We start from the raw sequence: 54,834 nt of genomic DNA on the forward strand, positions 1-54,834 counted from the left end.
TCTTCCTCTTCGACGAGCCGCTCTCGAACCTCGACGCCAAGCTGCGCGTGCAGATGCGGACCGAGATCCGGTCGCTCCACCTGCGCCTCAAGACCACGACCGTCTACGTCACCCACGACCAGATCGAGGCCATGACCATGGCCGACCGCATCGTCGTCATGCGCGACGGCCACATCGCCCAGGCGGGCGCGCCGCTCGACCTCTACGACCGGCCGGCGAACACCTTCGTCGCGGGCTTCATCGGCTCGCCGGCCATGAACCTCATCGAGGGGGTGGGGGAGGGGGCGAGCGTCGCCGCCGGGGGCCTGCGCCTTCCCGCGATGGGCGCCTCCGAGGGCCGCAAGGTCATCTACGGCATCCGGCCCGAGCACCTGCAGCTCGGCGCCAGCGCCGAGGCCCCGGGCCTCGACGCCGTCGTCAAGGTGGTGGAGCCCACCGGCTCCGAGACGCACCTCGTGACCGAGGCCGGGGGGCGCGAGGTCGTCGCCGTCTCGCGGGAGCGGGTGGCCGTGCGGCCCGGCGACCGCGTGCGGCTCCAGGCCGACCCGGTCCGCGCCCACCTCTTCGACGCCGGGACGGGCGAGCGCATCAACTAGGCGGGAGCGGCACCTCGCCGCCCCCTCTGTCCCTTGCGCCGGCGCCGCCCGCGCGCGACAAGCCCCCGCACAGCCTGACCGGGGACCCTCCCATGACCATGACCACCTCGGTCCCCATGGGGGGCACGGGCCTCGTGCTGGGCCGCAGCCTGCGGGGCGTCCTCCTCTACGCGGCGGCGGTCCTGTTCTTCGCGACCATGGACACCACGACCAAGACGCTGGCCGCGCACTGGGCCGTGCCCCTGATCGTGGCGGCGCGCTACCTCTCGAACCTCGCCCTGATGGCGGCGGTCCTCGGGCCCTCGCAGGGGCGCCGCCTCGTGCGGACCCATCGGACCGGCCTCGTGCTCCTGCGCGGGCTGGCGCTGGCGGTGGCGTCGCTCACCTTCGCCCTCGCGCTCGAGCGGATGCCGGTCGCCGAGACCACGGCCGTGACCTTTCTCCTGCCGATCCTGGTCGTGCTGGTCGCGGGCCCCCTGCTGGGAGAGCGCATCGGGCGACTCGGCTGGGTCGCGGCGGCGGCAGGCTTCGCGGGCGTCCTGCTGATCGTGCGGCCGGGGAGCGGGCTCGACGCGGTGGGCGTGGGCTTCGTGCTCCTGAACGTGCTCGCGGGGCTCGCCTACCAGCTCCTGTCCCGCCTCCTCGCGGGGACCGAGAGCACGCTCGCCATGCTGTTCCTGACGGCGCTGGTGGGCTCCGTCGCCTTCGGCCTGGCGCTGCCCTGGACCTGGGGCGGCCCGATGCCGACGCCCGGGCAGCTCCTCCTGTTCCTGAGCCTCGGCGTCACCGGCGGCGTCGGCCACTACCTCCTGACCTCCGCCTACCGCTATGCCCCCGCCTCGCTGCTCGCGCCCGTCCAGTACCTCCAGCTCGTCTGGGCGGCGCTGCTGGGCTGGCTCGTCTTCGGCCACGTCCCCGACGCGGTCAGCGGGCTCGGCATGGCGGTGGTCGTCGGCTCGGGCCTGATGGTGGCCCTGCGGTCGCGCCACGCGCCCCGTTGAAGCCGCGCGCCTCGCTGGGCTAGGGTCCCGGCAAGAGCCCGCCGGAATCGGGGGCGCCATCCAATGGGGACGACATGCTCAAGGGGATCGACAACCGGCTCAACGCCGACGTGCTCTACGCGCTGCGCGCCATGGGTCACGGCGACCTGCTGGTGATCTGCGACACCAACTTCCCGGCCGACAGCATCGCCCGCCATACCGCGCTGGGCGAGCTGCTGCACATGGAGAACCTGACGGCGGCGCAGGCGATCGAGGCGATCCTCTCCGTCCTCCCCCTCGACACCTTCGTCGAGGACTTCGCCGCCCGCATGGAGGTCGTGGGCAAGCCCGACGAGATCCCGCCCGTGCAGATGGAGGTGCAGAACGCGCTCGACCGCGCCGACGGGCGCGAGGCGCGCATGGTGGGCGTGGAGCGGTTCGAGTTCTACGACAAGGCCGCGCAGGCCTATGCCGTCATCCAGACCGGCGAGCGTCGGTTCTACGGCTGCTTCATGTTCCGCAAGGGCGTGATCCCGCCCGAGGACTGACCAATGCCCGGCCCCATCGTCATCCTCGGCATCTTCGTCGCCGACACCGCCTACCGCGCGCCGCGCCAGCCCCGCATGGGCGAGACCATCCTGGGCGAGGGCTTCAAGCTCGGCCCCGGCGGCAAGGGCTCGAACCAGGCCGTCGCGGCGGCGCGGGCCGGGGGCGACGTCCACCTCGTCTCGCGCCTCGCCAGGGACGCCTTCGGCGACCTCGCGCTGAAAACCTGGGCCGAGGCCGGCGTGACGCCCGAGGTCACGCGGACCGACGACGGCTACACCGGCGCGGCCTACATCTTCGTCGAATCGGGCAGCGGCGACAACGCGATCATCGTGGCCCCCGGCGTGGCGGGCGACATCTCCGAGGAGGACATCGACGCCCGCGCCGACCTGATCCGCTCGGCCTCGGTCTTCGTCACGCAACTGGAGCAGCCGCTCCCCGCCGCGATCCGGGCGCTCCAGATCGCGCGCGAGGCCGGCGTGACCACGGTCCTGAACCCCGCCCCCGCCGCGCCGCTCCCCGACGGGACGCTCGCCCTCTGCGACTGGCTCACCCCCAACGAGAGCGAGGCCGAGGCCCTCACCGGCCTCCCCGTGACCGACCCCGCCACCGCCGAGGCCGCGGCCCGTACCCTGATCCTCATGGGCGCGGGCGGCGTGGTGGTGACGCTGGGCGCCCAGGGGGCGATGCTCGTCCAAGGCGACCGGGCCGTCCACCTCCCCGCCATCGACGCCGGCCCCGTGGTGGAGACGACCGGCGCCGGCGACGCCTTCAACGGCGGCTTCGCCGTGGCGCTCTCCGAGGGCCGGACCCCGGAGGAGGCCGTCCGCTTCGGCATCGCCACGGCCGGCATCTCGGTGACGCGGCCCGGGACCGCGCCGTCGATGCCCTCGCGGGAGGAGATCGAGGCGGCGCTGCGCGCGTAGGGTGGGCCGTCCGTCCTTCGTGAGTGGTGGCGCGGCCACGCGGGATGGGGGTTCCCCCCACCGGATCCGGCCACCGCCGAACCCCGCCGTCGCATGGCGGGGTGAAACACCACCCTGCGGCGCCCTGGCCTGCGTCAGCCTCCGCCTCGCCCCTTGCCATTCCCCGCTCCATCCCACAGACCGGCGGCACCCCCTCGCCCGGAGCCCCCATGCACGACGGCCATGGCCTCATCACGACCCTGGTCGCGGGCTTCGTCCTGGCCTTCGTCCTGGGGCTCGCCGCGAACCGCCTGAGGCTCTCGCCGCTCGTCGGCTACATCCTGGCGGGCGTCCTCGTCGGCCCCTCCACGCCGGGCTTCGTGGCCGACGCGGACCTCGCGCCGCAGCTCGCCGACATCGGGGTGATCCTGCTGATGTTCGGCGTGGGGCTGCACTTCTCGCCCGCCGAGCTCCTCTCCGTGCGCCACCTCGCGCTGCCGGGGGCCCTCGGGCAGATCGCGCTGGCGACGCTGCTCGGCTGGGGCCTGGGCCGGCTCCTCGGCCTCCCGCAGGCCGAATCCGCGATGATGGGCTTCTCGGTCTCCGTGGCCTCCACCGTGGTCCTCGCCCGCGCGCTGGAGGAGCGGCACCAGCTCAAGACCCCGACGGGACGCCTGATGGTGGGCTGGCTCGTGGCCGAGGACCTCGTGATGGTGCTCGCTCTGGTGCTCCTGCCCCTCGCCGCCGGGCGGGGCGAGGGGGCCGCGCTGGCCGAGGTCGGCCTCGTGCTCCTCAAGGTCGCGGCCTTCCTGACGCTGATGTACTTCGTCGGCGCCCGGCTCCTTCCCCTGGCCCTCGTCGCCCTCGCGCACCAGCGCTCGCGCGAGCTCTTCACGCTGGGCGTGCTCGCCATCGCGCTCGGCATCGCCTGGCTCGCCTATTTCGTCTTCGACGCCTCCTTCGCGCTGGGGGCCTTCGTGGCGGGCCTCGTCCTCGCCGCCTCGCCGCTCGGCCATGCCGCCGCCGAGCGGTCGCTGCCGCTCCGCGACGCCTTCGCCGTGATGTTCTTCGTCGCGGTGGGGATGCAGTTCGACCCCTCCGTCCTGATCGGGCGCCCGGGCGCCGTCCTGGGGCTCCTCCTCGTCGTGCTGGCGGCCGCGACGCTGGCCGGGATCGCCGTGGCCGGGGCCTTCCGGCTGGGCCGCGCGGCCGCCGCCAACATCGCCGCGAGCATCGGCCAGGCGGGCGAGTTCTCCTTCATCCTGGCGGCGCTGGGCGTCTCGCTGGGCCTGCTCCAGCGGTCCACGCACGACGTGATCCTCGCGGCGGCGCTCCTGTCCATCGCGCTCAACCCCCTGCTCTTCGCCCTCGCCGACCGCCTCGCGCCCAAGCCGCGCCCGGCCTGAGCGCCCTGTCGGAAGCGTGAAGCTTCCCGCTTGGCCTGGACCCCCGCAACGCCTAAGTCTGCGGAAACGGGGAAGGACAGGGACTTGGCCGACGGCACCCACATCTTCGCGGACGCGCCGCTGGACGGGCTGGTCGCCTGCCCGGAATGCGACGCGCTCTACCGCGCGGCGGAGGTGCCGCCCGGCTCCAGGGCCGTCTGCGCGCGCTGCCACACCGTGCTCATCTCGCCGCGCCGCCACGCCGGCATGGCGATCATCTCGCTGGCGCTGGCCTCCATCGTCCTCGTGGCCGGCGCGCTCTGGTTCCCGTTCCTGCGCATCGACACCCGAGGCCTCTGGCAGCAGGCGACGCTCTGGGACGTGGCCACGAGCTTCCCCGTGGGCCCGCTCCTGATCGTCTCCGTCGCGGTCACGGCGGCCATCGTGGTCCTGCCGATCGTCCGGGCGGCGCTGATCCTCTACACGCTGGTGCCCGTGGTCTTCGACCGTCCGGCCCGTCCCCTCGCGGCCCGCGCCTTCGCCCTGTCCGAGTCCCTCCGCCCCTGGTCCATGGCCGAGGTCTTCGCCATCGGCTGCGCCGTCTCCCTCGTGAAGATCGCCGACCTCGCGACCCTGTCGCTGGGCCCCGCCTTCTTCATGTTCGCGGCGCTCGTCGTCGTGACGGTCATCCAGGACCAGCTCGTCTGCCGGTGGTCGGTGTGGCGCTCGATCTCGCCCGTCTGACCACCGCCGTCACCGCGCGCGAGGCGGGCCTCGTCGCCTGCCGCCGCTGCACGCGCGTCTGGCCCATGGGGACCGGGACCTGCGCCCGCTGCGGCAGCCGCCTCGTCTCGCGGGATCCGCGATCCCTCAGCCGCGTCTGGGCCTGGTGGCTCGCCGGCATCCTGGCCTACATCCCCGCGAACCTCTGGCCCATGCTGCGCACCCGCACCCTCTGGCAGGAGCAGTCCAACACCATCATCGGCGGCGCGCTGGAGCTCTGGCGCTACGGCAACCCCGGCGTCGGCCTCATCATCCTGGTGGCGAGCGTCGGCATCCCCATCGCCAAGTTCTTCGCCATCGCCTACCTCGCCCTCTCGGCGCGTCGCGGCGCCCGCGCCTCGCCCGGGGCCAGGATGCGCATCTACGAGGTCGTGGAATACATCGGCCGCTGGTCGATGATCGACGTCTTCGTGGTTGCGATCCTCGCTTCGCTGGTGCAACTCAACGTCGTGGCGCGGATCGACCCCGGCCCCGCCTCCCTTGCCTTCGCGCTTTCGGTGATCTTCACGATGCTCTCGGCCCAGGCCTTCGACCCGCGCATGATCTGGGACGGCATCGAGGCCGAGGCCAAGTCGCGTCCCGGTCCCCGCTCCGCATGACCGACCCCGTTCCCCCGATCCCCGTGGCCCCGGCCCGGCGGAGCCTCTGGGACCGCGTGTCCCTGGTCTGGCTCGTCCCCATCGCGGCGGTCGCCGTGGCGGGGGCCGTCGCCTGGCAGACCCTGCGCGAGAAGGGCCCCCTGATCGAGATCGAGTTCGAGGACGCCGCCGGCGTGGTCGCGCGCGAGACCGAGCTCCGCTTCCGCAACGTGACGGTGGGCACCGTCGAATACGTGCACTTCACCCCCGACCTGAACCGCGTCGTCGTGGGCGTCCGCCTCGACGCCGGCATCGCGCCCTACGTGGACGAGGACGCGCAGTTCTGGATCGTCCGCCCCGAGATCACCCCCCAGCGCATCACCGGCATCGAGACGGTCCTCTCCGGCGTCTACATCGAGGGAAGCTGGGACAGCACCCCCGAGGACCCGCAGGAGCGCTACGCCGGCCTCGACACCGCCCCGCTGCTCGAGCCCGGGCAGGAGGGGCTTGAGTTCACCCTCCGCTCGACGGACGGGACGCTCACCTCGACCATGCCGCTGATCTACCAGGGCGTGACCGTGGGCCAGGTGGGCCCGCCGGTCATCGGCTCGGACGGCATCTCCGTCAGCGCGCCCGCCGTCATCTACGCGCCCTACGACCGCCTCGTGACCGAGGCCACGGTGTTCTGGGACGCCTCGGGCTTCTCGCTCTCCGTGGGCGCCGCCGGGGCCGAGGTCGACTTCGACTCGCTCTCCTCGCTCATCGTCGGCGGCCTCGCCTTCGACACCTTCGTCTCGGGCGCCGCGCCCGCCAAGGACGGCGACACCTTCGAGGCCTACCTCTACGAGGACAAGGCCCGCGATTCGATCTACGCCGACCCGAACTCGCCCACCCTCCAGCTCTCAGCCGTCTTCTCCGGCAACATCGCGGGCCTCGCCGTCGGCGCGCCGGTGGAGCTCGGCGGCCTCCGCGTGGGCGAGGTGACGGACGTGGACGGCCTCATCGACCCCGGGCGCTTCGGCGACAGCGACGTGCACCTCCAGGCCAGCTTCGCCATCCAGCCCTCGCGCCTGGGCCTCGACGGCGAGGAAGGCCGGGACGAGATCCTCCGCATCCTGCAGGAGCGCGTCCAGGCGCAGGGGCTCCGCGCCCGCCTCGCCACCGGAAGCCTCTTCGGCGGCCTCAAGGTGGAGCTGGTGGACCTCCCCGAGGCCCAGCCCGCCCAGATCGACCTCGCCGCGCTGCCCTATCCGGCGCTGCCCGTGGCGCCCAGCCAGATCACCGACATCGCCGGCACCGCCGAGGGGCTCCTCGAACGCGTGGACAACCTCCCCGTCGAGCAGCTCCTCGACTCGGCCATCTCCTTCCTCGACAACGCCTCCGTCCTCGTGGGCAGCGCGGACACCCAGGCCATCCCCGGCGAGGTCCGCTCGATCCTCGGCGACGTGCGCGGCGTGACCTCCTCCGAGGAGGTCCAGCAGCTCCCCGCCCAGCTCGCCGACACGCTGGGGCAGATCGACGACACCGTCACCGACATCCGCGGCATCCTCGCCCAGGTGCGCGAGCAGGACGCCATCGGCCGCACGCTCGCCGCCGTGGACACGATCAACGCCACCTTCGCCCAGATCGACACGGCGACCGAGGGCATCCCCGACCTCGTCCTGCGCCTGAACGACGTGGCCGCCAAGGCCCAGAACCTCCCCGTCGAGGACCTCCTCAACCAGCTCACCGGCGTCTCCGCCGACGCCCGCGCGATCCTCCAGCAGCCGGGATGGCAGCAGCTTCCCGGCCAGATCGGCACCCTCTCGGACAACGCCAACGCCGCCATCTCCGACGCGCGCGGCCTCCTCGCCGACCTCAACGAGGGCGACCTCGGCACGCGCCTCGCCTCGGCCATCGAATCCGCCGACAACGCCGCCCAGGCCATCGAGGCCTCGACCCAGCGCCTGCCGGAGATCGCCGACCGGATCGACGCCCTGGTCGCCAAGGCCAACGACCTCCCGTGGACCAGCTCGTCGCCCAGCTCACCGACCTCGCCGGCAGCGCCAACACGCTGGTGTCCTCCGAGAGCACCCAGGCCCTCCCCGGCGACCTGTCCGCCGCGCTGGCCGAGGTGCAGGCCATCCTGCAGGAGGCCCGCGAGGGCGGCGTCGTCACCAACGCCAACGCCGCGCTCCAATCCGCCCGCGCCGCCGCCGACACGCTCCCCGGCCTCGTGGACCGCGCCGGGTCCCTCCTCGACCAGGCCTCCGCCACGCTCGGCGCCTTCGACGAGACCTCGAGCGTCGTGCGCGAGGCGCAGCGGGCCATCCAGGAGGTCTCGGCCGCCGCCCAGGCCATCGCCGACCTCGCCCGCGCCATCGAGCGCGACCCCAACTCCCTCATCTTCGGAGACTGACATGACGCTCCGCCCGGTCGCGCTCCTGCCCCTCGCCCTCCTTGCCGGCTGCGGCCTCTTCGGGCGCGAGCCCCTGCGCATCGCCGTCCCGCCGCCCCCCACCGAGGGCCGCGTCTCCATCGGCTTCGCCTCGGTGGAGCTCCTGGAGGCCGAGCTTCCCGCCTATGCCGACGAGGACGGCATCTACGTCCAGGGCGTCGGCGGCGCGCTCACCCAGACGCGCGGCTTCGTCTGGGCCGACGACCCCTCCCGCGCCTTCACGCTGGAGCTCACCCGTGCCCTGGGCGAGCTCACGCGGGCCCGCGTCGCCCCCGACCCCTGGCCCTACGACGAGCCCGCCGAGGCCCGCGTCGATGTCCGCGTGGCCGAGTTCTCGCCCGACCTCACGCGGGGCGAGTTCGTCATCCGTGGCCAGTACTACGTCGCCGCCTTCGACGAATCGGGACGCGACACCGCCCGCGAGTTCCGCGTGACCGCCCCCCTCCCCGGAGAGGCCGGCCCCGCCGCCATCGCGAGCGCCCGGTCGCAGGCCACGGCCGCGCTGGCCCGCCAGATCGCGAGCGACGGGCTGAGCTAGGCCTCTAGCTCCGCGACCACATCCGGTGGCCCGGCGCGTAGCAGTAGGCGACATGGGTGACGGACCACTTCCCCAGCCACGTCGTCCGCTCCAGCATGAGGAGGGCGCTGCCCTCCTCGCAGCCCAGCGCCCGCGACGACCTCGGGCCCGACAGGGCGGCGGTCAGGGACACGTCCGCCCAGGTATAGGCGACGTTGTGCAGGAGCCATTCGTTCGGGCTCTGGTGGCGCCAGTCCACGTCCAGGGCCTCGGGCACGGTGCCGCCGTTGATCCAGCGCTCCTCCCAGGCGAAGGGCTCGCCGCCGGACAGGTGCCGCGCCAGGATGCGCATCACGCGCGGCTGCGTGGTGATCCCCAGCCGGTCGCGGACGTGCTCGGGCACCTGGTGCTCGCCGGCCTCGATCATCTCGTAGCCATAGCGCCGGCCGGTCCTCTCCACCTCGTCTCGGATCAGCCCCACCTCGAAGCTCGCCGCGCGCTGCGGTCGCTCCACCACGCGGGTCCCCGCCCGCCGCCGCCGGTCGAGGAGCCCTTCCTCGGCCAGCTTGCCGAGAGCCCGGCTCACCGTGACCCGCGAGACGCCCCACTCCTGCGCGAGCGTCGCCTCGTTCGGGATCGTCGTGCCCGGCGCCCACTCGCGATCGCGGATGCGCCGCCGCGCCTCCTCGGCCAGCGTCGCCCAGACCTTCGCCTTCTCCTTGGGCTCGGGGCCGGTCACAGCGCCGCCCTCAGGCCCCGCACGGCCGCCCGGTAGGCCGGCTCGATCCGCTCCCGCTCGACGTGCCGCCCCTCGCGGACCCGGTGCCGCCCGGCGGCCCAGACATCCGTGACCATCCGGCTGTCCCCCGCCGCGACGAAGGCGTCCAGCACCGCGTCCCCCTCCAGCCCCTCCAGATCGACGTGCCCGCCATCCAGAGCCACGAGGTCCGCCCAGAGCCCCTCCGCGATGGCCCCCGAGGCCCGCCCCGCCGCCTGCGCGCCGCCCCGGCAGCTCGCCTCCCAGAGCCTCCGCCCGGTGGACAGCTCCCGCGTTGCCAGCGCCGCCCGCGAATGATCGCGCAGCCGCTGGGTGGTCTCCAACTGCCGCAGCTCCTCCGCGAGGCTGATTCGGATGTCGCTGTCCGACCCGATCCCGATCCGCCCGCCGGCCTCCATCCACCTTACCCCGTCGAAGATCCCGTCCCCCAGCGACGCCTCCGTCAGCGGGCAGAGCCCCGCGACCGCCCCCGTGACCGCGAGCCCCAAGGTCTCGTGCGGCAGCATCTGCGTGCAGTGGATCAGGCACCAGGCCTCGTCCACGCCGACATGGTCCAGCAGCCACTCGACTGGCCGCGCGCCCGTCGCGGCGACGACCTCCTCCACCTCGGCCACCGTCTCGGCGAGGTGCATATGGATCGGCCCCACGCCCTCGGCCAGCACCTCACGCAGCCCCTCCCCGGAGACGGCCCGCAGCGAGTGCGGCGCGGCGCCGAGGTCCGCGTCCGGCGCAAGGTGCCGCAACGAGGCCCCGAGCTCCGCCAGCAGCTTCAGGTAGAGCTCCGGGTCCGTCCCGAACCTCCGCTGCCCGGCTCCGAGCGGCCTCCGGTCGAGTCCCCCATACTGGTAATGCACCGGCAGCAGCGTGAGCCCGATCCCCGAGCCCGCCGCCGCCGCGACGATCCGCTCCCCCATCTCGCCGAGCCGGGGGTAGGGCGTCCCGTCCGGCTGGTGGTGCAGGTAATGGAACTCCACGTTGGTCGAGAACCCCGCCTCCAGCATCTCCATCTGCACGAAGGCGGCGATGGCCTCCACCTGATCCGGGTCCAGGCGGTCGAGGAACCGATACATCAGCGCCCGCCACGTCCAGAAGCTGTCCGCCCCCGGCCCCTTCCTCTCCGTGAGCCCCGCCATCGCCCGCTGGAACGCGTGCGAATGCACGTTGGCGGGGGAGGGGAGGAGGATGCTCCGCCGCTCCCCCTCCGCGCCCTCCACGACCGAGCCGATCCGCCCCCCCACGACCTCCACCCGCACGTCCCGCGCCCATCCCCCCGGCAGCAAGGCCCGCTCCGCCCAGACGACCCCCATCCCACCCTCCTTGATCCGGGTTAACGTTTGGTTAATATGTATATACATAATGCTTCGAAAGACCAGCCCTGATTCGGTAAGGTTTCGTTAACAGGACCGAACGCAGGGGTAGGAAACCGTTAAGGAATCACAGGCAGGATCGCCTCCATGCAGACCCTGATCCTCACCCACGCCACCCTCGCCGCCATGGACCCCTCCGGGCCCTGGCTGCTCTCCGATGCCGCGATCGTCCTGAAGGCCGACCGCATCCTCTGGTCCGGCCCCATGGCCGACCTTCCGCCCGAGCACCGGGAGGCCGAGTCGCGCCCCCTCGACGGCCGCCTCGTCACACCCGCCCTGATCGACGCCCACACCCACATCGTCCACGCCGGCCACCGCGCGGGCGAGTTCGAGGCCCGCCTCGAAGGCGCCAGCTACGAGGAGATCGCGAGGGCCGGGGGCGGCATCCTCTCCACCGTCCGCGCCACTCGCGCCGCCTCGGAGGACGACCTCGTCGCCCAAGCCCTCCCCCGCGTGGACGCCCTGCTCGCCGAAGGCGTCGGCACCCTTGAGGTCAAGTCGGGCTACGGCCTCGACCACGATACCGAGCTGCGGATGCTCCGCGCCGCCCGCCGCATCGGCGAGGAGCGCCCTGTGACGGTCCGCACGAGCTTCCTCGGCGCCCACGCGGTCCCGCCCGAGTTCAAGGGCCACCCCGACGCCTACCTCGACGAGGTCTGCCTGCCCGCCCTCCGCGCCGCCCACTCGGAGGGCCTCGTCGACGCCGTGGACGGCTTCTGCGAGGGCATCGCCTTCACCCCCGGCCAGATCGCCCGCCTCTTCGACGAGGCCCGCGCCCTCGGCCTTCCCGTCAAGCTCCACGCCGAGCAACTCTCCCATCTCGGCGGCGCGCAACTGGCCGCCCGCCACGGCGCCCTTTCCGCCGACCACCTCGAATACGCCACGGACGACGACGCGAAGGCCATGGCCGCCTCCGGCACCGTCGCCACGCTCCTCCCCGGCGCCTTCTACACGTTGAAGGAACGGCAGGCCCCGCCCGTCGCCGCCTTCCGCGACCAGGGCGTCCCCATGGTCGTCGCCACCGACTGCAACCCCGGCTCCTCGCCGCTCTCCTCGCTGCTCCTCGCGATGAACATGGCCTGCACCCTCTTCGGCCTCACCGTCCAGGAATCCTGGCTCGGCGCCACGGCCCACGCCGCCCGCGCCCTCGGCCTGTCCGATCGCGGCTCCATCGCCCCCGGCCAGCGCGCCGACCTCGCCCTCTGGGACGCCGAAAGCCCCGCCGAACTGGTCTACCGCCTCGGCCAGCGCCCCCTTCACGCCCGCATCCACGGAGGCCAATGGTGCCGATCCTGACCCCCGGCCAGACCACCCTCGCCGACCTCGAACGCCTCTGGCGCGAGAACCTCCCCGCCCACCTCCACGACTCGGCCCGCGAGCCGATCGCGAGGTCCGCCGTCCGCGTGGCCCAGGCCGCCCAGGGGGACGCGGCGGTCTACGGCGTCAACACCGGCTTCGGCAAGCTCGCCTCCGTCCGCATCGCGCCCGGAGACACCGCCACGCTCCAGCGCAACCTGATCCTCTCCCACTGCGCCGGCGTGGGCGATCCCCTCGACGCCTCCACCACCCGCCTGATGATGGCGCTCAAGCTCCTCAGCCTCGGCCGGGGCGCCTCCGGCACCCGCCCCGAGGTCATCGCCCTGCTCGAAGGGATGCTCGCCCGCGACGTGACCCCCCGGGTCCCGCTCCAGGGCTCCGTCGGCGCCTCGGGCGACCTCGCGCCGCTCGCCCACATGACCGCCGTGATGATCGGGGAGGGGGAGACGCTCGACGGCACCCCCGGCGCCGAGGCCCTGCGCCGCGCCGGCCCTGACCCCCATCGCCCTCGGCCCCAAGGAGGGCCTCGCCCTCATCAACGGCACCCAGTTCTCGACCGCCGTGGCCCTCGCCGCGCTCTGGGACGCCCAGCGCCTCGCGTTGGGTGCCGTGGTGACCTCTTGCCTGAGCACCGACGCCATCATGGGCTCCACCGCCCCGCTCCGCGCCGCGATCCACGAGCTGCGCGGCCAGCCTGGCCAGATCGCCGTCGCCGCCCTGATGCGCGACCTCATGGCGGGGAGCGAGATCCGCGAGAGCCACCGCACCGACGATCCCCGCGTGCAGGACCCCTACTGCATCCGCTGCCAGCCCCAGGTCACCGGCGCCGCTATGGACCTCCTCGCCTTCGCCGGCCGCACGCTGGAGATCGAGGCCAACGCCGTCACCGACAACCCCCTCGTGACCGAGGACGGCATCGTCTCGGGCGGCAACTTCCACGCCGAGCCGGTGGCCTTCGCCGCCGACCAGATCGCCCTCGCGCTGGCCGAGATCGGCTCCATCGCACAGCGTCGCGTGGCGCTGATGGTGGACCCGACGCTCAACCACGACCTACCGCCGTTCCTGACCCCCGATCCGGGCCTGAACAGCGGCTTCATGATCGCCGAGGTCACGACCGCCGCCCTGATGAGCGAGAACAAGCACCTCGCCCATCCCTGCAGCATCGACTCCACGCCCACCTCCGCCAACCAGGAGGACCACGTGAGCATGGCCGCCCACGGCGCCGTCCGCCTCGCCCGCATGACGCGCAACCTGTCCGTGATCCTCGGCGTCGAGGCCCTCTGCGCCGCTCAGGGCATCGAGTTCCGCCTGCCGCTCCGCACGTCCCCGCGCCTCGCGAGGGTCATGGAACGCATCCGCCAGGAGGTCCCCGCCCTCGGCCAGGACCGCCTGATGGCCCCCGACATGGAGAGGGCGGCGCAACTGGTGACAACGGGCGCGCTGCTCCGCGCCGCCGGTCTGTAAGGAGGCCACTGATGTTCGACCGCACCAACGCCCGCGTCATCCGCCCCGCGACGGGCACCGACCTCACCGCCAAGTCCTGGCTCACCGAGGCCGCGCTGCGGATGCTGATGAACAACCTCCACCCCGACGTGGCCGAGAACCCGGAGGAGCTGGTCGTCTACGGCGGCATCGGCCGCGCCGCCCGCACCTGGGAGGACTTCGACCGCATCGTGGCCTCGCTCCGCGACCTGGAGGCCGACGAGACCCTCCTTGTGCAGTCCGGCCGTCCCGTCGGCATCTTCAGCACCCACCCCGATGCCCCACGCGTGCTGATCGCCAACTCCAACCTCGTCCCGAAGTGGGCCACCTGGGAGCACTTCAACGACCTCGATCGCCGGGGCCTGATGATGTACGGCCAGATGACCGCCGGGTCCTGGATCTACATCGGCACCCAAGGCATCGTGCAGGGCACCTACGAGACCTTCGCCGAGGCGGGGCGCCAGCACTACGGCGGCGACCTCACCGGCCGCTGGATCCTCACCGGGGGCTTGGGCGGCATGGGCGGCGCCCAGCCCCTCGCCGCCGTGATGGCCGGGGCCTGCTGCCTCGCGGTGGAGGTGGACGAGACCCGCATCGATTTCCGCCTCCGCACCCGCTACCTCGACGCCAAGGCGCGGACGCTGGACGAGGCTCTCGCCCTGATCGCCGACTGGACCGCCAAGGGAGAGGCCAAGTCCGTGGGCCTCCTCGGCAACGCCGCCGAGGTCTTCCCCGAGATCGCCCGCCGCATGGCGGCAGGCGAGGTCCGCCCCGACATCGTCACCGACCAGACCTCCGCCCACGACCCGCTCCACGGCTACTGCCCCGCCGGCTGGACCCCCGCCGAGTGGCGCGCCAAGCAGGAGACCGAGCCTGCGGCCGTCGAGGCCGCCGCCCGCCACTCCATGCGCACCCATGTCGAGGCCATGCTCGCCTTCTGGCGCGCGGGCGTGCCCACGCTCGACTACGGCAACAACATCCGCCAGGTCGCTAAGGACGAGGGGTTCGCCGACGCCTTCGCCTTCCCCGGCTTCGTCCCCGCCTACATCCGGCCGCTCTTCTGCCGAGGCATCGGCCCCTTCCGCTGGGTGGCTCTCTCCGGCGACCCGGAGGACATCCGCAAGACCGACGCCGCCATGAAGCGCCTGTTCCCCGAGAACCAGCACCTCCACCGCTGGCTCGACATGGCCGCCGACCGGATCGCCTTCCAGGGCCTCCCCGCCCGCATCTGCTGGATCGGCCTGGGCGACCGCCACCGCGCGGGGCTCATGTTCAACGAGATGGTGGCCTCCGGCGAGCTCAGCGCCCCGGTCGTCATCGGCCGCGACCACCTCGACTCAGGGAGCGTCGCCAGTCCCAACCGCGAGACGGAAGGGATGCGCGACGGCTCCGACGCCGTGTCCGACTGGCCGCTCCTCAACGCGCTCCTCAACACCGCCGGGGGCGCGACCTGGGTCTCGCTCCATCACGGCGGGGGCGTGGGCATGGGCTACTCGCAACACGCGGGCGTCGTCATCGTCGCCGACGGCACGCCCGAGGCCGCCCGGCGCCTGGAACGCGTCCTCTGGAACGACCCCGCCACCGGCGTCATGCGCCACGCCGACGCGGGCTACGAGATCGCGAGGGACTGCGCGGCGGAGAAGGGCTTGCGCCTGCCCGGAATCCTGAAAGGCTGAGGGCCATGACCCACGCCTTCCCGCCCCGTCCGCTGCCCGAGTTGCCCGTCCAGGGCTCCGGCCTCACCTATCCCGTCGCGCGCATCTTCTGCGTCGGCCGCAACTACGCCGCCCACGCCGCCGAGATGGGCAACGCCGTCCCGGACGAGCCCTTCTGGTTCACCAAGTCGCCCTTCGGCTTCCTCCCGAGCGACTCGATCCTTCCCTATCCGCCCGGGACCAGCGACCTCCACCACGAGGTCGAGCTGGTCCTCGCGCTGGGAGAGGGGGGCTCGGTATGGGCCCACGGCGTCGGCCTCGACATGACCCGCCGCGACCTCCAGGCCAAGGCCAAGAAGGACGGCAAGCCTTGGGACACGGCAAAGGACTGGGAGGGCTCGGCCGTCATCGCGCCGCTCGTCCAGGGCGCCCCGCGCCCGACGCCGCGATCCGCCTCACCGTCAACGGCGAGGTCCGGCAGGATGCGCGCATCTCGGAGATGGTCCACGGCATCGACGCGCTCCTCGCGCATCTCGGGGCGCTCTACACGCCCCGGCCCGGTGACCTCGTGATGACGGGAACCCCCGCCGGGGTGGGGCCGGTCGGCCCCGGCGACCGGCTGGAGGGCACGCTCGACGGCGCGCCCCCCGTGGTGCTTCGGATCGCCTAGGCGTTGGCCTTGAGCCAATCCCGGAATTCGGCCACGACCTCGTCCTTGGCGCTCACCACATACTCGCTGGACGGATAGGTGCCCCCGTGCACGTCCTCCGCGAAGGCGCGCATGGCCGCGACCCGCTTCTCCTGCAGCGCGGCCTGCTCGGACCGGAAGTCCGCGTAGACCTTGGCATGGCGCGGCACATGGCCCGTGGTCTGCCCCAGCACGTCGTCGGTGAAGAGATACTGCGCGTGCCCCTTCGCCCCGCCGCCCATCGAGATCAGGAACAGATTGGTTCGCTCCGCGATCGCTTCGGTGATCTGGTGGGGGACCACCTCGATCTCCACGGCGAAGGCCCCAGCCTCCTCCTGCGCCTTGCACATCTCCCAGACCAGCTTGGCGGTGTCGAGCGTCTTGCCCACGGCCTTGAACCCGCCCGTCCAGGTCCGCTTGCTTGGCACCAGCCCGACGTGCCCGCAGACCGGGATGCCGTTCTCGCTCAGCGCCCGCACGGTCTTCAGCGACCCCGAGCAATAGACCCCGTCCGCCCCGTGCTTGTAGAGCGGGAAGGCCCATTTCAGGAAATCGGCGGTGTCCCCGATCTCGTAGAAGTTGTCGCCCGGAAAGGCGAAGGCGTTGGGCGCGACCTCGCGAAAGCGGCGGTCTAGGATCATCGCCGGCGGCACCGAGAGGAGCTCCACGCCCGCCCTCTCGGCGGCCTCGGCCTCCTCCAGCGTCTCGACGCGGAGCATGGCGAACTGGTGCTTGCCCCGCGCGGCGCGAAGGTCGGCGACGGTCCAGCGCTGCGACGGACCCATCAGTCCACCTGCACGAGCACGCGCCCGTCCTCGGCCTTGGCCGGATAGGTCTTGAGGTTCACGCAGACGGGCGCCCGCTTGGCGGCCCCGGTACGGTAGTCGAACTGGCCGTTGTGCTTGGGGCACTCGATCACGTAGTCCATGACCAGCCCGCCCGCGAGGTGGACGTTCTCGTGGGTGCACAGGCCATCGGTGCAGAAGAACTCGCCGTCGGGGGAGTGGTAGAGGGCGTAGGTCTTGCCCCCATGGTCCCAGCGCATCACGTCCTCCTCGTCGATCTCGTCGGTCGAGCAGGCATCAACCCATTGCGGCATCTCTGATTTCCTTCCCTTGCAGGCTTCTTATGATTCGGCCGGGCGCAGGGCCCGGCCGGCTGTCTTCGGTGGGGCAGGGGCCCCGGGTCCCCGCGGTGCTTACTCGGCCGCGACCGCTCCGCCCAGCGCCTCGACGTGGAAGTCCTCGCGATAGGGCTTCGCGGTCGCGGGCAGCTCGCGCTTCAGGAAGTAGTCCTCGTGCTGAAGCTGGCGCTTCAGCGCGGGCCACATCTCGCCGAAGGCCTCGCCGATCGAGGCGTTGGGCTTCGGGAGGTCGTGCTTGATGATTTCGTGCAGCTTCGGCAGCGCGTGGTAGGGCACCATGGGGAACATGTGGTGCTCCACGTGGTAGTTCATGTTCCAGTAGATGAACCGGCTGATCGGGTTCATGTACACGGTGCGCGAGTTGAGCCGGTGGTCGATGACGTTGTCCGCCAGCCCGCCGTGCTGCAGCAGCCCCGTCATGATGTGGTGCCAGGCGCCGTAGAGCCGGGGCAGGCCTACAAGCAGAAGCGGCACGACCGAGTGGAAGGCCAGGGCGGCGAGGATCGTGACGGCGTAGATCGCGGTCCAGATGCGGGCCACGCGGATGACCTTGGGCCACTCGGTCTCGGGGAGTGTAGGTCGCCTCCTCCGGGTGGATCTTCCCTGCGGCGTTCAGCAGCATCCGGCTCCAGCCGTTCCAGGCGTCGATGATCCCGAACACGTTCAGGAACAGCCGGAACAGCTCGGGCGGGCGCATGATGGCGATCTCGGGGTCGCGGCCGACGATGTAGGTGTCGGTGTGGTGCCGCGCGTGGCTCCAGCGCCAGGAATGCGGGTTCCGCACGATCATGAAGCAGGCGATCTGGTAGACCCAGTTGTTCATCCACGGCGTCTTGAAGGCCGTGCCGTGGGACGATTCATGCCAGCGCGAATCCGAGGCCGAGCCGTAGAGCACGCCATAGGCCAGCCAGAACGGCACCGACCACCAGGGATGCCCGCCGACCCATAGCGCGATCGCGATGCCCGCCAGCACGACCATCGAGCCTAGCCAGAGACCCGTGTCCCGGATCGCCGGGCCGTCCTTGCGCTGCATGAGCTCCTTCATGACCTTGCGGGGCACCTCGGTGTGGTACCACTCCGCGGCGGCGAGGCCCGTCTCGACGGCGCGCTGCCCGTCGGGGCCGAGAAGGCTGTAATTGCGCTTGGCCATGTGTCCTCCCCAGGCGTCAAACCGTGTCGCGGTCATTCGGGAGTCCTTAACCGAAAGCGGGTCCGTCGCCCAACATCCCTGCTGGACATTCCGTCATATATCGTCACAGATGAAGCAAATTCCTGATGTGAAACCATCAAAGGTGTCGAGAACATGGCGCGGCGACCGACGATCCGCGACGTGGCGCAGGCCGCCGGCCTGAGCCAGGCCACCGTGGACCGCGTCCTCAACGGCCGCGAGCAGGTGCGCGAGGAGACCGCCCGCCGCGTCTACGAGGCCGCCCGCCGGATCGGCTACCACGCCGCCCCCCTGATCGCCCAGCGCCTCCAAGCCGAGGTGCCGACGCTGCGCATGGGCGTCGTGCTCCACAAGGAGAAGCAGGCCTTCTACCAGAACTTCGCCTCCGAGATCGAGGCCGCCGCCCGCCGCGCCACAGGCCTTCGCGTGCGCGCCACCATCGAGTTCTCGACCTCCCAGTCGCCCGCCGACTTCGCGGCGCTGCTCCTCGGGATGCGTGGCCGGGTCGATGCCGTGGCGGCCAGCGCCGTCACCCATCCGGAGGTCACCGATGCCGTGACGACGCTCAGGGAGGAGGGCGTCCCCGTCTTCGCCCTGCTCAACGACTTCGCCCCGGGGATCCGGCGGAACTACCTGGGCCTCAACAACCTCAAGGTGGGCCGCATCGCCGCCTCGGTGATCGGCATGGCCGCGCATCGGCCCGGCAAGGTGGCGGTCTTCGTGGGCGGCTACCGCTGGCACGGTCATGAGCTGCGCGAGGCCGGCTTCCGAAGCTGGTTCCGCGAATACGGCCCGCAGTTCCAGCTCCTCGACACGCTGGTGAACCTCGAGACGCGCCAGCTCACCTACGAGGCGACGCTGGACCTCCTGGCCCGCCACCGCGAGCTGCGCGGGATGTATGTGGCCGGCGGCGGCATGGAGGGCGCCATCGCCGCCCTGCGCGAGGCCCGAAAGCCCGGCGAGGTCTGCCTCGTCGTCAACGAGCTCACGCCCGAATCGCGCAGCGGCCTCGTGGACGGCTTCGTGACCATGGCGATCTCCACCCCCCTCCCGCAGCTCTGCGATGACCTCGTGCGCCTGATGGCCGAGGCGCTGCGCACCGGGCCGTCCGATGTCGCGGGCCAGCACTTCCTCCGGCCCGAGCTGATCCTGCCCGAGGCGGTCTGACGCAATCTCGTCAGGCGCCTGAGGGGGCGCGCGTCAGGGATGAGGAAATCGCCCCGACGTCCGATTGACGGAACGCATGGCGGGGTTGCAAAGGGCGCAGGAGTTGACGCGATCCGAACGGCCCTGACCAGTGGGCCGGCGACGCGAGGGAGGACAACCGAAATGCTGCCATTCGCCATCAACCACATGACGCTGGCGCGCCGGTCCTATGTCGAGCTTCTCGACGCCGCCGCGACCCTCGGCTGCGTGGGCGTGGAGGTCCGCAACGACCTGCCCCAGCCCCTCTTCGACGGCATGGCGCCCGAGAAGGCGGGCGAACTGGCCCGCGAGAAGGGCCTTCGCATCCTGGCCCTGGCCGAGGTCAAGCGCTTCAACGACTGGTCCGACGCCAAGCGCGAGGAAGCCCTCGCCCTGATGAAGGTCGCCGTCGCCTGCGGCGCCGAGGCGGTCTCCCTCATCCCCCGCAACGACAACCAGGGCATGGGCAACGGCGAGCGGCAGGCGAATCTGCGCGTCGCGCTTCGCGAGTTGAAGCCCATGCTCGAGGACCACGACCTCGTCGGCATGGTGGAGCCCCTGGGCTTCGAGATCTGCGCGCTGCGCCACAAGGCCGAGGCCGTTGACGCCATCGAGGCCCTCGATGCCACGGGCCGCTTCAGGCTCGTCCACGACACCTTCCACCACCACCTCGCCCATGGCGGCGCCTTCTTCCCCGAGCACACGGGCATCGTCCACGTCTCGGGCGTGGTCGATCCCGCCCTCGCCGTGAACGAGATGGGCGACCAGCACCGCGTGCTCGTGGACGGCGCCGACCGGCTGGGCAACGTCGCCCAGATCGCCGCGCTGCAGCGCCTGGGCTGGCATGGCCCGATCAGCTTCGAGGCCTTCGCCCCCGAGACCCATGCCCTTCACGACCCCGTGTCCGCCCTCCGCCACTCAATGGACTTCATTCAGGCACAACTTGCCGCAAAAGCGGCTTGATCGCGTGGGATCGTCAATCGGCTCCCAAAAGGCGGAGTGTTCCGGTTGACGAAACCGCGGCGTGCCGGCGCCGCAACGTGGAGGGGAATCTATGAACAAGAAGTTGATTGGGGGCGCTGTCGTCGTCGGTATCGCGGCCGGCTTCATCGGCGTGATGTCCAACGCCTCGGGCACCAAGACCGTCGGCGTCTCGATGTCGGCCTTCGACGACAACTTCCTGACCGTCCTGCGCAACGGCATGACCGAATACGCCGAGGGCCTGGACGGCGTGGAGCTGCAGGTCGAGGACGCCGACGACGACGTGGGCAAGCAGCTCAACCAGATCGAGAACTTCGTGGCCGCCGGCGTCGACGCGATCATCGTGAACGCCGTGGATACCTCGGCCACCGAGGCCATCACCGAGAAGGCCGCCGCCGCCGGGATCCCGCTGGTCTACGTGAACCGCGAGCCGATCAACGTCGACACGCTGCCCGACAACCAGGCCTTCGTCGCCTCGAACGAGGTCGACTCGGGCACGCTGCAGGCGCAGGAAGTCTGCCGGCTGCTCAAGGAGCAGGGCGTGACCGAGGCCAACCTCCTCCTGATGCAGGGCGAGCTCTCCAACCAGGCCGCCGTGATGCGGACCAAGGACGTCCACGACGTCGCCGCCACGCCCGACTGCTCGTTCATGCACATCGTCGAGGAGCAGACCGGCAACTGGCAGCGCCAGCAGGGCGCCGACCTGATGACCAACTGGATCACCGCCGGCATTCCCTACAACGCCGTGGTCGCCAACAACGACGAGATGGCGGTCGGCGCGATCCAGGCCCTCAAGGCCGCGGGCGTTCCGATGGATCAGGTGGTCGTGGCCGGCGTGGACGCCACGCAGGACGCCCTCGTCGCCATGCAGAACGGCGACCTCGACGTGACCGTGTTCCAGGACGCGGCCGGTCAGGGCAAGGGGGCGCTCGACGCGGCGCTGGCTCTCGCGAAGGGCGAACCCGTCGAGCAGAAGGTGTATATTCCGTTCCAGCTCGTGACGCCCGCCAACGTGCAGGACTATCTGACCGCCAACTGAGGCGGAGAACCCAAGGCCGGTTCCGTCAGGTCACCGGCCTCTCGCGGGGCGCCAACCCGAGTGGCGCCCCGCAGCACAACCTCAAACCGGCAGGAGCAGATCACCCATGGCCGAAGTCGCAATCAATCCCGGGAGGGCCCCCGCGCCGACGAAGTCGAGCCGGAACTGGCCCATGGAACTCAACGCCCTTGCGGGTCTCGTGGCCATCGCCCTGATCTTCGAGATCGCAGGCTGGATGATCCGCGGGGACAGCTTTCTCTTCAACGCCCAGCGCCTGCAGATCATGATCCTGCAGGTGTCGGTGATCGGCATCATCGCCGTCGGCGTGACGCAGGTCATCATCACCGGCGGCATCGACCTCAGCTCGGGCTCCATCGTCGGCGCCACGTCGATCATCGCCATGAGCTTCGCCCAGATGGGCGTCCGCAACGGCCAGGACTTCACCGACGCGGTGTTCTGGTCGCAGGGCTGGGTGGACCTCCCGATCTTCATGCCCATCATCGTCGGCCTGGCGCTGGGCCTGCTCGCCGGCCTCATCAACGGCGCGCTGATCGCCTACACCAAGATCCCGCCCTTCATCGCCACGCTCGGCATGATGGTGACGGCGCGCGGCATCGCCAAGTGGTGGACCGAAGGCCAGGCCGTGTCGAACCCGACCGACTCCTTCGTGGCCATCGGCGCGGGCATGATGCCGGTCATCATCTTCGCCGTCATCGCGATCCTGTTCCAGCTCATCCTCACCTACACGCTCTACGGGCGGCGCACCTATGCCATCGGCTCGAACCCCGCCGGCGCGCGGATGGCGGGCATCAACGTCGAGCGTCACCTCGTCCTGGTCTACACGATCGCGGGGATGCTCTCGGCCGTCGCGGGCCTCGTGGCCGCCTCCCGGGCGCTGACCGCCCAGGCCGGCATGGGCGTGATGTACGAGCTCGACGCCATCGCCATGGCGGTGATCGGGGGCGTGTCGCTGATCGGCGGCCGGGGCTCCATCATCGGCACCTTCCTCGGCATGCTCATCTTCGGCGTCATCATCTCCGGCTTCACCTTCCTCCGCGTGGACGCCTACTACCAGGAGATGATCAAGGGCGCGATCATCGTGGCCGCCGTCGTGGCCGACATCTACCGGCAGAAGCGCCGCGGCATCGTGGACTGAGGAGAGACCCCATGGCCAAGACCATTCTCAAGACCGAAGGTCTCACCAAGCACTACGGCGGCATCCAGGCCCTCGTGGACGCGGACTTCGAGATCAAGGAAGGCGAGCACATCGCCATCGTGGGCGACAACGGGGCGGGCAAGTCCACCTTCGTGCGCCAGATCACCGGGGTGGAGCAGCGCACCGGCGGCCGCGTCTGGTTCGACGGCAACGAGGTCCACTTCCAGGGCCCGCTCGAGGCCCGTCACGCCGGGATGGAGTGCGTGTTCCAGAACCTCGCCCTCGCGGACGACCTGGACGTGCCCGCCAACCTGTTCCTGGGCCGCGAGAAGCTCCTCGTGAACCTCGGGCCCTTCTCGATCCTCGACCGCCGGGGAATGCGCAAGGCGACCGAGGACGGGCTCAGGGCGACCGGCGTGCGCATCCCGCGCCTCGACTACGCGATCCGCCGGATGTCGGGCGGCCAGCGGCAGGGCGTGGCCATCGCGCGCTCCGCGACCTTCGCCTCCAAGCTCATCATCATGGACGAGCCCACGGCGGCCCTCGGGGTGCAGGAAACCGCGCAGGTGGAGAACATCATCCGCTCGCTCAAGTCGCGCGGCATCCCGCTGGTCCTCATCAGCCACAACCTGCGCCAGGTCTTCGACCTCGTGGACCGGATCGTGGTCTTCCGCCGTGGCCACATCGTCGCCAACCTCCGCAAGGAGGAGACGGACGGCAACGACGTGGTGGCCTACATCACCGGCGTGAAGACGCAGAACACCGCCTCGGCGATGATCTGAGCCCCGCCCGGGCCAAGGTCGGCCCAGGCCCCAGGACGAACCACCCCGCGCCCCCGCGAGAGCGGGGGCCAACTTTTCGGCAAGGACTCATCATGACCGTCAAATTCGGGCTTCTCGGCGCCGGCCGCATCGGCAAGGTTCACGCGCGGGCCATCCGCAACAACCCGGACGCCGAGCTCGTCGCCGTCGCCGACGCCATCCCCGCCGCCGCGCAGTCGCTGGCCCAGGGCTACGGCATCGCCGTCCGCAGCATCGACGAGATCGCGGCCAGCCCCGACATCGACGCCGTCGTGATCTGCACGCCGACCGACACCCACGCCGACCTGATCGAGCAGTTCACCGCCCTCGGCAAGGCCGTGTTCTGCGAGAAGCCCATCGACCTCTCGGTCGAGCGCGTGAGGCGCTGCCTCGCCGCCGTCCAGGCCAACGGGGGCACCCTCATGGTGGGCTTCAACCGCCGCTTCGACCCCGACTTCATGGCCGTGAAGGCCGCCATCGACCAGGGCGCCATCGGCGAGGTCGAGATGGTGACCATCTCCTCCCGCGACCCCGGGGCGCCCCCGGCCGACTACATCAAGCGCTCGGGCGGCATCTTCCGGGACATGACGATCCACGACTTCGACATGGCCCGATGGCTGCTGGGCGAGGAGCCCGAGACCGTGATGGCCACGGCCTCCGTCCTGACCGATCCCGGCATCGCCGACCTCGGCGACTACGACAGCGTGAACGTCCTCCTGCGCACCGCCTCCGGCAGGCAGGCCGTCATCACCAACTCGCGCCGCGCCACCTACGGCTACGACCAGCGCATCGAGGTGCTGGGCTCCAAGGGCTCCGTGGCTGCCGAGAACCAGCGCGAGGCCAACATCGAGATCGCCAACGCCCAGGGCTTCACCCGGCCGCCGCTCCTCAACTTCTTCATGACCCGCTACACCGAGGCCTACGCCAACGAGATCGCGGGCTTCATCGGCGCGGTGGACAATGGTACTGCCACGCCCACGACCGGCGACGACGGCCTCAGGGCCCTCGCCCTCGCCGACGCGGCGCTCAAGTCGGCCCAGGAAGGCCGCGCCGTGAAGGTCTCGGAAATCCTGGCCTGAGAAGGAACGACCCCATGACCAAGTCTTTGGACGTGATCACGATTGGCCGCAGCTCGGTGGACCTGTACGGCGCGCAGGTGGGCGGGCGGCTGGAGGACATGGGGTCGTTCCAGAAGTACATCGGCGGCAGCCCGACCAACATGGCGGCGGGCACCGCGCGGCTGGGGCTCCGCTCGGCCCTCATCACGCGGGTGGGCGACGAGCACATGGGCCGCTTCGTGCGCGAGGAGCTCGTGCGCGAGGGGGTGGACGTGCGGGGGGTGGTGACCGACCCCGAGCGGCTCACGGCGCTGGTGATCCTGGGCATCCGCGACCAGGAGCAGTTCCCCTTGATCTTCTACCGCGCCGACTGCGCCGACATGGCGCTCTGCGAGGACGACATCGACCCCTCGTTCATCGCCGAGGCGCGCAGCGTGGTCGCCACCGGCACGCACCTGAGCCACCCGCGCACCGAGGCCGCGGTGCTGAAGGCGCTGCGGCTGGCGCGCGAGAACGGCGCCCAGTGCGCGCTCGACATCGACTACCGGCCGAACCTCTGGGGCCTCGCGGGCCACGGCGCGGGCGAGAGCCGCTACATCGAGTCGGCGGCGGTGACGGCCAAGCTCCAGGCGCACCTGCCCCTCTTCGACCTGATCGTGGGCACCGAGGAGGAGTTCCACATCGCCGGCGGCACCACCGACACCGTCGAAGCGCTGCGCGCCGTTCGTGGCGTCTCCGGGGCGACATTGGTGTGCAAGCGTGGCGCCAAGGGTGCCGTGGCCTTCACCGACGCCATCCCCGACAGCCTCGACGACGGCGAGGCCGGCCCCGGCTTCCCGATCGAGGTGTTCAACGTGCTGGGCGCGGGCGACGGCTTCATGTCGGGCCTCCTCAAGGGCTGGCTCGACGGCGAGCCCTGGCCCGTGGCGCTCAAGTACGCCAACGCCTGCGGCGCCTTCGCCGTCTCCCGCCACGGCTGCACGCCGGCCTATCCGTCGCTGGAGGAGCTCGAGCACTTCCTCGCGCGCGGCGTGAGGACCCCGGCGCTGCGCCAGGACGCGGACCTCGAGCAGATCCACTGGTCCACGAACCGGCACGGGGTATGGGACCGGATGCGCGTCTTCGCCTTCGACCACCGCAAGCAGATGGAGGAGATGGAGGGCGCCACCCCCGAGCGGATCGGCGCCTTCAAGCTCCTCTGCCTGGAGGCCGCGCAGGCCGTCGCGGCCGGCCAGCCGGGCTACGGCATCCTCTGCGACGGCCGCCTGGGCCGCGAGGCGCTCTACAAGGCGGCGGGCAGCGGCCTCTGGATCGGCCGCCCGGTCGAGTGGCCCGGCTCGCGCCCCTTGACGCTGGAGCCCGAGCTCGGCCCCGACCTGGGCGGCCTCTCCGAATGGCCCTTGGAGAACGTGGTCAAGGTCCTCTGCTTCTGCCACCCGGACGACGACGCGGCCATGTGGGCCGACCAGGAGGCGACGCTCCTCAGGCTCTTCGCGAGCGCCCGCCGCAACCGGCTGGAGGTGCTGCTGGAGGTGATCCCCTCCAAGGTGGGCCCGGTGGACGACGACACCACCGCCCGGATCATCGACCGCATCTACGGCCTGGGCCTCTTCCCCGACTGGTGGAAGCTCGAGCCCTTCAGGACGCAAGGCGCCTGGGCCAAGGCCTGCGACGCCATCACCCGGCACGACCCCCACGTGCGCGGCGTCGTCGTCCTCGGCCTCGACGCCCCCGCCGAGGAGCTGGCCGCGAGCTTCGCCCTCGCCGCCCGCCAGCCCCTCGTCAAGGGCTTCGCCGTGGGCCGCACCATCTTCGGCTCCGCCGCCCGCGCCTGGCTCAGGGGCGAGATGACCGACGAGCAGGCCGTCGCCCAGATGGCCGAGCGCTTCCGCACCCTCGCCCAGGTCTGGGACCAGGCCAGGGCGGATGCCCGGACCGGCACGGAGAAGGACGCGGGCCACGTGATCCCGCAGGAGGCATGATATGATGGAAACGATCCGTCTGACCGCCGCGCAGGCGATGATGCGCTGGCTCTCGGTGCAGATGACCGAGGACGGCCAGCGCTTCATCGAAGGCGTTTGGGCCATCTTCGGCCACGGCAACGTCGCGGGCATCGGCGAGGCCTTGAAGGGCATCGGCGATGCGCTCCCCCCGGGCAGAGCTGCCTCACGTGGCGATCGATCCAAGCCTGGCCGCAATGATCTCTGCAGGGAGCTTGGACGCCGTAACGGTCACGACACCTCCGGAAACCCGGCGTGAGCTGGTCCTGGAAGCCATAGCGGCGGGCCTGCACGTGATCGCGGACAAGCCCTTCGCGCCCAGCGCGGAGGGAGGACGCGAACTGGAAGCCGCGGCCAAGGCCAAAGGAGTGATCCTGAGTGTGTTCCACAACCGTCGATGGGACTCGGACATGCGGACCCTGCGCAAGGTCGTCTCCGACGGCTGCCTCGGTCCGCTCTGGCGGGTTCACTCGCGAATGGACTTGGATCAACCCTCGACGCTGGAGGCCGGACCTACGGGCGGGCTCTTGCGTGACCTAGGCAGCCACCTCGTGGACCAGATGCTATGGCTGTTGGGACCGGTGCGGGCCGTGGACGCTCAGCTCGACTTCCTGGATCTGCCTCAAGGCAGAACGGACGCAGGCTTCACGCTCACCCTCCGCCACGAGTCCGGAACACACTCGCACCTGTCGGCCAGCAAGCTCAATCGCCTCGCGATGCGCGAGCTCAGGGCCTATGGCCAAGCGGGCAGCTATGTCGCCTCGAGCACGGACGTTCAGGCGCAGTCGATCTTCGCGGGCCGGCGTCCCACCCAGGACCTGTCCGGCTGGGGGTTCGAACCCCGGACAAGCTGGGGCATCTTGCGCACCGCCGCAGGTGAGGTCGAAGTGCCTGCGGAGCAGGGGCGCTACCACGACTTCTACGCCGCGTTTGCGCACGCCATCCACGACGGCGCAGCGGCACCGGTGACGGCCGCCGAAGACGATCGATGTTCTGACCGTGCTCGACGCAGCCCGTCTGAGCGCCCTCGAAGGGCGCTCCATCGCGCTTTAGCCGGTCATCCCTGACATGGTCGGGCCTCGTCCCGCTCCCAGGACGACGGGACCACTGCCGCCTCGGCGCCACGAGACCCGGCGGCCTCCCCATGGGCCGCAGCCAGGGGGCGAGCGCATGTCACGCAGGACCAAGCCGGAATGTCGGGGACCTCGCGACAGAAGACGAGTGGTTCATCCGGAGAGGGACGAAGCAACAGCCGGATTCTTGCTCGGGTCCTTCCGCGCCCATGGCAAGGTCCAGGAATGACGAGGGACTCGACGGGCTAGAGCTATGTCGTTTCCCAGCTCAGCCGGCTCCGTGCAGGCGAGAAGGCGGCCGACGCCATGGAGGCAGGGAGACCATCCACGTGACGATGGACGGCCGCGCCCTCCTCACCGCAGCGGGACGCCGCTGGGGCGAGCTGGGTGAACGCGAGGACATCCTCGACGAGACGCCGCCAGATCGCCCCAGCCTCGGCGACGGCTGGACTTGGGAAGCAGGGGCCGCCATCGCCTGCATCCTCGCGGTCTGCCTCGCACCCAGCCAGGGCGCCATCCGGCGCGGCTGATCGACCGCCTTGGCCGACCCTTCGAGCACGACGCCACGGGGCGAACGACAGACGGCTCCCGCCGCCTTCCTTCCACCTTGGATCATGACGGAAGTGGCCCCGACCGTGTCGCACAGAATCCGACCGAGGTGAGATAGTCGCGGCTGACTTTCACGTCCGCAAGGCTGCCCTCCGCGTTACGCGGGTCACGCTCCTGCTCGACCGTGACGAAGCCTTCGTAGCCGAGTTCGTCCAGAAGGCGCCGGATCGCCGGATAGTCGATCACGCCCTTGCCGATGGGGCACATCACGCCTTGAGCGCAGGCCTCGAAGAAGCGGATGCGCTCGCCCATGACCCGGTCGAGGACGGCGCGGTCGATGTCCTTGAAGTGGATGTAGTCGAGACGGTCCGCGTAGCGGCGCAGCATCTCCACCGGGTCCATGCCCGCATAGTAGGTGTGGCCGGTATCGAGGCAGAAGCCTGCGACCTCGGGCGGGATGTCCCTCGCGATGCGCTCGATCTCGTCCTCGAACTCGATGTAGCCGCCCGCATGGGGATGGACGACCGCGCGCACGCCGAACCGATCGCGGGCCAGCTCGGCGATGGCGCAGATGTTGGCGACCATCCCCGCCCAGTCCTCGTCCGAAAGTCGTGGCGCGCGGTCGGGATGGCCGGCGGCGAAGTCGCGCTCGTCGTGGCCCCAGTCCATGACCGTGAGGTACGGCGCACCGAACCGCTGGCCGTCGCTCCGGGGCGGCTTGGGCAGGCGGGTGACGAGATCGCAGATCTCGGCGGTCTGGCGGAGGAGATTCTCGCGGTTCCCGGCCGAGACGAGGTCGTCGAAGATCGTCCCCGCGACGATGTACAACCCACGCGCACCCAGCGCCCTCGAGACGAGGTCGATGTCCAGCGGTACATAGCCGTAGGGACCGAGCTCCAGTCCGCCGTATCCCGCCGCCGCGACCTCGTCGAAGACGAGCCCCCAAGGTGGCAGGTTCGGGTTTCGCACGTCGTCGACGCCCCAGCAGCACGGGGCCGTGGTGATGGTGATGCTCATCGCGACTATCCCTTCCACAAGGCGCCGGGCCCTCCCGGCGAAGCGACGTCCAGACGCTCGTTGAACCCTGGAGGCAAGGGTTTTGCAAGGATTCGACCCTGCGAACATGCCCACATCGACGGACCACGCGGGTCGCGGTCGGAAAAGCTTGGCCTCACCTCCTGATGCATGCGGACGGCCGGCACCGACAGACCTTTGCGCTGGCCGCCGGCAGCACCCGGAACCCGCACGGAATGCACGGTCGGAATGCGCTTCAATCGGTGATCCGCAGTCGTCGGGATGTCGAAGGCCGTACGCAGATCGAGGGACCGCCGGCCGGCCTCTCGACGCTTTCCTGAAGAACCGCTGAGCCGCCACCTGCAAGGCGTTCGAGCGGACATGCGACGGCCAGCGTGCGAGTTCCATCCATGTAGCCGGCAATGGTCCTCCTTCAGCGCATGGTCCACGGTGACAGGAACCGTGCCGCCGGAGACGAGCACGCCGGCGCGGGAGAGGAACGACCCTCAGAGGTCCTGCACGTCGCATCCCGTCGCGTCGCGGATCATGCCTGCCACGATCCGACGGTGACAGCCCTTGGCGCAAGCCTCGAAGCACAGCAGCGCCGCGTGCCTGTCGCGGGCAATGGCGGTCGCGAGGGCGAGCCCGTCCTGCGCCTCCGGCGTCGCCATGTGCTCGGCGAAGATCGCCTCCATCTCCGCGACGCGCCCCTTGCGGGCCGCCTCGCGCCCCGGCTTTGGCGTCCCGAGGCTTCGCAGATGCTCGTAGCCGATGCCTTCGGCCGCGAGCGAGGCCCGCAGGACCGACTTCGAGAACCCGGCCCGGCGCGAGGCCGCAACGGCACGGACATCCACGACCACCTCCACGCCCGCGGCCCGCAGCTTCGCGATCACCTCGGGCAGCGTGGCGGCCTCGTAGCCGATGGTGGACAGGATCATGCTGATGCCGCTTTCGCTGTGTCTCCGATCATGGCCGCGACGGACCCGCCTAGCCATGCTCAAAGGTATCGTGAAAGACGATGACAGCGCCAGCCGAGTGAGCCTGCCTTGCATGTTGTCTGGCAAGGAGCGGCAAGGACCGTCGGCTCACGATCCTTTGAGAAGCGCACTAAGCTGGCACGGATCGAGGCCGGCGAAGGACCGGCTCGATGCCGCCGCTCGATTGCCGGATGGGGTCGTCACCTCCCAGGCCGGGTCCCGGTGGACTCCGCCACGCAGAACAGCCGGAACCGGCAGGCCATCGGCCGGCTGCATCAGATGCGAGTTCGCGGCAACGACCAACCGGTCATTAGGAAGACCTGACGAAGCTCTCCTCTGGGCCCGGGTCCTCGCCCTCCTCTACCACCTCGGTAGGCCGACCCTCCGCGACCTCCCGTCGGGCCTATGCACCCGCTGCGACCTAGTCGAGGAGCGGGCCGCCCACATCGTGCGCACGGCCACCATCGCAGGCGTAGACCTCCGCAAAATCGCCACCTTCGAACCCATTGGAAGGATCACTTTAGGCACCAGACTCACTACCTCAGCCAGAAGATGAAGGCTGCGGCCAGAGCGATAGCGGACAGGAACAGGTCGCCGCAGCGGGTGTAGCGCATGGCGATGCCTCGCCAGTCTTTCAGGCGGGCAAAGGCGTTCTCGATCCGGCAGCGCTTTTTGTAGAGCTTGTGGTTGTGGGTGGCGGGGCGCTTTCGCTTGCTGCGGGCCGGGATACAAACCCGGACGCCGCGGGCCTTCAGCTCGTCTCGCAGCCAGTCGGCATCATAGCCCTTGTCGCCCAGCAGGCGCTTGGCGGGTGGCATCTCGGCCAGCAGCACCAGGGCGCCCTTGGCGTCGCTCATGTGGCCAGGGGACAGGAAGAAGGTCAGCGGCCGGCCTTTGCCGTCGCTGACCATGTGGAGCTTGGAGTTCAGGCCGCCCTTGGTACGCCCGATCGCCCTCGGGCGGAGCCCCCTTTTCTGAGACTTGCCGCCGTTCGGTGAGCCTTGAGGTGGGTGCTGTCCATCATGAGGGTGTCCCCGTCCGGACCAGGCCTGGCCAAGTCACGAAAGATGCGGGCGAAAACGCCCAGCCGGGACCACCGGGCAAAGCGGTTATAGAGGGTCTTGTGCGGCCCGTAGACCGCCGGCGCGTCCTGCCACCTGAGCCCGTTGCGCAGGACGTGGAGAATCCCGCTCAGCACTCTCCGATCGTCCACGCGCGGCTTGCCTCGGGGCTTCGGGAAGTACCGCCTCAGCCGCTCCACCTGCTCGTCGCTCAACCAGAACTGCCCGCTCATGCCGCCCTCCAAAGCCGAGCAGCGTGAATCAGCTAAGCCGCTGAAAGGCCAGAGTGCTTACAGGTCTGGAGCCTAGGACCATCGAGGGTCGTTTCCAGAGACACGGCACCCCCGGAGGCACAAGGCGAAGCTAGGCGACAGCAAGCGGCACCACGAACGCATGGCATGAATCGGCATCTCGGGCCCGTCCAGTTCCCCGACAAGGCCCTCGAGAGGCCATGACCTTCGATACTCGACCGTCAGGTCGGCGCCGCCGTTACCCGCGCCGGGCCGCCTCTATCGTCGCCACGTCGATTCTGCGCATGGTCATCATGGCCTCGAAGGCACGCTTCGCCTCGCCGCCGCCGGCTGCCAGCGCCTCGGTGAGCGCGCGCGGCGTGATCTGCCAGTTCACGCCCCAGCGGTCCTTGCACCAGCCGCAGGCGCTCTCCTGCCCGCCGTTGCCGACGATGGCGTTCCAGTAGCGGTCGGTCTCCTCCTGGTCCTCGGTCGCGATCTGGAACGAGAAGGCTTCGGACTGACGGAAGGCCGGCCCGCCATTGAGTCCAAGACAGGGAATGCCGAACACCGTGAACTCGACCGTGAGCACATCCCCGGCCTTGCCGGACGGAAAATCGCTGGGCGCACGATGGACGGCCCTGACCGCGCTATCGGGAAAGGTCCCCGCATAGAACGTGGCCGCCGCTTCGGCGTCGCTGTCGTACCAAAGGCAGATCGTGTTCTTGGCGGTGGTCATGGCTTGTCCCTTCGCTGTCTGGGCCTTTGGGCCGAAGCGCCTCGGAGTCCTTCCGATCGGCGGAGTCTGACACTCGTCCTTCACCGCCTCAACCCTATCGCGAGACTGTCGCTGCGCATCAAGAAAGGCAGCAACCACGCAGGCCTGATCTCTCTGGATCACGCCGCGAGTGGCGGTCTTCAATCTTTCCCGAACCTAGGACAGGGCTCCAATTTCCACTCGCCTCCCTGAAATCGAGCAAGGGCTTCAACCTGAATTTCGGAGGGTTCATGGTGTCTCGAACCTTACGCTCGATTGTTGAGATTGTGCCCACAGCGGTGAGCCCGCTCCACTCCTGGCCCAGGAAATGGCGACAGGAAAGCGAATTAGCCATCCTCACGGCCACCGGTCAATCGCTTGCACCGCCGCAAGTTCCAGCCTCCGGTCGCTCCGCACCCGCCAGTTCTCCGCGCTGCCGCAACCGAGGAACAGGGATCAAGGTCGTCGCTGAAGGCCCGGAGCTGCCATGACACGACCCTGAGGCCGACGACCTAACTGTGACGTCCTCGCGCCTTCACGAGTTCCAGCACCTTTGTCAGCGAATGCTGACGCCTTTCATCGGCGGAACCCCGTTTGGTCACACCTTCCTGCACGATCTCATCGCCTTACCGAGTCTCCCTGGGAGAGACGCGCTGGAGCCAATCAGGCAGCGGTTTCGCAGGGCAATGGATGGTACCGCCTCCCCGGCTCGAACGGGGGACCCCCAGATCCACAATCTGGTGCTCTAACCAACTGAGCTAAGGCGGCACTCGTGGGGGACCTAGCGCCAGGAAACCGCGAATGCAAGGCCCTCGCAGGCCGGGGGGCCGGGTCATGTCCGCCAGTGGCGGGTCTCGGGCAGGGCCGACCTGAACGAGGCGAAGGCACTGGCAACCCGGCGCGATCCATGGAGGCCTCGACGCCGGAAGGGCTCGTCCCGGCGGGGAACGACGCCAAGCCCACCCTCCTGGGGCCCGGTGGGACGGCGGGCCGGGCTCCCGTCCATCTTGCAAGGGCCCGGGGGCCGCGCTACGCCCAAGGCCAGGCCACAGCAGGGGGCGCCCATGGGCATCGACAAGCAAAGCGACGTGTCGGCCAACCTCCAGATCGGTCCGACCTCCGTCGGCATGGTCCGCATCTACGTGGAGGCCGAAGGCGGCGTCGAGCTCCCCCTCGACTTCGAGCCCGAGGAAGCCCTCGAGATCGCCGAGGAGATCCGCGCCGCCGCCGAGATCGCCCGCGGCATGGGCGGCAAGAAGCGGCGCTAGACGGCCAGCGCGATCCGCGCGCCTCAGCGCAGCCCGAGGCCGGGGTCCCGGGCCCCATGCCATCTCAGCGCCGCATGGCGCGCGAAGCGGTGCGTCAGGTGCTTCCGCCGTGGCGCGGCAAGCTTCGTCTCCGGCCCCATCCGCACGATCTCCGCGTCGTAGTGGTCCGCGATGATGAGCCCCATGTCGTCGGGCAACAGCTCCACCGGGAAGTCCGCGTCCACCGCCCAGAAGAAGCGGTCGCAGAACTCCAGGTAGCCCTGCCACTTCCGGTCCCCCTGGAAGTCCGCGCGCGAGCTCTTGCACTCGATGACCCAGAGCTCCCCCTTCGGGCCCAGCGCCATCACGTCCACGCGCAGCCCCGGCGCCGGCGTCATCTCCTCCACCGTCACGAAGTCATGCGACAGCAGGTGCCGGCAGACCCCGCGCGCCAGGAGCTGCCCCGGTCGGGGCGGCGGCACGGGCAGGTCGAGCGCGGGCTGAGGGAGCGGCATCCTCTGAATCTCACCACGCCCGTGCCCCGGGTCAAGCGCGCCCCGCGTCACATCCCGTTGCGCCGCCCCGCGTCTGCGCCTAGCTAGGCCACGGCAGCAGAAGGGGCCGAGCATGTTCACCGGCATCGTCACCGACCAGGGCGAGATCCTGTCCGTGGAGCGCGAGGGCGACCTCCGCGCCCGCATCGGGACCCATTACGACCCCGACCGCATCGACATCGGTGCCTCCATCGCCTGCGACGGCGTCTGCCTGACCGTGGTCGCCAAGGGCCACGAGCCGCGCGACTGGTTCGAGGTGCAGGTCTCGGCCGAAACTCTGGACAAGACCAACATCGGCGCGGCCGGCTGGGTCCCCGGCCACCGCATCAACCTCGAACGCGCCCTCAAGGTCGGGGACGAGCTCGGCGGCCACATCGTCTCGGGCCATGTCGACGGCGTGGCGACGGTGGTCTCCGTACGACCCGAGGGCGACAGCACCCGCGTCCGCCTCCGGGCGCCCGAGCAGCTCGCGAAGTTCATCGCCCCCAAGGGCTCCGTCGCCCTCGACGGCATCTCCCTCACCGTGAACGAGGTCGAGGGCAGCGAGTTCGGCGTGAACCTGATCCCCCACACCAAGGAGGTCACGACCTGGGGCGCTCTGCGCGAGGGTCAGCCCGTGAACCTCGAGGTGGACACGATGGCCCGCTACGTCGCGCGCCTGCGGGACTGGGCCTGAGGCCCGCAGGCTCCGCTGTCAGCCCGCGTCGGCCTCGAGGATTCGCTCGACGGCATCCATGACGAGGTCCGGCCGAAGTTGCGGGACCTCGTGCCCGAACGCCGGCACGACCGTCAGCCCCGCGCCGGGGATGGCCCTTGCGAGGGGCCGGCCGTGCAGGTCGCCGGGAACGAGGCCGTCCAGCTCGCCCAGCACGATTTGGACGGGAGCGGCGATGGATCCGTAGCTCGGGGACATCCCGTTCAGCTCATCCTGGAGAAGGTCCATGTCCTGGGCCCAGGCCAGGAACGCCCCCGGCCGCATCCACATGGCGAGGGCGGCCGCCGCATAGTCCTCGGGCACCCGGTCGGGCGCGTAGGCTACGGTCAGGATTCCGGGGACGATCTTGCCGGCCAGCGGAGCGATCACGGTCCAGGCCAGGATCGTCCCCAGGACGGGGACTTGCGTCGCCTGCTCCAGCCCCGAGCCGAAGCGCTGGCTGCCATAGGCGACAGGCGCCAGCAGCACGAGCCCACGCACCTCGCCCGGATGGTCGAGCGCATAGGCCAGCGCCAGGGCGCCGGACCAGGAATGCGCAACGAGGATCGGCTTCGTCACGCCGAGCTGGGCCAGCGCATCGTGGATCAGCCGGGCCTGCTCATGCACGTCGACCTGGCCGGCCGGGCGCTCGCTGTAGCCGTGCCCCGGGCGGTCGAAAGCGATGGCGCGGAGCTCCTGCCTGGCCGCCAGCGGCAGCACGGCGTCGAAGTCATGCAGAGAGCCCGGGTTGCCGTGCAGGAACACCACCGCCGGCCCGTCGCCGCCTTGCTCGGCGTAGTGCAGCCGAACGCCGTCGACGTCCAGGAAGGCTCCTCCGGCGGGATAGTCCCGCTCCGCGCAGGCGGCGAGGAGGCGGGTATTGACACTGGCCGCCGCCAAGAGCGCCGCCAGGAGCACGAACCAGCCAAGCTCGATCACGCCGGCGACTCGCACGCTTGAAGCTTCCCTCGCTGTCCCCTGCCGTAGGGGTAGCAGAAGGCGCGCCTCCGGGCAATCAACGGCACCGGCGGCCTGATTCGCGGTGTCGCCGCAACCACGTCCGAATGGCCGGCGAACCCGGAACCGGCCCGAACCTCCATGGCCCGATCACCCTCCCACGTCGGGAAGGGGGTGCCGGGTCCGCGAGAGCCTCGGGGAGACTCCTGGCCCGATCCCCGCTCCCTCTGCGATCGCGCAAGGGCCGTTGCACTCCCGGCCCCGACCGAACGGTCGTCCCATGGATCGCTGGCCCCGTCCCGGCTTCCCGCCGCGCCATCCGAATCGCCCGATGCCCTCCATGCCCCGCACGGCCGCACAGCCTCTGCGCCCTTCCCATCGCCCCGCGCGTCCGCTATCTGCCCCCCGGACAGGAGCACCGCCCCATGACCCTAGCCTACGAGAACCCTGGCCCCGTTGAGCGCGACTGGTCGGAGGCCATTTCACCCATCGAGGACATCCTTGCCGATGCCCGGGAGGGACGGATGGTCGTTCTGGTGGACCACGAGGACCGCGAGAACGAGGGCGACGTGATCGTGCCTGCTCAGATGATCACGCCCGAGAAGATCAACTTCATGGCGCGCGAGTGCCGGGGGCTGATCTGCTTGGCCTTGACCGAGCGGCGGGTGGACGAGCTGGGCCTTCCCCTCATGGCGCAGCAGAACTCCTCGCGCCACGAGACCGCCTTCACCATCTCCATCGAGGCGCGCGAGGGCATCTCCACCGGCATCTCCGCCCACGACCGCGCCCACACCGTCACGGTGGCCATCGACGCCGCGCACGGAGCCCAGGACCTCGCCACCCCCGGCCATGTCTTCCCCCTGCGCGCCCGCGACGGCGGCGTCCTCGTCCGCGCCGGGCACACCGAGGCGGCGGTGGACATCGCGCGGCTCGCAGGCCTCAACCCCTCGGGCGTCATCTGCGAGGTGATGAACGAGGACGGCACCATGGCCCGCCTGCCCGAGCTCATCGCCTTCGCCCAGAAGCACGGCCTCAAGGTCGGCACCATCTCGGACCTGATCGCCTACCGCCGCCGGCACGACAACCTCGTCAAGGTGCGCGAGGAGAGGACGATTCAGTCCGAGTTCGGCGGCGACTGGACGCTCCGCATCTACACCGACCAGATCCAGGGGGCCGAGCACATCGCGCTCCTCAAGGGCGACCTCTCGGGCGACGAGCCCGCCCTCGTTCGGATGCACGCCTTCGATCCCCTCCTCGACTTGGTGGGCACCGGGCCCCAGGGGCGCGCCCACGAGCTCCAGGACGCCATGCGCCTCATCGCCGCCGAGGGTCGCGGCGCCGTGGTCCTGCTGCGCGACCTTCACATGAAGCTCGCCCTCGAGCACGAGGTCTCTCCCCAGACCCTGCGCCAATACGGCCTCGGCGCCCAGATCCTCTCCTCGCTGGGCCTCCACCGGATCGTGCTCCTCTCCAACAGCCCCAAGCCCCGCGTCGTGGGGCTCGACGCCTATGGCATAGAAATCGTGGGCACCCGCCAGATCACGGGGGGCGAATGATGGCCGGTCCTCAGACCCAAGGCCTCGAACGTGGCCGCTTCGGCGACAAGCCCGCCAAGGTCCTGATCGTCGTCGCCCCTTACTACCGCGAGATCGCCAACCAGCTCCTCCACGGCGCGCGGGCGGAGATCGAGGCCTGGGGCGCCACCCACGAGACCGCCGAGGTCCCCGGCGCCCTCGAGATCGCCCCCGCCATCGGCATGGCGGCCCGCCTTGGCGAGTTCCACGCCTTCGTCGCGCTGGGCTGCGTCATCCGGGGCGAGACGACCCATTACGACACCGTGGTCGAGGAGTCGGCCCATGGCATCACCCTCCTCGGCCTCCAGGGTCACTGCATCGGCAACGGCATCCTGACCGTCGAGAACGAGGAGCAGGCCCGCGTCCGCGCCGAGGCCTCTGGCCAGGACAAGGGCGGCGGCGCGGCGGCGGCGGCGCTCCACCTCCTGCAGCTCTCCCGCCGCTGGCAGCGCCCGGAGAAGAAGCTGGGCTTCCTTGGCGACCGTCTCGGGGCCGGCGAATGAGCGTCCCGCGCAAGGCCATCGACCCCAAGCTTCAGCGCAAGTCGGCGGCCCGCCTCTATGCCGTGCAGGCCCTCTTCCAGATGGAGGCCTCCGGCGCTCCCGTGGACCGCGTCGCCCGCGAGTTCGAGACGCACCGCTTCGGCGCGGAGCAGGACGGCGTGGAGATGGCCGAGGGTCACGTGGACCTCTTCCGCAAGATCACCCTCGAGGCCGTCAACCACCAGGCGCGCATCGACCAGATGACCGACCGCGCGCTCGTGGCCAAGTGGCCCATCGACCGCATCGACCCCACGCTCCGCGCCCTCTTCCGCGCCGCCGGGGCCGAGCTGGTGGCGACCGACACGCCGCCGCGCGTGGTCATCACCGAATACGTCGACATCGCCGAGGCCTTCTTTCCTGAGGGCCGCGAGAAGGCCTTCGTCAACGCTGTGCTCGACCACATGGCCCGCGGGGCCCGGCCGCAGGCGTTCCCTGGGGAACCGCGGCGCTCTTAACCGCCTGTCAACCTGGGCTGGGCCATGATGGCCCGACTCGGATCGCGCGCGGGAGGTTGCGGATGCTGTTCGTCATGGGTCTGGCCCTTGGGGCCGTCCTGATGGTCCTGGCCCAGCGGAGGGCCGAGACGATCCGCCTTCGCGTGGAGCGGCGCTGGGGCGACCACCGCCCCGTCTCGTGGGAGGGGTGGCGACGGGTCATGAACCGGGCTCGCCACGACCAACGGCGCGAGCCTTGTTGAAGGATGCGGTGGCGGGAACCGCGGCAACCGTGTGGGTGACGTTTCCCGAGGACCTGTGCATACAGGTGGGCGTCAGGTAATCAGGCCTGGACCTGACCAGAGCCGACTCCCTCGGAGTCGTTATAGGCCACTGGAATCGAACCCGTTCACGCGAGGGGCAGAAGCCCGCCAAGCCTGAAGGTAGGGTCCCTGGCCCCTACGCGCAAGGATGTCCCTAGGTGATTTTCAGGACACCTGGAGCACAGGCGAGACGACTTTCACCTTCATGGGCAAGACCCGATGGACTCATCCAGCCGAGCGCGACAGACATCGCGCCACCTTTGAAGACCATCTCTTCAAGAACCGATGGAGAAGACTGAGCAGATAACCCCGAGGTGCTCCAAAGCTTCGGAATCGTCCCTCGTCGAGAAGCCAAGTGACAAGCACCGGCTGCCGCTCCCAAAACGTCTCTGCCGTCGACTTCCCTGGGAACCGGCCGCCCTCAGCCTTGTTCACCAGCCGCATACCCGCCCTCCAAACTCCGTCATCAGGGCATCAAGGACGACCGACCCATTCCTCCCAAGGCCCTGGCCGAGCCGCGCCGACCCGGAGGCAGGTCGAAGCGCTCCCGGTGCCTTGTCCCCCGTCCCGGACGCAACCTGCAGAACCGACCGTGGTTCGCGATTGTTCGCGCCGAGTCTGAGCCCGGATAAATCCGGATCGCTGCGGCACAGCGCAGCACATGGTCCGACGCAAACCGGATTGCCGTGGAAGGGTCATTCCGATGCGTCTCGAGTCCCTCGCCCGTCCGCCCACCTCGCGCTGCCCGGCGCAGCGTCCTTGGCCGACAGCTTCCAGACCGAGATGCCCAACCGGGGCGAGCCCAGCGCCATGATCCCCGAGGCCGACTTCCCGCACGTCCAGTCGGGCCACATGACCAACCTCGTCCCAACGGAGGCCGGCCGCACGCTCGCCGCCATCGAGGACACGGCCCCCAAATCCGCCCACCCCATCGATAGCGGGATCATGGGCGAGCCCGTGCCGGTCACCGTCACCGAGCCCGATCTTCACGCCATCGATTGCGCGCCCCACTTCGGTGTGAGCTTGGTCGCCCCGATCGAGGTGGGCGACGCGCCCGAAAACCTCGACGCGGTGACAGCGGCAGTCGGCCAACTCCACGGCATCCACAAGCTGCGCCTCGACGATCTCCTGACCAGGGTCGAACGAAGCCTGCAGGCCACGAGGCCTCCGGTCCCGCCCCTACCGCACCCACCGGCTCATCGCGTCGCCCCCCACGGCCCGCATCTCGGCAAGCCGCAACCGGGGCGCCTCCGCCAGTCGCCCGAGCTCCAACGGCCCCAGCATCGCTCGTCCTTCGGCGCCAAGAGCGAGACCGGCGTGGAAGACGACAAGCTCGTCCACGAGGCCGGCCTTCAGCAGCCCCGCCGCCACCTGCCCACCCCCTCGCAGAGCACCCTGGTAAGGCCCTGCGCCGCCAGTGCGCCAAGCGCGGCCCGCAGGTCCAAGCCTTCCAGTCCCGCCGACACCGCCAAGCAGCGCGCTCCAACCGCCTCCCACGGCACGGCCGAGGCTCCCGCGCCATGCATCAGCCAGAGCGGCACGTCGCGCGCCGTCCGCGCAAGCTGCCCATCGAGCGGCAGGTCGAGGCCCCGCGACAGCACCACCCGCACCGGTTGCGGACGACTCCCCATCCCACGCACCGTGAGCAGCGGGTCGTCCGCCCGCGCCGTCCCGCCGCCCACCATCACTGCATCGTGCCGCGCCCGCAGCGCCTGCACCGTCGCCCGCGCCTGCGGCCCCGTGATCCACTTGCTCTCGCCCGAGGCCGTCGCGATCCGTCCGTCCAGCGAGGCCGCGAGCTTCAGCGTCACGAAGGGCCGCCCCTCGGTCACACGCAGCAGGAACCCCGAGAGGTCTGCCTGGGCCTCTGCCTCGCGCAGCCCGACCATGACCTCGATCCCCGCCTCGCGCAGGATCGCGATCCCGCGCCCCGAGACGCGCGGATCGGGGTCGCCCGTCCCGACGACCACCCGGGCCAGGCCCGCCGCCACAAGCGCCTCGGCGCAGGGCGGCGTCCGGCCGTGATGCGCACAGGGCTCCAGCGTGACATAGGCCGTCGCCCCGCGAACGTCCTCCGCCTGCGCCAGAGCGCGCGCCTCGGCATGGGGCCGCCCCCCATCCGCCGTCCAGCCCCGCCCGAGCACGCGCCCGTCCCTCAGGATCACGCAGCCCACCGAGGGATTTGGCCAGACCCGCCCCCACCCCCGCCGTCCGAGCGCGAGCGCGAGCCCCATCCAGCGCTCGTCCTCGGTCACGGTTCGTGCGTCTCGACGGGCCGCAGCTCCGCCATGAAGCGGTCGAAGTCGTCCACGGCCTGGAAGTTCTTGTACACGCTCGCGAACCGCACATAGGCGACCGTGTCGATCCGGGCGAGGCTCTCCATCACCAACTCGCCGATCTGCCGGGACGGGATGTCCGTGTCGCCCAGAGACTCCAGCCGCCGCACGATGCCCGAGACCATCTGCTCGATCCGCTCGCCCTCGATGGGCCGCTTCTGCATCGCGATCCGCACCGACCTCTCCAGCTTCTCGCGGTCGAAGTCCTCGCGCCGACCGTTCGACTTGATGACTACGAGGTCGCGGAGCTGCACCCTCTCGTAGGTCGTGAACCGTCCGCCGCAGGCCGCGCAGAACCGCCGCCGCCGGATCGAGGCATGGTCCTCGGCGGGTCGGGAATCCTTGACCTGCGTATCGACGTTTCCGCAAAACGGGCAGCGCATGGATTTGGGGTCTCCTGTCCTGCGCCGCACCATAGGAAGGGGCGCAGGGATTGGGTAGCCATCCCGTCACGGCGCGGCCCCCGGGGTCGCCGCCAGGGCACACGACACCTCCGAGGCGGGCCCGGGGCTACTCCGCCGCCGAGACCGACCGGATCACGTCGTCGTTGGCGGGTGGCGGCAGGACCTCCGGCCCCTCTTCCCCCTCGACCTCCGCATCATGCGCCACGCCCAGCGACTTGCCGGTCCGAGCACCCAGCGACTTCAGCTTCTCGACCTGCCCCACGAGGTTCCCTGCCCCGCGGGTGAGCTGCCCCATCGCCTTGTCATGGGCCTTTCGCGCGTCGTCGAGCGCGTTCCCCACGCGCGTGAAGCTTTCCAGGAAGGTGCTCAGCTTGTCGTAGAGCCTGCCGGCCCGGTCGGCGATCTGCTCCGCGTTCCGGTTCCGCTTCTCGACGTTCCACAGGTGCTTGACGGTCTTCAGCGCCATGAGCAGCGAGGTCGGATAGGCCAGCGCGACTCCCCGCTCCATCGCATAAGCGGCGATCTCGCCGTCATAGGCCCAGGCCGCGCTCACCGCCCCCTCGATGGGCATGAACAGCAGCACCCAGTCCACCGACCCGTCCACCATCCCGGCATAGTCGCGCGCCGCCAGCTCGTCCACGCGATCGCGCACGTTGCGGGCATGGAGCCGCAGGCAGCGCTCGCGCTCCTCCTCCGTCTCCGCCGCGATGGCATCCGCATAGGCCGAGAGCGACACCTTGCTGTCGATCACCAGCGCCTTGCCCCCGGGCATGTGGAGGATCACGTCCGGCCGCCGCCGGTCCCCTTCGTCGCCCGTACGGCTCGCCTGCACCTCGTAGTCCACGTCGCGCTTGTAGCCCATCAGCTCGAGGTAGCGCTCGAGCTGCGCCTCCCCCCAGGCGCCCTGCCGCTGCTTGTCGCCCTTGAGCGCGCGGGCGAGGTTCGCCGCGTCCTGGCTGACCGACTGCGCCTGCGCCGACAGCGCCCGGATCTGCTCGGCCAGCACCGCCCGGTCCTTGTCGGCCTCCTGATGGACCGCCCTGAGCTCGGTCTCGAACCGCCCCACCTGCTCGCGGAAGGGGTTCAGCAGCTCGGTCAGCTTCTGCTGGTTCAACTCCGAGAACTGACTTCCCGTCTCACGCAAGGTTCGGCTCGCAAGAGCCTGAAATTCCTTGGTCATCTCCTCTCGAATGGCCTTGAGGCCCTCGACCTCCCGCTCCGCCGAGGCGAGCCTCTCGTCCCGCTCCGTCTGGAGCGCTGCGTGGTCGGCCCGAAGCTTCCCGAGCTCCGCTTCCGCCGCCTGGAGCCTCTGCGCCACCAGGGCGGCGTCATCCCGCATCTGCTGCGCCACCCGCGCCCCGTCCTCGCGCAATTGCCGCGCCGCCGCCTCAAGCCGCTGCACGGCCTCGTCCGACTTGGCGCAGCGCGATTCGGCCTCCGCATGGGCCGCCACGGCCTCGCGATGGCCCGACCGAAGGGCCTCCAGTTCCGCCCTGACCTCGGTCAGCAGCGCTTCGCGGTCCCGCACCAATTGGCCCTGCCCGTCGCCTTGCGCCCGCGCCACCTGCGCCTCGGCCCGCGCCTGCTCCAGTTCCCGCAGCCGCGCCATCCCCTCGGCCCGCAGCGCCGCGCACTCCACCTTGGCCGAGCGCGCCGCGAGAAGCCCCAGCACGGCAAGCAGGAGCAAGGCCGCGCAGGCCATCAGGGTCAGGGTCTGGGCGTCCAACAGGGCCTCCTCGGCAACACGCCGCCAAGGGTCGCGGTTCGGCGCCGGCCCGTCAAGCGCCCGGTGTCCGACCGCGGAGGCGCCGACGCGCGAAGGTCACCACCCGCACCCCCCTCAGCACGACCGCCAGTCGCCCTCCGCGACGCGGGGGCGGAGCCGCGCTACGCACTGTCCCGAGACCTCGGCCCCCTCCTCCAGCATCGGCCGCATCCGGTCCAGCCAGGCCCAGAGCGCCGGCCTTGCCGTCGTCATCGCCTCCAGACTGTCCCACTCGCCGATCAGGCAGAACTCCCCATCTCCGGTCCGCACGAGGCTCATGCTTCGGAGCCCCTCCTCCATCTCGTGCCCCGGATCGTCGTTGGCCCTCAGGAACTCGGCCTCGAACTCCGGGCGAACCCGCGCCCGCACCACGTTGTACGCAACCATCGTCACCTCCCCAGCTCGGATGCCACTCCCACCCCCGTCGCCTCGCCCCGGAACGGCACCACCGGAGTCCGCTTGCGCGACACGATCTCGCCCGAAGCCGGGTCCGTCACGCCCAGGCCGGGCCCGAGGTCCTCCAGCATGTGCCGCATCTGGTCCAGCTCCGCGACCATCGGCCCCCGGCCCGCGACCAAGGCGTCCCGGCTGACCCATCGGGCGACGTAGCAGAAGTCGCGCTCTCCGGTCTGGACGAGCCAAGCGTCCAGCATTCCGGGGATGTCGGGATGCCCGGGATCGTTGAAGGCCAGGAACTCGGCCTCGAACCCCGGCCTCACGCGCATCCGCACCACGTTGCAGGCCTCCATGGGAGTCCTCCTCTGTCCGATCCGGCGCCAGCGACGGGGCCGATCCTACACCGGAATGGCGCTTCGGGACACCGAGTTGCGGCCCCGCCGAAGGGGCGCCACGACGCGCGGTCCGGTGCCTCGCCGGCCCAGACTGGAGGCCATCGAAGGCCGGCGCGGGCTGCGCTTCGGCGCCCGGGGCCGCTGGCCCCTTCAACGAGTCGCCGAACGCCCGCCACGGCACACCCGGCCACGCAACACCTCCTCCCGATAAATTTCGCTGAGATACCGTGAGCTTGTTCCTCGGGTGTTGCGTCGCGCCCGGGGGCACCGAACGCCGCATTTACCATCCGTTAATCCCTGTCCGGCACTCTGATTCCCACGCGCGGAGTTGAGACCCTCGGGGACCTGGCAAGGCCCGCCCCACCGCTCGAGCCGACTTGGACCGGATGGCCGCACGGCGCCGTCCGGAGCCGGTCCAGAAGACAGGGAGGGGGTCCCGCGATGACTAAGTCCTTCCCCCCGGTCGGGGGCAGGGCGGCAACGATGGCTGGCGACGGGTCTCCGACCTCCGCCCCCTCGGCCCCGCCCTCCCTCGGAGCGCCCCGGGTGCTCAGCTCTTTACAGGACCGAGGAAGCCGGTCCCACCGGGATGACCGAACTGCCCCTGAGCGCGGCCAGCACGCTGGCGCGGCGCCCCGGCGGGAGGCCCCGGCCGCCGCGGGACGAGATCCCGCCCCCTTCGCGCCGGAGTGGCGTCCTGCGCAAAGCTTCGGTGGCTGCTCCCCATCGGCGGGGGGGAACGCACCGTTCGTCGCGAGGGCCGCCCTGATCGGGCGGCCCGCCGATGGCCGTCGTCCCGCGCCTCGCCGGACGCACGGCCCCGAACCGCCTCAGCCGGACCAGTACTCGCCCGGGAGCTCGGGATAGCGGCGCCTTGCTACGACCTCGCCCGAGATCGGCTCCAGGCAACCCTTTCCGTCGCCCAGGTCCTCCAGCATATGGCTCACCCGATCGAGCTCCCGGACGACGACCGGACCGGAGGTCGCCAGCGCCTCCAGGCTGTCCCACTGGCCCACGAAGCAGTAGGTCCGCTCGCCGGTCCTGACGAGGAGCGAGGTCCGAAGGCCATGCTCCACGTCATGCCCGGGGTTGTCGTTGATCCTGAGGAACTCCTCCTCGTATTCGGGCTTGACCCGCATCCGAATGACGTTGCACGCCTCCATCTGGCTCCTCCCCTGTCGAAGGTCACGCCATCGCGCGCATGTCCTGGCCGGCCCGCGACCGGAGCCGGAGGACGATCTCGCCCGAGACCGGGTCCGTCACCCCGAGCCCGCCGCCCAGGTCCTCCAGGATGCCCCGGAAGCGGTCGAGCTCGGCGATCATCGCCGGGCGGCCCGAGGCCAGCGCCTCCATGCTGTCCCACTCGCCGACGAAGCAGAACGTGCGCTCGCCGGTCCGGACCAGATAGGCGGAGCGAAGCCCGGGCCACTCCTCGGTGCGGGCGTCTTCATGCAACCGGATGAACTCGTCCTCGTGCCCGGCCTTCACGCGGAACCGGACGACGTTCGAGGCTTCCATGTCGTTCTCCCTTCTCCTTGGTCCCGGGCGCGCGGGCCGCCGGCGGAGGGCGCCTCGCTCAGGGGCGAGCGCCAGCGCCGGGACATGGGCCGCCCGAAGCACCGGGACGGTGGAAGGCCCGATGCATCCGAGAGGCCCTCGGCCGAACCGGCCCATGACGAGCTGGGCCCCGGGAGCCCTTGAAGCATACCGGAAATCGGTCCGGGTTGATACTCTTTTGAGCCCCGGCGTCCCGATGGCCTGCTCCGAAACGACAAAGGCGCCCCGCAGGGCGCCTTCCGGTCACTGGTCCAGGAAGCTCCTCAGCTTCCTCGATCTCGACGGATGCTTCAGCTTCCGCAGCGCCTTCGCCTCGATCTGGCGGATCCGCTCGCGCGTCACGCTGAACTGCTGGCCCACCTCCTCAAGGGTGTGGTCCGTGTTCATCCCGATGCCAAAGCGCATCCGCAGCACCCGCTCCTCGCGCGGGGTCAGCGAGGCCAGCACCCGCGTCGTCGTCTCCTTCAGGTTCTCCTGAATGGCCGAGTCCAGCGGCAGGATCGCATTCTTGTCCTCGATGAAGTCGCCGAGCTGGCTGTCCTCCTCGTCCCCGATTGGGGTCTCGAGCGAGATCGGCTCCTTGGCGATCTTCATCACCTTGCGGACCTTCTCCAGAGGCATCTGGAGCTTCTCCGCCAGTTCCTCGGGCGTCGGCTCCCGGCCGATCTCGTGGAGCATCTGGCGGCCCGTGCGGACGAGCTTGTTGATCGTCTCGATCATGTGGACCGGGATGCGGATCGTCCGGGCCTGATCCGCGATGCTCCGCGTGATGGCCTGCCGGATCCACCAGGTCGCATAGGTCGAGAACTTGTAGCCGCGCCGATACTCGAACTTGTCCACGGCCTTCATCAGGCCGATGTTGCCTTCCTGAATGAGATCAAGGAACTGCAACCCGCGGTTCGTGTACTTCTTGGCGATGGAGATCACGAGGCGCAGGTTCGCCTCGACCATCTCCTTCTTGGCCTGCCGGGCTTCCTTCTCGCCCTTCTGGACCTGCTGGACGATGCGGCGGAATTCGCTGATGTCCACGCCGACGTACTGGCCGACCTGGGCCATCTCGCCGCGCAGCTCCTCGATCTTCTCGCGCGACCGCTCCAGCAGCATCTGCCAGCCCCGGCCCGCCTTCTGGCCCATGCGGTCGAGCCAGGCAGGATCGAGCTCCGAGCCCCGGTACTCGTCGATGAACTCGCGCCGGTTGATGCGCGCCTGGTCGGCGAGCTTCACCATGGCGGAGTCGATCGTCATGATCCGCTTGTTGATGCCGTAGAGCTGGTCGATCAACGCGTCGATGCGGTTCGTGTGCAGATGGAGCGAGTTCACCAGCGCCACGATCTCGCCTCGCAGCTTCTGGTAGGTCGCCTCGTCCTCGGCCGAAAAGGTGCCGCCCTCGCTCAGCGTCGCGGACATCCGGGCGTCCTGCATCTCCGAAAGCGTGGCGAAGTCGCGCGCGATGGACTCGAGGGTCTCCAGCACGCGCGGCTTCAGCGTCGCTTCCATGGCGGCGAGGCTCATGTTCGACTGGTCGTCGTCCTCCTCCTCGTCCTCGCGGACGATCGGGTTGCCGTCGGCGTCGAACTCCGGTCCCGAGGAGGAGGCGCGCGACGCCGAGGACACGTCCCCGGCATCCACGAGCGGCTCCATGTCCTGATCCGTGTCGAGCTGCGTCCCGAAGGTGGCCTCCAGGTCGATCACGTCGCGCAGCAGGATGTCCTCGCTGAGGAGCTCGTCGCGCCAGATCGTGATGGCGTGGAAGGTGAGCGGGCTCTCGCAGAGGCCCGCGATCATGGTGTTCCGCCCGGCCTCGATGCGCTTGGCGATGGCGATCTCGCCCTCGCGCGACAGGAGCTCCACCGAGCCCATCTCGCGCAGGTACATGCGCACCGGGTCGTCCGTGCGGTCGAGCTTTTCGGTCTCCGCGCCCGCGAGCGCCACGTCGCGGTTGCCGCCGACCACGGCGACCTCGCGCGAGCCCTGGAGCTCCTCCTCGACCTCCTCGGACTCCTCCTCCTCGGTGACCTGGATGCCCATCTCCGAGAGCATGGACATCACGTCCTCGATCTGGTCGGACGAGACCTGGTCGGGGGGAAGGACGGCGTTGAGCTGGTCGTAGGTGATGTAGCCGCGCTCCCGGGCCTCAGCGATCATCTTCTTGACCGCGGCCTGGCTCATGTCGAGCGAGATGTCCCCGTCGTCGGCGTCGTCCTTGGTATGTTCTTCGGTGTCCTTGGCGGCCATGGGGGACTCCCTCGGGATCGGGTGATTCGAACTGATTCGGTAGTGCGGCGGCTTCGCGAATCAACGTCAGCGCTGAGTGATTCGCAACCTGAGTCGTTGTGATTCGACGGAAGCCCGCCACATGGGATCACGGGGGGCGCAGGTCAAGGGCCCCGCCGGTGCCCGCCGCGGCCGCCCCGCGTGAAGTCGATCTCCGCGATGACCTGGCTACGATGGTCGATGTCCCTCTTGTCCAGCTTGTTGCCGTTCGGGGCGACGACCTCCTCGCGCGCATCCTCCGTCTCCTTGCGGCGGGTGACGTCCACCTGGGCGGCAGCCTGCCCGAGCCGCCGGGTCAGCCACTCGTCCGCAGTTCCGCCGATGTCCTCGACCGCCTCTTCCAGGGCGGCGGCATGGGAGCGCCGGGCAGCGATCTTGGCCAGCGCCTCGGCGACCACGAGGCGTGCGGATTCAACCTCTCCGGGGCGGCGCACGCTGAGGATGTGCGCGGAACCGAGCAGGCTCTCGAGATTCTCGGGCCCGATCTCCCGAACCAGCGCCGCCCTGAGGTCCAGCGCGTCGGCATGGCGAAGCAAGGCGTCCCTCAGGGCGGATTGCCCTGGGTCCGGGCAGTCAAGCGCCTCGATGTCGTGGGCGAATGCCGGGAGCAGCTCCGGCGTCATCACGAGCATCGCCAGGACCGCGTGGCGAAGCTCGTTCTCCAGAGCGATGGTGGCCGAACGTTCAGCCTCGGTCGAAGGAATGACGAGATCGGTCACATAGCTTCGAATCGGACCAACATCGCCGGCCAGGGAGCTCGCCTTCGCGGAAGGGGTCGGCAGAGCCGGACCTCCCTTGCCGCCGAATCCGCGCCGCTCGTAGCGCCGCCCCTCCCGGGGCTTCGGCCCCCATAGCTCCCAGCGGAGGTTCTTGATCTCTTCGCCGTAATGCCGGCGGATCGAAGGGTCCCTGATCGCCGAGATCGCCTGCCGCAGCGACTTGTCCAGCGTGGCCTTCCGCTCCGGGCTGTCGAAGACCTTCCCTTCGGTTTCCCGCCGCCAGAGGAGCCGCACCATCGGCTGCGCCTCGTCCAGCACCGCCTGCATCGCCGGGGCGCCCTTGGACTTGATGAGCTCGTCCGGGTCCTGTCCCCCCGGCAGGAGCGCGAAGCGCAGCCCCTTCCCGGCCTCCAGTCGGGGCAGAGCGAGATCGATCACCCGCATCGCTGCCCGCAGCCCGGCCGCGTCGCCGTCCAGCGCGATGACCGGCTCGTCATGGATCCGCCAGAGGAGCGACATCTGCTCCTCGGTCACCGCCGTCCCGAGCGGCGCGACGGCCCCCGCGAAGCCCGCCTCGGCCAGCGCGATCACGTCCATGTAGCCCTCGGCCACGATGAGCTGCGCGCCCTTGCCGCAGGCCTCCCGCGCCGGGCCGTGGTTGAACAGGTTGCGGCCCTTGTCGAAGAGCGGCGTCTGCGGCGAGTTGAGATACTTCGCGCGGGCTTTCGGGTCCATCGACCGACCGCCCAAGGCGATGGCCCTGCCCCTCGCGTCCCTGATCGGAAAGATGATTCGTCCCCAGAAGCGGTCGTAGGTCCCGCCCTGCCCCTCCCCGGTCAGCCCGGCTTCCAGCAGCAGGTCATCGGTGACGCCCTTGCCCTTCAGCGCCTTCGACAGCCCGTGCCGGTCGTCGCTGGCATAGCCGATCTCCCACCGCTTCTGCGCGGCCTCGGAGAGCCCCCGCTTCGCCAGGTAGGCCCGCGCGCCCTCGGCCGCGCGGGTCGAGAGCTGGAGGCGGTAGTGCTGCACCGCCATCTCCATGACCTCGGCGAGGCGGGTGTTCCGCGACACCTTCTCGGCCGCGCGGGGGTCCTGCTCGGGCATCGGCATCCCGGCTTCGCGGGCGAGGATCTCGATGGCCTCGATGAAGGAGACGTTCTCCGTCTTCTGGACGAAGGATATGGCGTCGCCCTTCTCGTGGCAGCCGAAGCAGTAGTAGAAGCCCTTGCGGTCGTCGACGTGGAAGGACGCCGACTTCTCCTGGTGGAACGGGCACGGCGCCCAGAAGTCGCCCTTGGCCTGGTTCGACTTGCGCTGGTCCCATGTGACCTTGCGCCCCACCACTCGGGCGAGCGGGAGCCGGTTCCTCAGTTCCTCAAGAAATCCAGGGGGCAGGCTCATGGCAGGCGAATCCCTTCGCACAAGGATTCCGCAAACCGCAAGCCGACGCGAGTCCCCCGCCGATCAACTCTCGCGTCGCGCGGCAAAGAAGGCGCGAAGCAGCGCCGCCGCCTCTTCGCCGCCGATCCCGTCATAGACCTCGGGGGCATGATGCGCCTGGGGATGGGCATAGATGCGCGGCCCGTGGAGCACGCCGCCCGACTTCGGGTCCGCTGCCCCGAAGTAGAGCCGCCCGATCCGCGCGAAACCGATGGCGGCCGCGCACATCGGGCAGGGCTCCAGCGTGACCCAGAGCGAATGGCCCACCAGTCGCTCGGACCCCGCTGCCCGGCAGGCCGCCCGCAGCGCCAGCATCTCGGCATGGGCCGTGGGGTCGCTCAGCTCGCGGGTCCGGTTCCCCGCCGCTGCCACGACCCGTCCGTCGGGCGCGACCACGACGGCGCCCACGGGGACCTCGCCCCGGTCGCCGGCGGCACGGGCCTCGCGCAGGGCCGCGTCCATGTGGCTCGCGAAAATCATGGCGCTTCGTCGCAGGCCCCCTACCCTGTAGCAACCCCCTCTGGCGGGGCAGCGGCATTAGGGGTAAGGGCGCGCGATGAGCACAGATGACAACACCCCCGAGACCGTCGCGCCCGGCGACGGCGAACGCATCGCCAAGGTCCTCTCGCGCCGGGGCGTCGCCTCGCGCCGCGACGCCGAGCGGCTGATCCTCGAAGGCCGCGTGACCGTGAACGGCGAGAAGATCACCTCGCCCGCCGTCAACGTCACCGACAAGGACCGCATCGCCGTCGACGGCGAGGTCGTGGGCGCGCCCGAGGCCACGCGCCTCTGGCTCTACCACAAGCCCGCGGGCCTCGTGACGACCGAGCACGACGAGGAGGGCCGCCAGACCGTCTTCGACTCGCTGCCCGACGACATGCCCCGCGTCATGTCCATCGGTCGCCTCGACCTCACCTCCGAAGGGCTCCTGCTCCTCACCAACGACGGCGAGGTCAAGCGCCGACTGGAGCTGCCCTCGACCGGCTGGAGCCGCCGCTACCGCGTCCGCATCCACGGCACGCCGACTAACGACCAGCTCGAGCCTCTGCGGCAGGGGATCACGGTCGAAGGCATCGACTACCAGCCCATGGAGGTCAGCATCGACCGCCAGCAGGGCACCAACGCCTGGCTCACCGTGACGCTCCGCGAGGGCAAGAACCGCGAGATCCGCCGCGTCATGGAGGAGCTGGGCTTTACCGTGAACCGCCTGATCCGGGTGAGCTACGGCCCCTTCCAGCTCGGCGAGCTTCCCGTGGGCGACGTCGAGGAGGTCCGGCCCAAGATCGTCCGCGACCAGCTTGGCCTGGGCAAGCCCGAGCCTGTGACGCGCTCGCGCAAGAAGCCCTCGGCCGAGGACATGCCTACCTTCGACGACGAGCCCGAGGATCGCCCCGATCGCGACCGCCTCGCCACGAAGCGGCCAGAGGGGGCGACCGTCCGGCGCGAGCTGAAGCCCCGCACCCCCGCCACGCGCAAGTCCCGGCCCGAAGCCGAGGACGCCCCGAGGCCACGTGGCAAGTTCGGTGGCAAGCCCGCCCTGCCCGGCGCCTTCACCCGGCCCAAGACCTGGATGCGCACCGGCGAGGAGGAGGCCCGCGACCGCCAGGACTCCCCCCGCGAGGAGCGCCGCACCTATGGCGACAAGCCCCGCTCCTCCGGCTACAAGAGCCACGGCGACCGCCCCTCCCGCGAGGGGGGCGAGGATCGTCCGCGCACCCGCTCCGCCGGCTTCCGCAGCCACTCCGACGAGAGGGGCGACCGCCCCCGCCGGTTCGAGGGCGACCGCGAGCGCCCGAGCCGCACCGAGGGTGATCGCGGCCCGCGCCGGTTTGGCGACGCGGACCGACCCGCGCGCCGCTTCGACTCCGACCGGCCGCGCCGCGAGGACCGGGAGGATCGGCCCTACAAGCCTCGTCCGCCCCGCGAGGGCGGCGAGGACCGGCCCCGGTCCTTCAAGCCCCGGCGCGAAGCCGGCGACGACCGGCCGTCCCGGCCCTACAAGCCGCGTCCTCCGCGTGAGGGCGAGGAGGACCGGCCACGCCGCGCCTACAAGCCCCGGGAGGGCGGCGACGATCGCGCCTCCCGTCCCTACAAGCCCCGGACCGAGGGCGACCGTCCCGCGCGCGGCTACCAGCCCCGCCGCGAGGGGGAGGACCGTCCGGCCCGCTTCGGCCGCCGGCCCGAGGGCGAGGATCGCGGCCCGCGCCGCGAGGGGGACGACTCCCGCCCGTCGCGCGGTTTCAAGCCCCGGCGCGAGGGGGGCGACGACCGGCCGCCCCGGTCCTTCAAGCCGCGCGGCGACGATGCGCGCGGGGGCGACCGACCCAACCGCTTTTCCCGCGAGGGGGAGGAGCGGCGCCCGCCCCGCAGCTTCGGGGGCGGCCCGCGCGGCGACCGAGCCGATGACGGGCGCTCGCCCCGCAAGGGTGCCCCGCGCGATGGCGGCTTCAAGGGTCGCCCCGGGGGCAAGCCCCGCAAGGACTGACATCTCCACCCCTTGGAACACGGCCCGCGCTCCATAGATGATGGGCGCGGGCCTGGGCCTTTCCACTTGTGGCAAGCCGCCCGCATGGGGAAAGATGGGGCATGGCGCGGCTGATCCTGTTCCTGATGCTGTTCGGGGCTCTGGCCTTCGCCTTCGCGGCGGCTGCCACGGCATGGCGCGCGCTCACCGCGCCGGCTCCGTCCTCGGCCCCCGCAATCAGGGAGGACGGAATGCCCCCAGCGATCCGCAACACGGCCTATGTGCTGCTGTTCCTGCTACTCGCCGGCCTGACGAGCGGCTGGCTGGGGCCAGCCTGATGGCTCGACGCTTCGGTGGCCAATACAGCCCCGGCGCCCCGGCAACGGAGGGCAGCAGCGCGCAGGCCGCCCACGAGGCGCTGGCCGAGACCCGCCGCGTGGACGCCGCCGGGGCCAAGGCGAACCTCCTCTTCGTCCCACCCGCCCTCGCCGCTTTCTTCGGCCTCTTCGGCGGGCCCGAGGTGCTGGTCCTCAGCCTTGGCGCGGCCGCCCTCCTCGCCCTCTCGGCCTGGCTCCTGCGCGAGGGGCTCCGCGCGGAGGCCGCCTATGAGGCCCGCCCGGTGGCCCGCCGCCCCGCCCTGCCGCGCAAGGTCCTCGCGGCGGTCCTGACCGGGGGCGGCGCGCTCCTTGCCGGGCTCTCCGGCGGCACGGACCTCTTTGGAAGCGTCCTCTACGGCCTCGCCGCTGGCGGCCTTCACCTCGCCGCCTTCGGGATCGATCCGCTCAGCGACAAACGCGTCGAAGGCATCGACGACTTCCAGCAGGACCGGGTTGCCCGCGTGGTCGAGGAAGCCGAGACTTACCTCGCCGCCATCACCGACCAGATCGCCACGCTGGGCGACCGCGCGCTGCAGGCCCGCGTCGCGGGGTTCGAGGCGCTGGCCCGCCGCATGATCCGCACCGTCGAGGAGGACCCGCGCGACCTCACCTCGGCCCGGAAGTACCTCGGCGTCTACCTGATGGGCGCCCGCGACGCGACCGTGCGCTTCGTGGACCTCTACCGTCGCACCCGCGATGCCAAGGCCCGATCCGACTACGAGGCGCTTCTCGGCGACCTGGAGACCAACTACGCCCAGGGCACGACCCGCCTCCTCGAAGGGGGCCGCGAGGCCATGGACCTCGAGATCACGGTCCTGCGGGACCGCCTGCGCCGGGAAGGCGTGACGACCGACCGATAAGGGGAGAGACGCGCCATGTCCGACACCACCCGCCAGGGCCGCCGAGGCCGCGCTCGCTCAGGCCGAGAAGGTCACCGCGATGGTCCTCCCCGAGCCTGCACCCGCCGCCGTGGTCACGCCGCTCGAACAGGCCAGCCCGCAGGTCGGCGAGGAGATTCGCAAGCGCATGGCCGAGATCGACCTCTCGGACACCAACTCCATCGTCCGCTTCGGCTCGGGCGCGCAGGTGGAGCTCCAGCAGATCAGCCAGTCCATGCTGGAGGGCGTCCGCAACAAGGACGTGGGCCCCGCCGGCAACGCCCTGCGCGACATCGTGGCGACGATCCGGGGCTTCTCGACCGACGAGCTCGACGTGCGGCGCGAGCGGTCTTTCTGGGAGAAGATCACCGGCCAGGTGGCGCCCGTGGCGAAGTTCGCCGCCCGCTTCGAGGAGGTGCAGGGCCAGATCGACCGCATCACCGACGACCTCCTCAAGCACGAGCACCTGCTCCTCAAGGACATCGAGGCGCTCGACCGGCTCTACGACAAGACGCTCGCCTTCTACGACGAGCTCGCGCTCTACATCGCCGCCGGCGAGGCTAAGCTGCACGAGATCGACTCGCATCTCATCCCAGTGCAGGAGAAATCCGTCCAGGGCGCCCCCGAGGAGCAGGGCGTCATGGAGGCGCAGGAGCTGCGCGACCTCCGCGCCGGCCGCGACGATCTGGAAAGGCGGGTCCACGACCTCAAGCTCACCCGGCAGGTGACGATGCAGTCGCTCCCCTCGATCCGGCTGGTGCAGGAGAACGACAAGAGCCTCGTCACCAAGATCAACTCGACGCTCGTCAACACCGTCCCGCTCTGGGAGCAGCAGCTCGCCCAGGCCATCACCCTCCAGCGGTCCTCCGAAGCCTCGGACGCTGTACGCGAGGCCAACGACCTGACGAACGACCTTCTGACCCGCAACGCCGAGAACCTGCGGATGGCCAACAAGGCCATCCGCGAGGAGATGGAGCGCGGCGTCTTCGACATCGAGTCGGTCAAGTCGGCAAACGAGAACCTCATCGCGACGATCAACGAGAGCCTCCAGATCGCCGACCAGGGCAAGGCCCGTCGCGCCGCTGCCGAAGCCGAGCTCGAACATATGGAGCAGGAGTTGAAGACGGCGCTCGCCTCTGCCAAAGCCGGGGGGAGCGGCGGCGGGTCGGTGGGCGGCCCGACGCCCAGGAGCTGAGTCGGAGAGGAAGCCCGTGAGACCCGGCCGTCTGTGTTCGACCCTCCTCGCCGGGCTCCTGCTCCTCGGGTTGGCCGGCTGCGAGGAACCGGCGGCCCCGCCC

50 protein-coding genes, 1 tRNA gene, 1 other RNA gene and 4 pseudogenes are annotated in these 54,834 nt (G+C 70.5%); 32 read left to right on the forward strand and 24 right to left on the reverse strand.

The annotated features are described in order from the left end of the window. From RUMESO_RS10155 to RUMESO_RS10190, 8 genes are all read left to right on the forward strand, one after another. On the forward strand, positions 1 to 596 hold a 596-nt coding region (locus RUMESO_RS10155), incomplete at its 5' end, for an ABC transporter ATP-binding protein (RefSeq protein ID WP_037280027.1). A 92-nt stretch (positions 597 to 688) separates the two neighbouring features. Further along, positions 689 to 1,597, forward strand: a complete 909-nt coding sequence (locus RUMESO_RS10160; protein WP_211262853.1) for a DMT family transporter — start codon at positions 689 to 691, stop codon at positions 1,595 to 1,597. A gap of 74 nt (positions 1,598 to 1,671) precedes the next feature. Then, positions 1,672 to 2,124: an RbsD/FucU family protein gene (locus RUMESO_RS10165; RefSeq protein ID WP_037280028.1), complete on the forward strand. Its 453-nt coding sequence runs from the start codon at positions 1,672 to 1,674 to the stop codon at positions 2,122 to 2,124. Between the two features lie 3 nt (positions 2,125 to 2,127). After that, positions 2,128 to 3,048: a ribokinase gene (locus RUMESO_RS10170; protein ID WP_037280029.1), complete on the forward strand. Its 921-nt coding sequence runs from the start codon at positions 2,128 to 2,130 to the stop codon at positions 3,046 to 3,048. Between the two features lie 209 nt (positions 3,049 to 3,257). Further along, a complete protein-coding gene (locus RUMESO_RS10175) occupies positions 3,258 to 4,433 on the forward strand; it encodes a cation:proton antiporter (RefSeq protein ID WP_051521205.1) in 1,176 nt (391 codons plus the stop codon). A gap of 84 nt (positions 4,434 to 4,517) precedes the next feature. Beyond that, a complete protein-coding gene (locus tag RUMESO_RS10180; RefSeq protein ID WP_051521206.1) occupies positions 4,518 to 5,156 on the forward strand; it encodes a paraquat-inducible protein A in 639 nt (212 codons plus the stop codon). 65 nt (positions 5,157 to 5,221) lie between these two features. After that, on the forward strand, positions 5,222 to 5,794 hold the full coding sequence (locus RUMESO_RS10185) for a paraquat-inducible protein A (RefSeq protein ID WP_051521217.1): 573 nt from the start codon (positions 5,222 to 5,224) through the stop codon (positions 5,792 to 5,794). Continuing rightward, on the forward strand, positions 5,791 to 8,748 hold the full coding sequence (locus RUMESO_RS10190; protein ID WP_051521207.1) for an ABC-type transport auxiliary lipoprotein family protein: 2,958 nt from the start codon (positions 5,791 to 5,793) through the stop codon (positions 8,746 to 8,748). Before RUMESO_RS10185 ends, RUMESO_RS10190 begins: the two co-directional genes overlap by 4 nt. Before the next feature lie 4 nt (positions 8,749 to 8,752). On the opposite strand, the gene RUMESO_RS25715 is transcribed toward RUMESO_RS10190, so the two are convergent. Together RUMESO_RS25715 and RUMESO_RS10200 are read right to left on the reverse strand one after the other, a co-directional pair. Then, positions 8,753 to 9,466, reverse strand: a complete 714-nt coding sequence (locus tag RUMESO_RS25715; protein ID WP_051521208.1) for a histidine utilization transcriptional repressor HutC — start codon at positions 9,464 to 9,466, stop codon at positions 8,753 to 8,755. Beyond that, complete coding sequence (locus RUMESO_RS10200) at positions 9,463 to 10,812, reverse strand: formimidoylglutamate deiminase (RefSeq protein ID WP_037280030.1); 1,350 nt, start codon at positions 10,810 to 10,812, stop codon at positions 9,463 to 9,465. The genes RUMESO_RS25715 and RUMESO_RS10200 overlap by 4 nt, the downstream gene beginning before the upstream one ends. Before the next feature lie 186 nt (positions 10,813 to 10,998). On the opposite strand from RUMESO_RS10200, the gene hutI reads away from it, so the two are divergent. The 4 genes and pseudogenes from hutI (at position 10,999) to RUMESO_RS10220 (ending at position 15,996) form a co-directional block, all read left to right on the forward strand. Continuing rightward, positions 10,999 to 12,168, forward strand: a complete 1,170-nt coding sequence (gene hutI, locus RUMESO_RS10205) for an imidazolonepropionase (RefSeq protein ID WP_245639225.1) — start codon at positions 10,999 to 11,001, stop codon at positions 12,166 to 12,168. Continuing rightward, positions 12,153 to 13,653 (forward strand): annotated as a pseudogene (gene hutH / locus RUMESO_RS10210) (histidine ammonia-lyase). The gene hutI and the pseudogene hutH overlap by 16 nt, the downstream one beginning before the upstream one ends. An 11-nt stretch (positions 13,654 to 13,664) precedes the next feature. Then, positions 13,665 to 15,347, forward strand: coding sequence for a urocanate hydratase (gene hutU / locus RUMESO_RS10215; protein WP_037280032.1), 1,683 nt, complete (start codon positions 13,665 to 13,667; stop codon positions 15,345 to 15,347). Positions 15,348 to 15,472: 125 nt separating this feature from the next. After that, a pseudogene (locus RUMESO_RS10220) lies at positions 15,473 to 15,996 on the forward strand (fumarylacetoacetate hydrolase family protein). On the opposite strand, the gene RUMESO_RS10225 reads toward RUMESO_RS10220, so the two are convergent. The 4 genes and pseudogenes from RUMESO_RS10225 to RUMESO_RS28155 form a co-directional block, all read right to left on the reverse strand. Continuing rightward, complete coding sequence (locus tag RUMESO_RS10225) at positions 15,993 to 16,799, reverse strand: 3-methyl-2-oxobutanoate hydroxymethyltransferase (protein ID WP_037280033.1); 807 nt, start codon at positions 16,797 to 16,799, stop codon at positions 15,993 to 15,995. The pseudogene RUMESO_RS10220 and the gene RUMESO_RS10225 sit on opposite strands and share 4 nt — an antisense overlap. Continuing rightward, positions 16,799 to 17,113, reverse strand: a complete 315-nt coding sequence (locus RUMESO_RS10230; protein WP_037280034.1) for a MocE family 2Fe-2S type ferredoxin — start codon at positions 17,111 to 17,113, stop codon at positions 16,799 to 16,801. The genes RUMESO_RS10225 and RUMESO_RS10230 overlap by 1 nt, the downstream gene beginning before the upstream one ends. A gap of 99 nt (positions 17,114 to 17,212) precedes the next feature. Continuing rightward, a complete protein-coding gene (locus tag RUMESO_RS27800; RefSeq protein WP_281177554.1) occupies positions 17,213 to 17,698 on the reverse strand; it encodes a fatty acid desaturase in 486 nt (161 codons plus the stop codon). Between the two features lie 148 nt (positions 17,699 to 17,846). Then, positions 17,847 to 18,344 (reverse strand): annotated as a pseudogene (locus tag RUMESO_RS28155) (fatty acid desaturase); the annotation flags it as partial. A gap of 117 nt (positions 18,345 to 18,461) precedes the next feature. Between RUMESO_RS28155 and RUMESO_RS10240 the strand changes: the two are divergent. The 10 genes from RUMESO_RS10240 to RUMESO_RS25720 all read left to right on the forward strand — a co-directional run bounded on the left by RUMESO_RS10240 (position 18,462) and on the right by RUMESO_RS25720 (position 28,148). Next, a complete protein-coding gene (locus RUMESO_RS10240) occupies positions 18,462 to 19,493 on the forward strand; it encodes a LacI family DNA-binding transcriptional regulator (protein ID WP_037280035.1) in 1,032 nt (343 codons plus the stop codon). A 162-nt stretch (positions 19,494 to 19,655) separates the two neighbouring features. Next, positions 19,656 to 20,474, forward strand: a complete 819-nt coding sequence (locus tag RUMESO_RS10245) for a TIM barrel protein (RefSeq protein ID WP_037280036.1) — start codon at positions 19,656 to 19,658, stop codon at positions 20,472 to 20,474. 91 nt (positions 20,475 to 20,565) lie between these two features. After that, complete coding sequence (locus RUMESO_RS10250) at positions 20,566 to 21,531, forward strand: sugar ABC transporter substrate-binding protein (RefSeq protein ID WP_037280037.1); 966 nt, start codon at positions 20,566 to 20,568, stop codon at positions 21,529 to 21,531. A gap of 106 nt (positions 21,532 to 21,637) precedes the next feature. Next, a complete protein-coding gene (locus RUMESO_RS10255) occupies positions 21,638 to 22,687 on the forward strand; it encodes an ABC transporter permease (RefSeq protein ID WP_037280038.1) in 1,050 nt (349 codons plus the stop codon). Positions 22,688 to 22,698: 11 nt separating this feature from the next. Continuing rightward, positions 22,699 to 23,469, forward strand: coding sequence for an ATP-binding cassette domain-containing protein (locus RUMESO_RS10260; RefSeq protein WP_037280039.1), 771 nt, complete (start codon positions 22,699 to 22,701; stop codon positions 23,467 to 23,469). A 92-nt stretch (positions 23,470 to 23,561) separates the two neighbouring features. Further along, positions 23,562 to 24,566, forward strand: a complete 1,005-nt coding sequence (gene iolG / locus RUMESO_RS10265) for an inositol 2-dehydrogenase (protein WP_037280040.1) — start codon at positions 23,562 to 23,564, stop codon at positions 24,564 to 24,566. A 14-nt stretch (positions 24,567 to 24,580) separates the two neighbouring features. Continuing rightward, entirely contained in the window at positions 24,581 to 26,527 is a 1,947-nt protein-coding gene (locus RUMESO_RS10270; RefSeq protein ID WP_037280042.1) for a bifunctional 5-dehydro-2-deoxygluconokinase/5-dehydro-2-deoxyphosphogluconate aldolase, read from the forward strand. A 1-nt stretch (position 26,528) separates the two neighbouring features. Next, a complete protein-coding gene (locus RUMESO_RS25095; RefSeq protein WP_051521209.1) occupies positions 26,529 to 26,804 on the forward strand; it encodes a hypothetical protein in 276 nt (91 codons plus the stop codon). Then, complete coding sequence (locus tag RUMESO_RS10280) at positions 26,761 to 27,612, forward strand: Gfo/Idh/MocA family protein (RefSeq protein ID WP_211262854.1); 852 nt, start codon at positions 26,761 to 26,763, stop codon at positions 27,610 to 27,612. The genes RUMESO_RS25095 and RUMESO_RS10280 overlap by 44 nt, the downstream gene beginning before the upstream one ends. Positions 27,613 to 27,947: 335 nt before the next feature. After that, the gene (locus RUMESO_RS25720; protein ID WP_051521211.1) at positions 27,948 to 28,148 is read left to right on the forward strand and encodes a hypothetical protein; all 201 of its coding nucleotides are present in this window, start codon (positions 27,948 to 27,950) and stop codon (positions 28,146 to 28,148) included. Between the two features lie 82 nt (positions 28,149 to 28,230). Here the strand turns inward: RUMESO_RS25720 and RUMESO_RS10290 are convergent, their stop codons facing one another. From RUMESO_RS10290 to RUMESO_RS10315, 5 genes are all read right to left on the reverse strand, one after another. After that, the gene (locus tag RUMESO_RS10290) at positions 28,231 to 29,184 is read right to left on the reverse strand and encodes a TIM barrel protein (RefSeq protein ID WP_037280043.1); all 954 of its coding nucleotides are present in this window, start codon (positions 29,182 to 29,184) and stop codon (positions 28,231 to 28,233) included. A 503-nt stretch (positions 29,185 to 29,687) separates the two neighbouring features. Continuing rightward, positions 29,688 to 30,119, reverse strand: a complete 432-nt coding sequence (locus RUMESO_RS10295) for a DUF488 domain-containing protein (protein WP_037280044.1) — start codon at positions 30,117 to 30,119, stop codon at positions 29,688 to 29,690. A gap of 575 nt (positions 30,120 to 30,694) precedes the next feature. Next, a protein-coding gene (locus tag RUMESO_RS24135) for an IS5 family transposase (RefSeq protein WP_425414896.1) occupies positions 30,695 to 31,452 on the reverse strand; the annotation gives its coding sequence in 2 pieces (ribosomal slippage) (positions 30,695 to 31,114 and positions 31,117 to 31,452; 756 coding nt in all). A gap of 256 nt (positions 31,453 to 31,708) precedes the next feature. Then, positions 31,709 to 32,188 carry a VOC family protein gene (locus tag RUMESO_RS10310; RefSeq protein ID WP_037280047.1) on the reverse strand — a complete coding sequence of 160 codons (480 nt, stop codon included), beginning with the start codon at positions 32,186 to 32,188 and terminating at the stop codon, positions 31,709 to 31,711. 709 nt (positions 32,189 to 32,897) lie between these two features. Further along, a tRNA-His gene (locus tag RUMESO_RS10315) sits at positions 32,898 to 32,974 on the reverse strand. Between the two features lie 296 nt (positions 32,975 to 33,270). Between RUMESO_RS10315 and RUMESO_RS10320 the strand changes: the two genes are divergently transcribed. After that, positions 33,271 to 33,474: a DUF6324 family protein gene (locus RUMESO_RS10320; protein ID WP_037280048.1), complete on the forward strand. Its 204-nt coding sequence runs from the start codon at positions 33,271 to 33,273 to the stop codon at positions 33,472 to 33,474. A gap of 23 nt (positions 33,475 to 33,497) precedes the next feature. Here RUMESO_RS10320 and RUMESO_RS10325 read toward each other — a convergent pair whose 3' ends face one another. Beyond that, entirely contained in the window at positions 33,498 to 33,968 is a 471-nt protein-coding gene (locus tag RUMESO_RS10325; RefSeq protein WP_051521212.1) for an MmcB family DNA repair protein, read from the reverse strand. A 112-nt stretch (positions 33,969 to 34,080) separates the two neighbouring features. Here RUMESO_RS10325 and RUMESO_RS10330 point away from each other — a divergent pair, with 112 nt between their 5' ends. Beyond that, on the forward strand, positions 34,081 to 34,683 hold the full coding sequence (locus tag RUMESO_RS10330) for a riboflavin synthase (protein WP_037280049.1): 603 nt from the start codon (positions 34,081 to 34,083) through the stop codon (positions 34,681 to 34,683). A gap of 18 nt (positions 34,684 to 34,701) precedes the next feature. Here the strand turns inward: RUMESO_RS10330 and RUMESO_RS10335 are convergent, their stop codons facing one another. Then, a complete protein-coding gene (locus RUMESO_RS10335; protein WP_169791153.1) occupies positions 34,702 to 35,655 on the reverse strand; it encodes an alpha/beta fold hydrolase in 954 nt (317 codons plus the stop codon). Positions 35,656 to 36,083: 428 nt separating this feature from the next. On the opposite strand from RUMESO_RS10335, the gene ribB reads away from it, so the two are divergent. The 4 genes from ribB (at position 36,084) to RUMESO_RS10355 (ending at position 38,471) form a co-directional block, all read left to right on the forward strand. Then, positions 36,084 to 37,214, forward strand: coding sequence for a 3,4-dihydroxy-2-butanone-4-phosphate synthase (gene ribB, locus RUMESO_RS10340; protein WP_051521213.1), 1,131 nt, complete (start codon positions 36,084 to 36,086; stop codon positions 37,212 to 37,214). Next, positions 37,214 to 37,735: a 6,7-dimethyl-8-ribityllumazine synthase gene (locus RUMESO_RS10345; RefSeq protein WP_156362854.1), complete on the forward strand. Its 522-nt coding sequence runs from the start codon at positions 37,214 to 37,216 to the stop codon at positions 37,733 to 37,735. Before ribB ends, RUMESO_RS10345 begins: the two co-directional genes overlap by 1 nt. Further along, the gene (gene nusB, locus RUMESO_RS10350; RefSeq protein WP_037280052.1) at positions 37,732 to 38,229 is read left to right on the forward strand and encodes a transcription antitermination factor NusB; all 498 of its coding nucleotides are present in this window, start codon (positions 37,732 to 37,734) and stop codon (positions 38,227 to 38,229) included. Before RUMESO_RS10345 ends, nusB begins: the two co-directional genes overlap by 4 nt. Before the next feature lie 62 nt (positions 38,230 to 38,291). Then, positions 38,292 to 38,471, forward strand: a complete 180-nt coding sequence (locus tag RUMESO_RS10355; RefSeq protein WP_037280053.1) for a hypothetical protein — start codon at positions 38,292 to 38,294, stop codon at positions 38,469 to 38,471. 11 nt (positions 38,472 to 38,482) lie between these two features. Here the strand turns inward: RUMESO_RS10355 and ssrS are convergent. From ssrS to RUMESO_RS10410, 11 genes and pseudogenes are all read right to left on the reverse strand, one after another. Continuing rightward, a non-coding RNA gene (gene ssrS / locus RUMESO_RS28500) (6S RNA) lies at positions 38,483 to 38,638 on the reverse strand. Positions 38,639 to 39,710: 1,072 nt separating this feature from the next. After that, positions 39,711 to 40,765, reverse strand: a pseudogene (ribD, locus tag RUMESO_RS10365) (bifunctional diaminohydroxyphosphoribosylaminopyrimidine deaminase/5-amino-6-(5-phosphoribosylamino)uracil reductase RibD). A gap of 17 nt (positions 40,766 to 40,782) precedes the next feature. Beyond that, positions 40,783 to 41,250 (reverse strand): transcriptional regulator NrdR, encoded by a 468-nt coding sequence (nrdR, locus tag RUMESO_RS10370; RefSeq protein WP_037280056.1) that lies wholly within the window; start codon positions 41,248 to 41,250, stop codon positions 40,783 to 40,785. A gap of 127 nt (positions 41,251 to 41,377) precedes the next feature. Then, positions 41,378 to 42,997 carry a DNA recombination protein RmuC gene (locus RUMESO_RS10375; protein WP_245639224.1) on the reverse strand — a complete coding sequence of 540 codons (1,620 nt, stop codon included), beginning with the start codon at positions 42,995 to 42,997 and terminating at the stop codon, positions 41,378 to 41,380. Between the two features lie 114 nt (positions 42,998 to 43,111). After that, positions 43,112 to 43,423 (reverse strand): antibiotic biosynthesis monooxygenase, encoded by a 312-nt coding sequence (locus tag RUMESO_RS10380; RefSeq protein ID WP_051521214.1) that lies wholly within the window; start codon positions 43,421 to 43,423, stop codon positions 43,112 to 43,114. Between the two features lie 2 nt (positions 43,424 to 43,425). After that, a complete protein-coding gene (locus tag RUMESO_RS10385) occupies positions 43,426 to 43,785 on the reverse strand; it encodes a hypothetical protein (RefSeq protein WP_211262855.1) in 360 nt (119 codons plus the stop codon). A gap of 872 nt (positions 43,786 to 44,657) precedes the next feature. Beyond that, the gene (locus RUMESO_RS10390; RefSeq protein ID WP_051521215.1) at positions 44,658 to 44,990 is read right to left on the reverse strand and encodes an antibiotic biosynthesis monooxygenase; all 333 of its coding nucleotides are present in this window, start codon (positions 44,988 to 44,990) and stop codon (positions 44,658 to 44,660) included. Positions 44,991 to 45,012: 22 nt separating this feature from the next. Next, entirely contained in the window at positions 45,013 to 45,345 is a 333-nt protein-coding gene (locus tag RUMESO_RS10395; RefSeq protein ID WP_037280057.1) for an antibiotic biosynthesis monooxygenase, read from the reverse strand. 282 nt (positions 45,346 to 45,627) lie between these two features. Continuing rightward, the gene (rpoD, locus tag RUMESO_RS10400; protein ID WP_037280058.1) at positions 45,628 to 47,619 is read right to left on the reverse strand and encodes an RNA polymerase sigma factor RpoD; all 1,992 of its coding nucleotides are present in this window, start codon (positions 47,617 to 47,619) and stop codon (positions 45,628 to 45,630) included. A gap of 143 nt (positions 47,620 to 47,762) precedes the next feature. Then, the gene (dnaG, locus tag RUMESO_RS10405; protein WP_037280059.1) at positions 47,763 to 49,778 is read right to left on the reverse strand and encodes a DNA primase; all 2,016 of its coding nucleotides are present in this window, start codon (positions 49,776 to 49,778) and stop codon (positions 47,763 to 47,765) included. 63 nt (positions 49,779 to 49,841) lie between these two features. Next, positions 49,842 to 50,297 carry a nucleoside deaminase gene (locus tag RUMESO_RS10410; protein ID WP_037280060.1) on the reverse strand — a complete coding sequence of 152 codons (456 nt, stop codon included), beginning with the start codon at positions 50,295 to 50,297 and terminating at the stop codon, positions 49,842 to 49,844. A gap of 76 nt (positions 50,298 to 50,373) precedes the next feature. On the opposite strand from RUMESO_RS10410, the gene RUMESO_RS26335 reads away from it, so the two are divergent. From RUMESO_RS26335 to RUMESO_RS10430, 4 genes are all read left to right on the forward strand, one after another. After that, entirely contained in the window at positions 50,374 to 52,302 is a 1,929-nt protein-coding gene (locus RUMESO_RS26335) for a pseudouridine synthase (RefSeq protein ID WP_037280061.1), read from the forward strand. A 101-nt stretch (positions 52,303 to 52,403) separates the two neighbouring features. Then, a complete protein-coding gene (locus RUMESO_RS10420) occupies positions 52,404 to 52,619 on the forward strand; it encodes a hypothetical protein (protein ID WP_037280063.1) in 216 nt (71 codons plus the stop codon). Next, entirely contained in the window at positions 52,619 to 53,518 is a 900-nt protein-coding gene (locus tag RUMESO_RS10425; RefSeq protein ID WP_037280064.1) for a 5-bromo-4-chloroindolyl phosphate hydrolysis family protein, read from the forward strand. The genes RUMESO_RS10420 and RUMESO_RS10425 overlap by 1 nt, the downstream gene beginning before the upstream one ends. Positions 53,519 to 53,597: 79 nt before the next feature. Continuing rightward, positions 53,598 to 54,731 carry a toxic anion resistance protein gene (locus RUMESO_RS10430; RefSeq protein WP_051521216.1) on the forward strand — a complete coding sequence of 378 codons (1,134 nt, stop codon included), beginning with the start codon at positions 53,598 to 53,600 and terminating at the stop codon, positions 54,729 to 54,731. Positions 54,732 to 54,834: the final 103 nt, after the last annotated feature.

This window comes from Rubellimicrobium mesophilum DSM 19309 (assembly GCF_000600335.2).
Taxonomy (GTDB): domain Bacteria; phylum Pseudomonadota; class Alphaproteobacteria; order Rhodobacterales; family Rhodobacteraceae; genus Rubellimicrobium; species Rubellimicrobium mesophilum.

What these genes read in the sequence shown, in the direction of transcription:
- RUMESO_RS10385 (WP_211262855.1), bottom strand. Translation starts at nt 43,785, where the DNA reads ATGGAGGCCTGCAACGTGGTGCGGATGCGCGTGAGGCCGGGGTTCGAG.
- hutU (WP_037280032.1), top strand. Translation starts at nt 13,665, where the DNA reads ATGTTCGACCGCACCAACGCCCGCGTCATCCGCCCCGCGACGGGCACC.
- RUMESO_RS26335 (WP_037280061.1), top strand. Translation starts at nt 50,374, where the DNA reads ATGAGCACAGATGACAACACCCCCGAGACCGTCGCGCCCGGCGACGGC.
- RUMESO_RS10245 (WP_037280036.1), top strand. Translation starts at nt 19,656, where the DNA reads ATGCTGCCATTCGCCATCAACCACATGACGCTGGCGCGCCGGTCCTAT.
- RUMESO_RS10345 (WP_156362854.1), top strand. Translation starts at nt 37,214, where the DNA reads ATGGCCGGTCCTCAGACCCAAGGCCTCGAACGTGGCCGCTTCGGCGAC.
- RUMESO_RS10395 (WP_037280057.1), bottom strand. Translation starts at nt 45,345, where the DNA reads ATGGAAGCCTCGAACGTCGTCCGGTTCCGCGTGAAGGCCGGGCACGAG.
- RUMESO_RS10225 (WP_037280033.1), bottom strand. Translation starts at nt 16,799, where the DNA reads ATGGGTCCGTCGCAGCGCTGGACCGTCGCCGACCTTCGCGCCGCGCGG.
- RUMESO_RS10355 (WP_037280053.1), top strand. Translation starts at nt 38,292, where the DNA reads ATGCTGTTCGTCATGGGTCTGGCCCTTGGGGCCGTCCTGATGGTCCTG.
- iolG (WP_037280040.1), top strand. Translation starts at nt 23,562, where the DNA reads ATGACCGTCAAATTCGGGCTTCTCGGCGCCGGCCGCATCGGCAAGGTT.
- RUMESO_RS10240 (WP_037280035.1), top strand. Translation starts at nt 18,462, where the DNA reads ATGGCGCGGCGACCGACGATCCGCGACGTGGCGCAGGCCGCCGGCCTG.
- RUMESO_RS10170 (WP_037280029.1), top strand. Translation starts at nt 2,128, where the DNA reads ATGCCCGGCCCCATCGTCATCCTCGGCATCTTCGTCGCCGACACCGCC.
- RUMESO_RS10430 (WP_051521216.1), top strand. Translation starts at nt 53,598, where the DNA reads ATGGTCCTCCCCGAGCCTGCACCCGCCGCCGTGGTCACGCCGCTCGAA.
- RUMESO_RS10380 (WP_051521214.1), bottom strand. Translation starts at nt 43,423, where the DNA reads ATGGTTGCGTACAACGTGGTGCGGGCGCGGGTTCGCCCGGAGTTCGAG.
- RUMESO_RS10320 (WP_037280048.1), top strand. Translation starts at nt 33,271, where the DNA reads ATGGGCATCGACAAGCAAAGCGACGTGTCGGCCAACCTCCAGATCGGT.
- ribB (WP_051521213.1), top strand. Translation starts at nt 36,084, where the DNA reads ATGACCCTAGCCTACGAGAACCCTGGCCCCGTTGAGCGCGACTGGTCG.
- RUMESO_RS10185 (WP_051521217.1), top strand. Translation starts at nt 5,222, where the DNA reads ATGGGGACCGGGACCTGCGCCCGCTGCGGCAGCCGCCTCGTCTCGCGG.
- rpoD (WP_037280058.1), bottom strand. Translation starts at nt 47,619, where the DNA reads ATGGCCGCCAAGGACACCGAAGAACATACCAAGGACGACGCCGACGAC.
- RUMESO_RS10310 (WP_037280047.1), bottom strand. Translation starts at nt 32,188, where the DNA reads ATGACCACCGCCAAGAACACGATCTGCCTTTGGTACGACAGCGACGCC.
- RUMESO_RS10160 (WP_211262853.1), top strand. Translation starts at nt 689, where the DNA reads ATGACCATGACCACCTCGGTCCCCATGGGGGGCACGGGCCTCGTGCTG.
- RUMESO_RS10420 (WP_037280063.1), top strand. Translation starts at nt 52,404, where the DNA reads ATGGCGCGGCTGATCCTGTTCCTGATGCTGTTCGGGGCTCTGGCCTTC.
- RUMESO_RS10230 (WP_037280034.1), bottom strand. Translation starts at nt 17,113, where the DNA reads ATGCCGCAATGGGTTGATGCCTGCTCGACCGACGAGATCGACGAGGAG.
- RUMESO_RS10410 (WP_037280060.1), bottom strand. Translation starts at nt 50,297, where the DNA reads ATGATTTTCGCGAGCCACATGGACGCGGCCCTGCGCGAGGCCCGTGCC.
- RUMESO_RS10190 (WP_051521207.1), top strand. Translation starts at nt 5,791, where the DNA reads ATGACCGACCCCGTTCCCCCGATCCCCGTGGCCCCGGCCCGGCGGAGC.
- RUMESO_RS10175 (WP_051521205.1), top strand. Translation starts at nt 3,258, where the DNA reads ATGCACGACGGCCATGGCCTCATCACGACCCTGGTCGCGGGCTTCGTC.
- RUMESO_RS10250 (WP_037280037.1), top strand. Translation starts at nt 20,566, where the DNA reads ATGAACAAGAAGTTGATTGGGGGCGCTGTCGTCGTCGGTATCGCGGCC.
- RUMESO_RS10330 (WP_037280049.1), top strand. Translation starts at nt 34,081, where the DNA reads ATGTTCACCGGCATCGTCACCGACCAGGGCGAGATCCTGTCCGTGGAG.
- RUMESO_RS10200 (WP_037280030.1), bottom strand. Translation starts at nt 10,812, where the DNA reads ATGGGGGTCGTCTGGGCGGAGCGGGCCTTGCTGCCGGGGGGATGGGCG.
- RUMESO_RS10165 (WP_037280028.1), top strand. Translation starts at nt 1,672, where the DNA reads ATGCTCAAGGGGATCGACAACCGGCTCAACGCCGACGTGCTCTACGCG.
- RUMESO_RS10390 (WP_051521215.1), bottom strand. Translation starts at nt 44,990, where the DNA reads ATGGAGGCGTGCAACGTCATTCGGATGCGGGTCAAGCCCGAATACGAG.
- RUMESO_RS10255 (WP_037280038.1), top strand. Translation starts at nt 21,638, where the DNA reads ATGGCCGAAGTCGCAATCAATCCCGGGAGGGCCCCCGCGCCGACGAAG.
- RUMESO_RS10270 (WP_037280042.1), top strand. Translation starts at nt 24,581, where the DNA reads ATGACCAAGTCTTTGGACGTGATCACGATTGGCCGCAGCTCGGTGGAC.
- RUMESO_RS25095 (WP_051521209.1), top strand. Translation starts at nt 26,529, where the DNA reads ATGATGGAAACGATCCGTCTGACCGCCGCGCAGGCGATGATGCGCTGG.
- hutI (WP_245639225.1), top strand. Translation starts at nt 10,999, where the DNA reads ATGGACCCCTCCGGGCCCTGGCTGCTCTCCGATGCCGCGATCGTCCTG.
- RUMESO_RS10425 (WP_037280064.1), top strand. Translation starts at nt 52,619, where the DNA reads ATGGCTCGACGCTTCGGTGGCCAATACAGCCCCGGCGCCCCGGCAACG.
- nusB (WP_037280052.1), top strand. Translation starts at nt 37,732, where the DNA reads ATGAGCGTCCCGCGCAAGGCCATCGACCCCAAGCTTCAGCGCAAGTCG.
- dnaG (WP_037280059.1), bottom strand. Translation starts at nt 49,778, where the DNA reads ATGAGCCTGCCCCCTGGATTTCTTGAGGAACTGAGGAACCGGCTCCCG.
- nrdR (WP_037280056.1), bottom strand. Translation starts at nt 41,250, where the DNA reads ATGCGCTGCCCGTTTTGCGGAAACGTCGATACGCAGGTCAAGGATTCC.
- RUMESO_RS10325 (WP_051521212.1), bottom strand. Translation starts at nt 33,968, where the DNA reads ATGCCGCTCCCTCAGCCCGCGCTCGACCTGCCCGTGCCGCCGCCCCGA.
- RUMESO_RS10290 (WP_037280043.1), bottom strand. Translation starts at nt 29,184, where the DNA reads ATGAGCATCACCATCACCACGGCCCCGTGCTGCTGGGGCGTCGACGAC.
- RUMESO_RS10260 (WP_037280039.1), top strand. Translation starts at nt 22,699, where the DNA reads ATGGCCAAGACCATTCTCAAGACCGAAGGTCTCACCAAGCACTACGGC.
- RUMESO_RS10295 (WP_037280044.1), bottom strand. Translation starts at nt 30,119, where the DNA reads ATGATCCTGTCCACCATCGGCTACGAGGCCGCCACGCTGCCCGAGGTG.